This is a genomic window from Deltaproteobacteria bacterium, from assembly GCA_019309045.1.
GTDB lineage: Bacteria > Desulfobacterota > Syntrophobacteria > BM002 > BM002 > JAFDGZ01.
The window spans coordinates 1-57,671 of sequence record JAFDGZ010000006.1; the positions used below are offsets into that span (position 1 = coordinate 1).

52 protein-coding genes and 1 pseudogene (1 of these 53 running past the window's edge) are annotated in these 57,671 nt (G+C 51.8%); 17 read left to right on the forward strand and 36 right to left on the reverse strand.

Annotation, left to right across the window (positions count from 1 at the left end):
- From JRI89_02345 to JRI89_02370, 6 genes are all read right to left on the reverse strand, one after another.
- On the reverse strand, positions 1-1,047 hold a 1,047-nt coding region (locus JRI89_02345; protein ID MBW2070072.1), incomplete at its 3' end, for a tripartite tricarboxylate transporter permease.
- Positions 1,048-1,053: 6 nt separating this feature from the next.
- The gene (locus JRI89_02350) at positions 1,054-1,551 is read right to left on the reverse strand and encodes a tripartite tricarboxylate transporter TctB family protein (GenBank protein MBW2070073.1); all 498 of its coding nucleotides are present in this window, start codon (positions 1,549-1,551) and stop codon (positions 1,054-1,056) included.
- Positions 1,552-1,587: 36 nt separating this feature from the next.
- Complete coding sequence (locus JRI89_02355) at positions 1,588-2,577, reverse strand: tripartite tricarboxylate transporter substrate binding protein (protein ID MBW2070074.1); 990 nt, start codon at positions 2,575-2,577, stop codon at positions 1,588-1,590.
- Between the two features lie 126 nt (positions 2,578-2,703).
- Positions 2,704-3,903, reverse strand: coding sequence for a CoA transferase (locus JRI89_02360; GenBank protein ID MBW2070075.1), 1,200 nt, complete (start codon positions 3,901-3,903; stop codon positions 2,704-2,706).
- A 78-nt stretch (positions 3,904-3,981) separates the two neighbouring features.
- A complete protein-coding gene (locus JRI89_02365) occupies positions 3,982-4,752 on the reverse strand; it encodes an IclR family transcriptional regulator (protein MBW2070076.1) in 771 nt (256 codons plus the stop codon).
- 15 nt (positions 4,753-4,767) lie between these two features.
- Entirely contained in the window at positions 4,768-5,670 is a 903-nt protein-coding gene (locus tag JRI89_02370; protein ID MBW2070077.1) for a hydroxymethylglutaryl-CoA lyase, read from the reverse strand.
- Positions 5,671-5,999: 329 nt separating this feature from the next.
- Between JRI89_02370 and JRI89_02375 the strand changes: the two genes are divergently transcribed.
- A complete protein-coding gene (locus tag JRI89_02375; GenBank protein ID MBW2070078.1) occupies positions 6,000-6,452 on the forward strand; it encodes a DUF302 domain-containing protein in 453 nt (150 codons plus the stop codon).
- 25 nt (positions 6,453-6,477) lie between these two features.
- On the opposite strand, the gene JRI89_02380 is transcribed toward JRI89_02375, so the two are convergent.
- From JRI89_02380 to JRI89_02440, 13 genes are all read right to left on the reverse strand, one after another.
- Positions 6,478-7,725, reverse strand: coding sequence for a ThiF family adenylyltransferase (locus JRI89_02380; protein ID MBW2070079.1), 1,248 nt, complete (start codon positions 7,723-7,725; stop codon positions 6,478-6,480).
- A gap of 57 nt (positions 7,726-7,782) precedes the next feature.
- Positions 7,783-8,583: a hypothetical protein gene (locus JRI89_02385; GenBank protein MBW2070080.1), complete on the reverse strand. Its 801-nt coding sequence runs from the start codon at positions 8,581-8,583 to the stop codon at positions 7,783-7,785.
- Positions 8,580-9,683, reverse strand: coding sequence for an AAA family ATPase (locus JRI89_02390; protein ID MBW2070081.1), 1,104 nt, complete (start codon positions 9,681-9,683; stop codon positions 8,580-8,582). The genes JRI89_02385 and JRI89_02390 overlap by 4 nt, the downstream gene beginning before the upstream one ends.
- Positions 9,684-9,842: 159 nt before the next feature.
- Complete coding sequence (locus JRI89_02395) at positions 9,843-10,283, reverse strand: hypothetical protein (GenBank protein ID MBW2070082.1); 441 nt, start codon at positions 10,281-10,283, stop codon at positions 9,843-9,845.
- Positions 10,270-11,424 (reverse strand): hypothetical protein, encoded by a 1,155-nt coding sequence (locus tag JRI89_02400; GenBank protein ID MBW2070083.1) that lies wholly within the window; start codon positions 11,422-11,424, stop codon positions 10,270-10,272. The genes JRI89_02395 and JRI89_02400 overlap by 14 nt, the downstream gene beginning before the upstream one ends.
- A gap of 3 nt (positions 11,425-11,427) precedes the next feature.
- The gene (locus tag JRI89_02405; protein ID MBW2070084.1) at positions 11,428-11,802 is read right to left on the reverse strand and encodes a hypothetical protein; all 375 of its coding nucleotides are present in this window, start codon (positions 11,800-11,802) and stop codon (positions 11,428-11,430) included.
- Positions 11,803-12,046: 244 nt separating this feature from the next.
- The gene (locus JRI89_02410; GenBank protein MBW2070085.1) at positions 12,047-12,748 is read right to left on the reverse strand and encodes a transglutaminase domain-containing protein; all 702 of its coding nucleotides are present in this window, start codon (positions 12,746-12,748) and stop codon (positions 12,047-12,049) included.
- Positions 12,749-12,799: 51 nt separating this feature from the next.
- Positions 12,800-13,348, reverse strand: coding sequence for a DUF1318 domain-containing protein (locus JRI89_02415; GenBank protein ID MBW2070086.1), 549 nt, complete (start codon positions 13,346-13,348; stop codon positions 12,800-12,802).
- Positions 13,349-13,470: 122 nt separating this feature from the next.
- On the reverse strand, positions 13,471-16,725 hold the full coding sequence (locus JRI89_02420) for a hypothetical protein (GenBank protein ID MBW2070087.1): 3,255 nt from the start codon (positions 16,723-16,725) through the stop codon (positions 13,471-13,473).
- A 414-nt stretch (positions 16,726-17,139) separates the two neighbouring features.
- Complete coding sequence (locus tag JRI89_02425) at positions 17,140-18,498, reverse strand: LysM peptidoglycan-binding domain-containing protein (GenBank protein ID MBW2070088.1); 1,359 nt, start codon at positions 18,496-18,498, stop codon at positions 17,140-17,142.
- A 293-nt stretch (positions 18,499-18,791) separates the two neighbouring features.
- Complete coding sequence (locus JRI89_02430; protein ID MBW2070089.1) at positions 18,792-19,547, reverse strand: SDR family oxidoreductase; 756 nt, start codon at positions 19,545-19,547, stop codon at positions 18,792-18,794.
- 156 nt (positions 19,548-19,703) lie between these two features.
- Positions 19,704-20,795, reverse strand: coding sequence for a hypothetical protein (locus JRI89_02435; protein ID MBW2070090.1), 1,092 nt, complete (start codon positions 20,793-20,795; stop codon positions 19,704-19,706).
- A gap of 149 nt (positions 20,796-20,944) precedes the next feature.
- Positions 20,945-21,931 (reverse strand): NAD(P)H-quinone oxidoreductase, encoded by a 987-nt coding sequence (locus JRI89_02440; protein ID MBW2070091.1) that lies wholly within the window; start codon positions 21,929-21,931, stop codon positions 20,945-20,947.
- Positions 21,932-22,103: 172 nt separating this feature from the next.
- Between JRI89_02440 and JRI89_02445 the strand changes: the two genes are divergently transcribed.
- Positions 22,104-23,045 (forward strand): DMT family transporter, encoded by a 942-nt coding sequence (locus JRI89_02445; protein ID MBW2070092.1) that lies wholly within the window; start codon positions 22,104-22,106, stop codon positions 23,043-23,045.
- A 32-nt stretch (positions 23,046-23,077) separates the two neighbouring features.
- On the opposite strand, the gene radA is transcribed toward JRI89_02445, so the two are convergent.
- Positions 23,078-24,463 (reverse strand): DNA repair protein RadA, encoded by a 1,386-nt coding sequence (gene radA, locus JRI89_02450; protein ID MBW2070093.1) that lies wholly within the window; start codon positions 24,461-24,463, stop codon positions 23,078-23,080.
- Between the two features lie 444 nt (positions 24,464-24,907).
- On the opposite strand from radA, the gene trxA reads away from it, so the two are divergent.
- The 8 genes from trxA (at position 24,908) to JRI89_02490 (ending at position 35,204) form a co-directional block, all read left to right on the forward strand.
- Entirely contained in the window at positions 24,908-25,237 is a 330-nt protein-coding gene (gene trxA / locus JRI89_02455; GenBank protein MBW2070094.1) for a thioredoxin, read from the forward strand.
- A 196-nt stretch (positions 25,238-25,433) separates the two neighbouring features.
- Positions 25,434-26,144 (forward strand): outer membrane protein assembly factor BamD, encoded by a 711-nt coding sequence (locus tag JRI89_02460; GenBank protein ID MBW2070095.1) that lies wholly within the window; start codon positions 25,434-25,436, stop codon positions 26,142-26,144.
- 942 nt (positions 26,145-27,086) lie between these two features.
- Complete coding sequence (gene rho, locus JRI89_02465) at positions 27,087-28,334, forward strand: transcription termination factor Rho (protein MBW2070096.1); 1,248 nt, start codon at positions 27,087-27,089, stop codon at positions 28,332-28,334.
- 203 nt (positions 28,335-28,537) lie between these two features.
- On the forward strand, positions 28,538-28,762 hold the full coding sequence (gene rpmE, locus JRI89_02470; protein ID MBW2070097.1) for a 50S ribosomal protein L31: 225 nt from the start codon (positions 28,538-28,540) through the stop codon (positions 28,760-28,762).
- A gap of 247 nt (positions 28,763-29,009) precedes the next feature.
- On the forward strand, positions 29,010-30,089 hold the full coding sequence (prfA, locus tag JRI89_02475; protein MBW2070098.1) for a peptide chain release factor 1: 1,080 nt from the start codon (positions 29,010-29,012) through the stop codon (positions 30,087-30,089).
- On the forward strand, positions 30,082-30,963 hold the full coding sequence (prmC, locus tag JRI89_02480) for a peptide chain release factor N(5)-glutamine methyltransferase (GenBank protein ID MBW2070099.1): 882 nt from the start codon (positions 30,082-30,084) through the stop codon (positions 30,961-30,963). Before prfA ends, prmC begins: the two co-directional genes overlap by 8 nt.
- Before the next feature lie 156 nt (positions 30,964-31,119).
- Complete coding sequence (murA, locus tag JRI89_02485; GenBank protein MBW2070100.1) at positions 31,120-32,370, forward strand: UDP-N-acetylglucosamine 1-carboxyvinyltransferase; 1,251 nt, start codon at positions 31,120-31,122, stop codon at positions 32,368-32,370.
- Between the two features lie 374 nt (positions 32,371-32,744).
- Positions 32,745-35,204 (forward strand): DNA internalization-related competence protein ComEC/Rec2, encoded by a 2,460-nt coding sequence (locus JRI89_02490; GenBank protein MBW2070101.1) that lies wholly within the window; start codon positions 32,745-32,747, stop codon positions 35,202-35,204.
- Positions 35,205-35,545: 341 nt separating this feature from the next.
- On the opposite strand, the gene ybgF is transcribed toward JRI89_02490, so the two are convergent.
- From ybgF to tolQ, 6 genes are all read right to left on the reverse strand, one after another.
- Entirely contained in the window at positions 35,546-36,484 is a 939-nt protein-coding gene (gene ybgF / locus JRI89_02495) for a tol-pal system protein YbgF (GenBank protein ID MBW2070102.1), read from the reverse strand.
- Positions 36,485-36,709: 225 nt separating this feature from the next.
- A complete protein-coding gene (pal, locus tag JRI89_02500; GenBank protein ID MBW2070103.1) occupies positions 36,710-37,303 on the reverse strand; it encodes a peptidoglycan-associated lipoprotein Pal in 594 nt (197 codons plus the stop codon).
- A 135-nt stretch (positions 37,304-37,438) separates the two neighbouring features.
- Positions 37,439-38,791, reverse strand: a complete 1,353-nt coding sequence (gene tolB / locus JRI89_02505) for a Tol-Pal system beta propeller repeat protein TolB (protein MBW2070104.1) — start codon at positions 38,789-38,791, stop codon at positions 37,439-37,441.
- 8 nt (positions 38,792-38,799) lie between these two features.
- Entirely contained in the window at positions 38,800-39,603 is an 804-nt protein-coding gene (locus JRI89_02510; protein MBW2070105.1) for a TonB family protein, read from the reverse strand.
- Positions 39,600-40,016, reverse strand: coding sequence for a protein TolR (gene tolR, locus JRI89_02515; GenBank protein MBW2070106.1), 417 nt, complete (start codon positions 40,014-40,016; stop codon positions 39,600-39,602). The genes JRI89_02510 and tolR overlap by 4 nt, the downstream gene beginning before the upstream one ends.
- 72 nt (positions 40,017-40,088) lie before the next feature.
- The gene (tolQ, locus tag JRI89_02520; protein MBW2070107.1) at positions 40,089-40,889 is read right to left on the reverse strand and encodes a protein TolQ; all 801 of its coding nucleotides are present in this window, start codon (positions 40,887-40,889) and stop codon (positions 40,089-40,091) included.
- Positions 40,890-41,119: 230 nt separating this feature from the next.
- Here tolQ and JRI89_02525 point away from each other — a divergent pair, with 230 nt between their 5' ends.
- Positions 41,120-41,833 (forward strand): DnaJ domain-containing protein, encoded by a 714-nt coding sequence (locus JRI89_02525; GenBank protein MBW2070108.1) that lies wholly within the window; start codon positions 41,120-41,122, stop codon positions 41,831-41,833.
- Between the two features lie 28 nt (positions 41,834-41,861).
- Here JRI89_02525 and ndk read toward each other — a convergent pair whose 3' ends face one another.
- Complete coding sequence (gene ndk / locus JRI89_02530) at positions 41,862-42,278, reverse strand: nucleoside-diphosphate kinase (protein ID MBW2070109.1); 417 nt, start codon at positions 42,276-42,278, stop codon at positions 41,862-41,864.
- 379 nt (positions 42,279-42,657) lie between these two features.
- Here ndk and JRI89_02535 point away from each other — a divergent pair, with 379 nt between their 5' ends.
- From JRI89_02535 to JRI89_02545, 3 genes are all read left to right on the forward strand, one after another.
- Complete coding sequence (locus JRI89_02535; protein MBW2070110.1) at positions 42,658-42,831, forward strand: hypothetical protein; 174 nt, start codon at positions 42,658-42,660, stop codon at positions 42,829-42,831.
- A 6-nt stretch (positions 42,832-42,837) separates the two neighbouring features.
- The gene (locus JRI89_02540; GenBank protein MBW2070111.1) at positions 42,838-43,176 is read left to right on the forward strand and encodes a hypothetical protein; all 339 of its coding nucleotides are present in this window, start codon (positions 42,838-42,840) and stop codon (positions 43,174-43,176) included.
- Between the two features lie 285 nt (positions 43,177-43,461).
- Positions 43,462-43,815 carry a hypothetical protein gene (locus JRI89_02545; GenBank protein ID MBW2070112.1) on the forward strand — a complete coding sequence of 118 codons (354 nt, stop codon included), beginning with the start codon at positions 43,462-43,464 and terminating at the stop codon, positions 43,813-43,815.
- Positions 43,816-44,052: 237 nt separating this feature from the next.
- Here JRI89_02545 and qmoC read toward each other — a convergent pair whose 3' ends face one another.
- The 5 genes from qmoC to aprB form a co-directional block, all read right to left on the reverse strand.
- Positions 44,053-45,426: a quinone-interacting membrane-bound oxidoreductase complex subunit QmoC gene (qmoC, locus tag JRI89_02550; protein MBW2070113.1), complete on the reverse strand. Its 1,374-nt coding sequence runs from the start codon at positions 45,424-45,426 to the stop codon at positions 44,053-44,055.
- Positions 45,427-45,546: 120 nt separating this feature from the next.
- Positions 45,547-47,880 carry a hydrogenase iron-sulfur subunit gene (locus JRI89_02555; GenBank protein MBW2070114.1) on the reverse strand — a complete coding sequence of 778 codons (2,334 nt, stop codon included), beginning with the start codon at positions 47,878-47,880 and terminating at the stop codon, positions 45,547-45,549.
- 11 nt (positions 47,881-47,891) lie between these two features.
- Entirely contained in the window at positions 47,892-49,139 is a 1,248-nt protein-coding gene (locus JRI89_02560; GenBank protein ID MBW2070115.1) for a CoB--CoM heterodisulfide reductase iron-sulfur subunit A family protein, read from the reverse strand.
- Positions 49,140-49,249: 110 nt separating this feature from the next.
- Complete coding sequence (gene aprA, locus JRI89_02565) at positions 49,250-51,202, reverse strand: adenylyl-sulfate reductase subunit alpha (protein MBW2070116.1); 1,953 nt, start codon at positions 51,200-51,202, stop codon at positions 49,250-49,252.
- 15 nt (positions 51,203-51,217) lie between these two features.
- Positions 51,218-51,661 carry an adenylyl-sulfate reductase subunit beta gene (gene aprB, locus JRI89_02570; protein ID MBW2070117.1) on the reverse strand — a complete coding sequence of 148 codons (444 nt, stop codon included), beginning with the start codon at positions 51,659-51,661 and terminating at the stop codon, positions 51,218-51,220.
- A gap of 1,216 nt (positions 51,662-52,877) precedes the next feature.
- Here aprB and JRI89_02575 point away from each other — a divergent pair.
- Together JRI89_02575 and JRI89_02580 are read left to right on the forward strand one after the other, a co-directional pair.
- On the forward strand, positions 52,878-53,642 hold the full coding sequence (locus JRI89_02575) for a YkgJ family cysteine cluster protein (protein ID MBW2070118.1): 765 nt from the start codon (positions 52,878-52,880) through the stop codon (positions 53,640-53,642).
- Positions 53,639-54,421 carry a YkgJ family cysteine cluster protein gene (locus tag JRI89_02580; protein MBW2070119.1) on the forward strand — a complete coding sequence of 261 codons (783 nt, stop codon included), beginning with the start codon at positions 53,639-53,641 and terminating at the stop codon, positions 54,419-54,421. The genes JRI89_02575 and JRI89_02580 overlap by 4 nt, the downstream gene beginning before the upstream one ends.
- Here JRI89_02580 and JRI89_02585 read toward each other — a convergent pair.
- On the reverse strand, positions 54,411-54,677 hold the full coding sequence (locus JRI89_02585) for an ogr/Delta-like zinc finger family protein (protein MBW2070120.1): 267 nt from the start codon (positions 54,675-54,677) through the stop codon (positions 54,411-54,413). The genes JRI89_02580 and JRI89_02585 overlap by 11 nt on opposite strands.
- 159 nt (positions 54,678-54,836) lie before the next feature.
- Between JRI89_02585 and JRI89_02590 the strand changes: the two genes are divergently transcribed.
- The gene (locus JRI89_02590; protein MBW2070121.1) at positions 54,837-55,094 is read left to right on the forward strand and encodes a hypothetical protein; all 258 of its coding nucleotides are present in this window, start codon (positions 54,837-54,839) and stop codon (positions 55,092-55,094) included.
- Positions 55,095-56,215: 1,121 nt separating this feature from the next.
- Here JRI89_02590 and JRI89_02595 read toward each other — a convergent pair.
- From JRI89_02595 to JRI89_02605, 3 genes and pseudogenes are all read right to left on the reverse strand, one after another.
- Positions 56,216-56,305, reverse strand: a pseudogene (locus tag JRI89_02595) (SEC-C domain-containing protein).
- A 234-nt stretch (positions 56,306-56,539) separates the two neighbouring features.
- A complete protein-coding gene (locus tag JRI89_02600) occupies positions 56,540-56,794 on the reverse strand; it encodes a hypothetical protein (protein ID MBW2070122.1) in 255 nt (84 codons plus the stop codon).
- A gap of 211 nt (positions 56,795-57,005) precedes the next feature.
- Positions 57,006-57,671, reverse strand: partial view of a hypothetical protein gene (locus JRI89_02605; GenBank protein ID MBW2070123.1) — the 3' portion only. 168 nt of this gene lie beyond the right edge of the window; only the last 666 of its 834 coding nucleotides appear in the window; the start codon falls outside the window, past its right edge — the gene reads right to left on this strand; it ends in the stop codon at positions 57,006-57,008.

Below are 57,671 nucleotides of genomic sequence, written 5' to 3' on the forward strand. Positions count from 1 at the left end.
TTTCTGAAAGAGCAGAGGTCCGGGTGTAATGTCCAGCATCATCAGGGCGCCGAGCATAACAGCGGTTGCGCCCCCCCCTGGGATCCCTAGAGTGAGTAGCGGCAAGAGGGCTCCGCCGCTGGCAGCGTTGTTGGCAGCTTCAGGACAGGCGACTCCCCTGATGTCACCCTTGCCAAAGGTTTCAGGATTCTTGGCCAACCGCTTTTCGATGTCATAGGAGAGGAAGGAGGCCAGAGTTGCCCCGGCACCAGGCAGCACACCCACAAAGAAACCGATAATTGTGCCTCGCAGAATCGAACCCAGACTGAACAAGAACTCTTTGAAAGAGATCCACAGGCTCTTCGGTTTGATGACTTGTCCTCTAGCGCCAGATCTGAGCTCTTCTGCAACGATGATCACCTCAGAAATGGCAAACATGCCTATGGCCACGACTATGAAGTCTATGCCGTCTTGAAGAAAGGGATTGCCAAAAGTGAAGCGTGGTGCTCCTGAAACAATGTCAATACCAACCGTAGCCATCATCAGGCCAAATACAGTGGCCATAATGGCTCTCACCACAGATCTGCCAGTCAAACTCGCCACAGTGCAGAGGCCGAAGGCAAATAAAGAAAAAAACTCAGCAGGGCCAAATCGGAGGGCAATTCGGGCTACAGGTTCTCCAATAAAGGTGAGAGCAACCACGCTGAAGGTGCCCGCAATAAATGAGCCAATTGCAGATACGGCCAGGGCCGACCCAGCACGACCCTGCAGTGCCATCTTGTAGCCGTCTATGGTGGTAACTACCGAGGCAGATTCGCCGGGGATATTTACCAGAATGGAAGTGGTAGAGCCGCCATACATGGCGCCGTAGTAGACCGCAGCCAGCATGATCATCGCCGATGTGGAAGGCATGCTGAACACCATGGGTAGAAGGATGGCAATTGTTCCCGTGGGGCCCAACCCTGGAAGCACACCCACCACCGTGCCCACCAGACAACCAACGAAGGCAATTACAATATTAAAGGGCGTGAAGGCGACGCCAAGTCCGTAGAGCAGATTATGAAACATGTACCATCACCTTATTATTCCTTCAAATATGCCCATGGGCAACCTGATCTGCAGTCCTTTGCTGAAGGTGAGGTAAATGGCAATGGTAAACACCACTGCCACGGAAATCCCCAGGTACCAGCGGCGCTCGCCCAACAGAAAGATGAGAGCGCTCAACAATACTATGCTGCATAATATGAAGCCCAGGTAGGGAAGAAGGAACACATAGGCTATGAGGAGCGCCCACATGAAGTAGAACTGCCATCTGTTGAGCAGCCGTTGCCAGAGACTCTCACCGGGGGTCTCCTGTTCTGCTCCTCTGTCGTCACCTGGAAAGATTAACAACCAGAGAGCTCCCAATCCCATAATCAGGCCCAGAATAGTCGGGAAGACGGACGGGCCTGGCACTCCCGGCACATTGTAAAACGGCGGCAAATCCAGACCCGTCCGAATATAGCCAAGCACTCCCACAATTATTACTAGAGCTTCGAGGCGGGTTCTAGTGAGTATTTTTCTGTTTTTCATCAGTCGCTCAGGATTTGCTGATGGTAAGCACCTGGGTTACTTCACAAAGCCCAGCTCCTTCAGAAGGGTCTTATAGCGTTGGTACTCATCTTTGACAAAACTGGCAAAGTCATCGCCAAACTTGACGACAGGTTCCCAGCCAAGTTTTTGCCGCTCACTATTCCACTCCGGCGTTGCCACCATCTTTTTGATGGTCGCCACCCAGAACTCTTTGGCCTCTTTTGACACTCCAGGTGCCATGTAGAGGCCGCGCCAGATGTTGAACACCACATCCACTCCCTGCTCACGAGCAGTGGCTAAATCAGGGAAAGCTTTCAACCTGTTTTCAGACAGCACCGCAAGCACGCGCACTTTGCCGGCTTCCAATTGCCCAGCCACCTCCGAGAGGTCGAGTGAGCCCACCTCAACATGGCCGCCAAGAAGAGAGGCCAGAGCTTCACCTCCACCCTGATAGGGCACATAGGAGATCTTCAATGGGTCCACGCCAATTTCTTTGGCCAGCAAGGCAACCTTGATGTGATCCATACCGCCGGGTGCAGAACCGCCGGCAAAAGTCACCGACTTGGGGTCCGCCTTCAATGCCTTGACCAGATCAGCAAGCGTCTTGAACTTTGAGTCGGCCCGTACCACATAGCCTCCGAATTCGCTTGCCACCTGTGCCAGCGGCGTAATGTCATCGTAGGTGTAGGGAGTTCTCTTGATGGCCATGCTGAAGGTGAGCGCATTCGAGGCTGCTACCAGCAAATTGTTGTCTCCCCGCCGTTTCTTTACCACATAGGCAATGGCAACTGAACCGCTGCCCCCTGGCATATTGGCAACATAGGCCGGCTGTTTGATCAAGGCTGTCTTTTGCAGCACTCGGGCTGATGTTCGACAAATAGTATCCCAACCGCCTCCTGGATTGGCAGGGGCGATAAATTCAATGGCCTCTTTGGGCTCCCAGGCAACAGCGAGTGATGCTTGCACTGCCACCAAAAAGCCGATCAACACCGCCACAAACACTGTCAGCAAGGCAACTCGTTTCATTTGAAACCTCCTTTCATTCTCAGGTGATGTTTCCTTTACTTCCCTGAACTCCTGCACACGCCACCTTATTACCTCAAGGCGAGGCGACCACGAGCTCTCCTCGCACCATTTCCACACCACACTCTCTCAGGGCGAAGATACCACCGAACCGTTGACTTTCATACGGTTGATTTCTTCTTCCGATATTCCCAGGGACCTGAGTAAATCCAGGCTTCCCTGCCCCACATCCGGAGGATCGCTGCGCAGACCAAAATCGTATTTGCCTATGCGCAGAGGTATCTTAGGAAGTTTGGCTGTCCTGCCGCCAGGAAGATTTGTCTGCAGCAGGCCGCCACTCTCATTGAGGTGTGGATCATCGAAGAGTTCTTCAGGCCTGGCCACGGGTGCAAAGGGTATTGCAGCTTTCTCGCACATTTGCAAGATTTGTTCATGGTCCATGCCGTTGAACAGCTCCTGCAGTTTGGCGATCAGCATTTGCCTCTGGGCAATTCTGTCGTTGTTGGTGGCAAGACTCTCATCATTTTTCAATGAATAGAGTTGAAAGGTCTCACAGAACCGCCTCCACTGTTCATCACTGGTAATGCCCACAAATACCTCTTTACCGTCTCTGGACTGAAAGCGATCGTAAACCGCCCAGGAGCTCACTCTCTCAGGCATGGGCGAAGCTGGCTCACCTGTCACTGCTGCATAAGCCATATGCTGACCCATGAGAAATGCAGTAGCTTCATAAAGAGAGGCGATAATGAACTGGCCTCGTCCGGTCTTCTCTCTTTCGTAAAGTGCTGTGAGAATTCCAACCACCCCGTAAGTCCCACCTAGAATATCGGTTACTGAAGCGCCCACCCGAAACGGCCGACCTCCAGGGCCGGTCATATAAGCGAGGCCACTCATCATTTGCACGACTTCATCGAGAGCAGGGCGATTTTCATAGGGCCCGGGCATGAACCCTTTGAGTGAGCAGTAGATTATGCGGCTGTTGATCTGGGCTACCTCTCTGTAGCTGAATCCCAGGCGGTCAACAGCCCCAGGACCAAAGTTTTCGATCAAGACGTCGGAGTGAGCAATCAGTTTTCTCAGGACTTTCTTGCCGCTGTCTGCTTTGAGATCCAGTGCCAGGCTCTTTTTGTTGCGATTCAAGAACGGGAAAAAACCTCGGCCGAAACCAGTAAGCCTCCGAGTGTTGTCACCATTCGGGGCCCTTTCTATCTTGATTACTTCAGCCCCCATATCTGCCAGGATCAAGCCGCAGGTTGGCCCCATAACCGTATGTCCCAGTTCCAGCACGCGTATTCCCTCCAGGGGCAGCGCCTTTTGCTCTCGCTTCATGTTACAGTTTCTCTCCTTCCATTTGCCCAAAGGGCCTCCAGGAGCCCAGTTCCCTTTTACAGCAGCCAGAGCATCAATTTATGGTTTGTACCCCAGTTGGCCAGACAACTGCTGGGCAGCTTTCTTCAGGAGCGCCAGGCTCGTTGCACACTGATTGGCGGAGAACCGTTGAATTGGCCCCGCTATGGAGAGAGCAGCGCACAGCCGTTTACCATAATCGAAGACAGGCACTGCCAGGGCCGCAACCTCAGATACTCGTTCGCCAACACTGAAGGCATACCCTCGAGTGCGGATTGTTTGCAGCTCCACGCCCAGTACTTTGGCATCAGTAATGGTATTTGGTGTGAATCTCTCCAGGGAATCTTGCCTGAGGACTTCCTGCCTGATTTCTTCGGGTCCAAAAGCAAGCAATACTTTGCCGCTCGCCCCAGCATGGAGCGCCAGCGACTGTCCTACAATCTCGGAGGCGTAACGTACGGGATGCTGTCCTTCCTCCCGGGCAACGCATCGCCTCTGCCAACCATCCAGCACATAGAGCGCTGAGGTCTCACCTGTGCTGCAAGCCAGGGCCCGCAAGAGAGGCCTGGCCAAAGAAATCAGAGGATTATGCTTTTCATACGCCTTTGCCAGGGAAAGAACTTTACCACCCAGACTGTATTTTCCGGTTGCAGAATCATGGGTGAGATACGACTTTGACACCAGCGTACCGCACAGCCGGATGATCCTGCTCTTGTTCAGTCCAGTGAGGGTGCTGATCTCTTTGAGCGTCAATGAAGCATGGGTTTCGAGACACTCCATGATAGTCAGCGCCTTGACCACAGCTGCAATGTGTCTCTCGGACTCTTTCATTGCCTGTTTCACTCGTCAGCAGATTTTCTGCATTTTCCTGAGCACCCGGCTCATATGCCCGGCAAGGGGTCTGGCTAACATCTCTTCCAGCAGTTCGCTGAGTCGGCAGATTCTCTGCAAATCCACCCCTGTGGGAACGCCTGCAGCTTCAAACATATGCACTGCATCTTCAGTAGGCACATTACCGCCAGCCCCATCCACGAAAGGGCAGCCACCCAGGCCGCCAACACAGACGTCGAAGAGGCGTATGCCTTCTTCATAGGCAGCCAGAGTGTTTACCAGGCCCAGTCCTCTGGTGTTGTGCAAATGCAGTGAAATGGTTATCTCAGGAAACTCACCCTGTATCCTGCGCAGCAAGCTTCGAATCTGCCTGGGGCCAGCCATTCCCGTGGTGTCGGCCAGGTTTATCTCGCTGGCTCCGGAAGCGGCCAGATACTCTGCAGTGGCCAGCACCGTGTCCTCAGAAATCTCGCCCTCATAGACGCAGCCGAAAGCGCACTGTATTCCCGCCCTCACGCTCAGGCCGGTTTCCCTTGCTTCTCTGATGAGAGCCGTCATTTCTGCCAGTGCAGTCTTCGCTGGCCGGCCAACATTTTTCCTGCTGTGGCTGTCGCTGGCAGACACTGACATGCTCAGGTGCGCCAGACCACACTTTTGCGCTCTCTCTAGACCTTTTGCATTCAGTACGAGTGCCGTCAGCACCACATCTTCAGGGACGTTAGTCAACACCCTGACCAGTTCGTCAGTGTTCGCCATTTGCGGCACGAGTCTAGGATGAACGAATGAGCCAACCTGGATTCTTTTTATCCCTGAATCAACGAGTTGCCGGAAAATGCGGACTTTTTCGTCCAGCGAAAAAATGCGACTCTCGTTCTGGAGTCCGTCGCGTAGTGTTTCATCTTCTAGGGTGAGCAGCATCTGGGGCCTTGTTGTAAGAAGGTTGCATAAAATTCTATTAGATAGAATAATATTCTATCTTGGTTACCATTATAAGGCTCCGATGTCAAGTCGCAAAGCACTCTCTATAGGAGTCTGTTCAAGGGCCCCGGCCTGCCGCATCCTATCCACCCTGCATCGAGGCGACCCGGCCAAGCTGTCTTTCAGAAAAGCATCGTTGGGGTCAGTTGGCATTAGACCTTGTTATTGAGGCAATATTCTTAAATAATAGTAGAAAACAATATAAGTAAAACCCGAAAATGATGAACCGACAAGGTTGGCTTTCCCTTTATGAATCAGGAGGAAAACTCATGCGTGCCACTGTTCTCGCTGTCCTGGTGAGTGTTCTGCTAGCAAGCCCCAGCTTTGCCGCTGATGGGGTAGTAAGCCTCAGGAGCAGTTACGATGTCAAGACAACAGCTGATAGATTGGAGAAGATCCTCCAGGAGAAGGGCATGACTGTCTTCATTAGAATTGATCATGCCAAGGCGGCAAGCAAGGTGGGCAAAGATCTTCGCCCTACAGAACTCATTATATTTGGCAACCCCAAGGTGGGCACCTCCCTGATGCTTTGCAGCCAAACAGCTGGCATCGATCTTCCTCTAAAAGCCCTGATCTGGCAGGATCAAATCGGTCAGGTGTGGCTGTCGTACAATGATCCCAATTATCTTGTCTGGCGCCATCATATGAAAGGCTGCCAGGAGGTGATAAACAAGATAACCTCCGCCTTGCAAAACTTCGCCACTGCCGCTGCCAGTCCTTGAGTCTTCCAGACGAGTCCTGGCAATATCAGCTGGCGAACCTCAAATCGCTGCTTGCGTCGTAAAAGACATTGGCAGGCTGCTCACCGGCCAGCACAAGGCGATAGCTGTCAACCATTATGCCGGCGATGATCTGATTTGTCATAATGACGGAGGGCTCTGGCCGGTATATACACGACTCTCGCAACCGTCTGAATGAAGAGATCTGTCTTTCCGCAACAATCTCTTGCAGACCCAGAAGCTCAGCAGGGGTACCATCATTGCTGCCGGGGCTGTAGACAATGACCTGGCCTGCAGCCACGTTGCTGCCGCCGCTCACCAGCATCTTTCCCGTAAGCTGACACAGTTCGCTTATAACAATTCTGCTTTCAAAATTGTCCACACAGTCGAAGACCACATCAAACCCAGAGATGTCACTGTCCCTGCTCAGATAGTCCACCACAGCTACCGCCTCTGTGGTGAACATAGAATTGAGTCGCCTGGCAAGGATTTCAGCTTTGTTGGAACCAACGCCGGCATGCAATAGCACCTGTCTGTTGAGGTTGGTTACTTCCACCACATCGGGATCAATAAAGGTAATGTGTCGAAAACCAGAAAATCCCAGGGCAAGGCCGACAAAGTTCCCGAGCGCTCCCGCCCCTACCACACAGATCTTCTTGGTGGCACTGTCGATGACCACCTGCTTGCTCTTGTAAGAAACGACTTCACTGGGTACTGGCCATCCCAGCAAAACGTTCTTGGTATCTTCCAATGCCAGACCAGCAGCAATTATCCCCAGAATGCCGTCATGCACACATTCTCCCGGCAGCTGTCTGGCACAGACGATCTCTTCGAGCTCCTGCCACTCGCGCCCTTTCCTGTAGGTGAATACCTTGCAGCCCTGCTCATTGTTTTTCTGGTAGCAGAAGGCCCTGACAAGTGGAACGTCATCCTGGTAGGCTCTGTTGAGCATCAGCTTGTTGGCAAGGCCAAACTGACTCAGATCAACTATTAGCTGGCAGTCACGAAAAATATCGTCCCACATGGGATGCGTGTAGAATCCCTCGACATGCGTCAATCTCAGCTTGGGATTCAGCTGACTTGCCGCGTCTGCGAGCCCCTCGTGCAACCATGGAGCAATCACCACCAGGTTACAGATGCCAAGAGCTGCAGCGGCCAGCAAGTAGTGAGAGGCGAGGTAGTCGGAATCGCCAACAACACCTATCTTGGCGCGCTCGAGAACACTCTGATTCCAACCCGGAATCCGCAGCTGTCTGTCCAGTCTATCTTCAAACATGGTTTGTCTTGCCAGCGGCAAAATAGATTTCCACTCCAGGGCCCACTCAAGACTATCCTACATCCTTTCAATTAGCTCTGGCGGTGGAGAGGTCACTGGTTTAATTTTCTCCGCTATTTCGCCAGCCAGCGCCCGCACCTCAGCAGGCGATAGATCCAGGGCGGAGTCCACAACTGTCATCTCGGCCTCCTTGCCTGCAATAGTAACCTCACCAGAAAGTATTCCTCTTTTCTTGTAATAGATCTCCTGGGAATGCCAGCCTTTGTCCCCAATAACAATACAGTAACAAAAGCTGCCGTAAATGGTCTCCAGGACCATAGCCTCTTCAACAGGCTTGTCCGTAACTAAACAGACGCTCCCCTGGCGCAAGTCCTCAACACTATAGTGATCTTTGCGCAACAGAACTAGATCCCGAATTACCAACTCTTTCTTGGCCACTGGTCGCCTTACTAGAGGACTGACATAATCCAGCACTGTGAGATGGTTCTCTCTGTCAATTTCTGAGAACATTTCATACTGCAGTTCCCCATGTGAGTGAATCCAGCCGTTCACTATCAAATGCGATGGCAAGCTCTCCAAAAATGCTGCTATACTTTCAGGCTTCAGCTCTGTGTGATCCTGAAAATTAGCCTGATCTCGGGGCAGTCCCACATCAGTGATCACCTCCGGATTGTCTTTGCTCGCTAGAGTAAAGCCATACCATTCAAAACTGTCTTTGAAGATTTCCTTGATCAGTTCACACGTCCTGTAAGCCTTATTTTTTGCATAGGCGGTGATCTGCACCTTTTCAGGCAGCGAATGCAATGGCAACTCCAGAACGCTCTTCCGTTTCAATTGCGCTAGACTCTTCAGGCTCATGAAAGCCTCGCTTTCACGTAGCTGCCATTTACCACGAATTCTCCCTGGTGTTTACCCGGCAGCTCGTACATCTTGTCCAGCAGTACCCTGTGCAGGATGCTCGTCAAGCCTCGCGCCCCAATGCCCTCTTTGGTGGCATGCCGCGCCATTTCGGTCAAGGCCTCATCCGTAACCTTGAGCTCTATATCCCAGGCCCTCAGATCATTGCTGTAGGCTCGCAAGGGACTATCTTCACTCTTGGTAAGAATCTCTTTCAAATTCTGGGTGGTCAGAGAATTGTAGACAACCCTCACCGGAAAGCGGGCCATGAGTTGTCTTTCCATGCCAAAAGAGACCAGGTCTTCGGTGAGGAGGTATTCTTTCCAGTCACCTTTGAGCCCGTGCTCCTCCATGCGGTTCTTGACAATATCATCGATCTTGTCATATACCCCGCCAGCAATGAACAGCACGTGTCTGGTGGACAACATCAACCTCTCTCTGCCAAGTTCGATGGTATTTTCTACGCCTTCCACCATTTTGAGGAGCCCTTTCTGTACTCCTTTGCCGGAGACATCCTTGTAAGCCGCCTGTTCAGTGGCTATCTTGTCAAGCTCATCCAGATAGACAATTCCCATCTGGGCCACTTGTGAATTGCCTCCTCCTGCTATGAGAAGATCTACCAGGATATCGCTGGTGTTTTGCCCCACATATCCTACCTCACTGAATTTGGTCATGTCCTCCACCACAAAAGGCACACCAACCAGTGCCGAGGCGGTCTCCCCGGTGTAGGTCTTGCCGCAACCAGTGGGACCTATCATCAATATGTTCGCCTTCGGCGTCCTGGTTTGCCTCAGTGCTCTGTCAATATCTTGACCATTCTCTACCATGGCCTCCTTCAGTGCGTGCCCCAGCCTGCGATAATGGTACGCAATTGCCGTAGCAATAACCCTCTTGCCCTTCTCCTGGCCAATAATGAACCTGTCCATTTCTGCTTTGAGCTCTGCCGGGGTCTTGTCAAACTCCACAATATGTTCCACCGTTTCATTGGCCTGCAGCTCCCGAAGCTTATCTATCTTTTCTTGAATCCTTCTGCGGCTTTCACGTGATATACTCTCATACATATCAGGCAACCTCGTTTCTACTGGTTGGCCACCAGCCACTGCTGATCATAATTGCCCAAAATACTAAGGTCTTCTCCTGCTGTTGCAACTACATGGGCCCCGCTGCCGCCATCAAGACCACACCCCAGTCGGTATGACCGCCTTGATGGCTAGCGTCCTTCAAGCTCGCTTCGACCCGTTGGCATACTCTTTCGACAAAAGCACGCAGAAATGCAGCGATGACAGCTGGTGCTCATCGAGTCTGGCGTTCTGTTGATAAAGCCGGCAGGCAAGAAGGAGTTCTTCCGGTGAATTTGCAAATTGGACATAAGGATTATCCACTATGTCCAATATTGCTTCAGTAAGGCGATATGTTTTTTCTGACACAAGAGAAAACAATGGAAGATCCATTGACTCTTTTTCCACCGTGCTCAATTTCTCTACAGATCCGTCGTGCTCCATAGACCGTTCGAGGTCTCGGATAAATGTTTCATCGAGTCCGTACTTTTCCACAACTGCGCTTACCCTGGAAAATGGCGTTCTGCGAAACACCTGCTTCTGCCTTTTGCGGGCCCTTGTGCTGATAATTCCTTGCAAAAGGTGTTTCTCAGAGGTACTCATTTTTTACTTCCACCTCACCCGAGATAATTTTCGGATGATCGGCCGGAATGCGGTAGTCGTCAAAATTGACTATCCTTACATAGGTGGTAACCCTGTCGAGGCTGTGATAACCGTTTCGCCTTCTGGGGTTGTAGCCATGGTAGAGGGCAAGCAGCCCCAATTCCAGGGAGCGTATCACGTTTTGGGCAGAAAATTCTGTTGCCGGTGTAAACTGTTTCATACAAATTTCCTGCTTGGCAGCATGTCGGAAAAGAAAAGGGTGTTTGTACCTGTCGAGCACATACGGTCTAGGGGTACCGCTGGTGGATACTGCCACCCGGCAATCAGGAAACAGGTAGAGACGGCCATAATAGTCCTTGAGGGCGTATTCACCCGTATGCACGTATACGTGATAATCTCCAGCACGTCCTTCTCTGAACAAGCCAAAGTCATCTAGACTGCAAGAACCCTTATCTGCTATGTACAACAGCAGCGCGACATACTTCTTGTCCAATTTCGCCAGCTTTTCCCTCTCTGCCACCTCCTTCTGCAGACGATATTTCTCGGCGACCCTGAACTGCACTTTTGACGCCGCCTCCAGCCAGTCCTGTAATTCTTTTGCCTCCATAAGGCCGTCTGCAGGGTAGTGATCCTGCGAATACGTATCAGCAAAACTCTCGAGCAGTGTCTGAAGTGAATTGTCATCGCGATACCTTTCCGCCTCGCGGTAATAGGAAGCTGGCACGCTCAGCCTTTCCGCCAGTAGAGCCAGGATTTCCTCGCTGTTCAAGGTGCGTCGGTGCAGACCTTTGCGCCTCCCTACAAAGTGAGGCATTATCTGAAAAATAATAGTCTGCAATTTGTCATCAGGCCCAAAGGCGTCTCTAACCCAGGAGTTTACCTTGCTGTCGAGCAATCCCGTCCGCAGTCTATGGTAGGAATCCGGGTAGAGCCGGCCATACTGACGCACCAGTGACTCGAGTGTCACCGACCTCACAAAGAGCTGCCCTGCAACCTGGAGAACGACAGGAAGAGATTCTTCAGAGCCACTTTCTGCCAATACAGTGGCCTCTTTTTGCACCTCAGGATCGAAGAGCAATGGCACATAGAGCACCCCTTGCTGTACGACAAAGGGACCATTATTCGCAAGTAGTTTAGCCATCAACTACCAATCTCCGCCTTCCTGAGGCTTGATCGCCCGGATGGGCACATAAAGATAGTTCTCACCAATTTCAGTCTGCTGTCTCTCCACATAATTAAGCGCCCTATCGTCGATCTCCTTGCCTCTGCTGAGTAGTTTGCCTCCCTTGAGCTGCCGACGAATCTCTTCTACTATTTGCCGCTCTTCAATGCTCAGGTCTTCCCTGGCCAATGTCTGCTCGCACAGTTGCCTCAGGCTCTTGCCCTCATATGTACCAGGCTCGTAAATATCAACCAGCCCTTCCCTTGCCTGCCCAGCCATTATCTCTACTACCAGTGGCAGCAGCCTCTCTTCTTTTGCCCGCCTTGCCACATCCTGGTCCAGCTCTACATCAGCCATGCTACTCTCCTCCATGCATTTCTTTCGCCAATTTTCATTATTTTAACTCATGGGAAACACAAAAGGTAAGCAGCGAACATGTCAGTGTCGATCAAGGCGTCACCCGAGGACGGGAGATGATATGTATCTCCAGGGCATTGGACCACTGATGGTTTGCTATCTCCTTTTCTAGTCATCATCTCCCAGAGGCAGCATTGCCATTCATAGAAAAGAACACCCGTCAAATGGCTCATGCCAAATGGAGTCAATCTTTGCACACAGTTTCACGGGTAAAATCACGAGCCGCGGCGACTCCTTCCTTTTCGGCAAATAGCTGAATCCACTCCTGCACTCGCGCTTCACCGTAAGCATCTTTCCAGGCAGCCACTATAAGGTCCACTGGAACGTCTGCAAAGGTACCGTGGTGGGCAACGTATTCCATGAAGCGGTTGTTCTGCGCGTCGTAAGGGTGGAAGAGGGAGTCATGCCGCCCATCAAACTCCAGAGGCGGCACTCCGTGCCGCTCGCAAAGCTCTCGATTGAAAGTAGGCGTGGCCTTCACCCATTTGCCTTCTAGATAGAACTCGACGAAGCCGTGATACACAAAGAGGTTGCTGCCCAGAAAATCAAGAAGCTGCTTTGTGGCCAGATGATTGCGTACCGTGGCAAATCCGAGCCGCGTCGGGATGCCACAGGCGCGGGCCAGAGCGCACAACAATGACGCCTTGGGAACGCAGAAGCCCCTGCCCTTTGCCAGTACTTTGCTTGCCTGGTAGTGGACCGGCAGGTGAAAGGCGCAGTATGGATCGTAGCGGATACCATCTCGCACAGCCAGATATAGTCTCACTGCCTGTTCAACCTGATCGTAGCAGCCAGCGACTGTTTGTTTCGCATACCTTTCCACAGGTAGCTGATCGCTGTCTATGATTGCCGTAGGCTGTAGATAGATTGCCCTGCTCTCTTTCATTGTCCTTCACATCCGTCTGTACCAGGCGCAGCCTGCACCGTAGCGCTCGGACTACGGCAGATTTTTCTGCCACTCTTTGGCAAAGATCTTTGCTACTTTGTTGGTCTGGGAAGGATCTATCTTCAGTGCTTTGGCAACTTCCGCATATAATCTTTTACGATCGCGGTTTTCGGCATCCACCAGAGTCTGCAAATCTCTCTTTTCTTTTAGCCCCAAGCCCTTGGTATGGGCCACTGACACATAGCCATCCTGGCCTTCTTTGAGGTTGCCATTCTGGTAATAGGGCTTCGTGAGACTATAGCGGGCTTTCATCTCCTTCTTCAACGCCCGTATGGTCGGGTTGGAAACTGTGGTCACTTCGCCAGCCCACGCCTCGAGAGCGGTCAGATGAAATAGCTCATATTGCAGTAGCGATTCTTGGTCCTTCTTGGGGGACTGCTCTTTTTCTTCTGTATTCTTGCCTCGAATGTCACTGACAATCTCCCCGGCAACTGATTCCACCTCTTTTTCAGGGAAATAGATGTTGATAGTTACGCAGGCAAATACTGTGAGTATACCGAAAACAACCAAAACTTTCGCCGTCTTCCGAGAACCTTTCATTTCCACCTCTCCCCTTGTCCCCCGGTTAACACCACATTACTCTAATCTGCATCCATCGGGCTGGCAAGTCGGGGCATCAGCAGAACAACCCCCACTTCCCAGAACAGACTGGCGCATTGGGGCTATTTTATCACTGGCCCAGTGCTGTCAGCGGTGATCCGTTTCAGGCGTCCCACCATATCTTTGAAACTTACTCGATTATCGACGTTTTGGTTGATGACATCAACTCCCGTAAGTCCAGCTCTTCGTACCAGATATTCCTTGCCCCCTTCTTTGACAATACCGTTCACCTTAAAGATATCATTCTGCAAAGAAGCTCGCACCCCCATTTTTCTATAGGAAAAATGCTTGAAAAAGGGAGTGAGAAGTCTGGCTGCCCCCATGAAGGGACTCTGAGCCCCGCCTAGTTGGGCAATGTGGTCTATGGCCTTCAGGCTGATTTTCTGCCTGACCCCTTTCTTTTTTACAGTCTGTAGCAACAGGTCAAAACTCTGCGGTTGCCCGTCCACAATCTCCAGATCGTTGACATAGCCGCTGAGAATTCCCTGAACTCTGCCGAAACCGGTTCCTCTAGTGGCAAGGTCGAGATTCAGGTCCTTTACTTTCACATTGCACCTGAGAAGGGGGGCGGGAGAATAGATGGCGCTCGCACCTAAATCCGAGATGAGCAGTTCACCGTCGAAAACGTGCACAGTCACGTGCCCCGAAGTGGTAATGGTGTCTTTTTCGACTACAATCGGTGCCAGTCGGCCTGTCACATCCCCATTGATGGGCCGAGGCCACATATCGTGCAGCAATGGCTGCAGCTCTTTGATGTCGATAGCCATACTGGTCTGTAAATGGGGCCGTCCGCTGTAGGGATTGCGCACCTCGATCCGGCCTAGACTCACTTTTCCCCCTGGCAGGAAAAGCTCAACTCCATTCTTCACTCTCAGGGTATTACCCACGCTTTCGAGGTTCAAATGGAGCGGCTGTTCCGAGAAAAGCGGCAGTTTCAGAATCTCCACGGCTAGAAACCCATTTACTGCCTTGCCTGCTGTACCCTTTGAACCACTTTGATAGCTGATGGGAAAATCGACTTTTATTCCCTCTATTCCTATTTTCTTCTCCGGCACCACCAGACTCCCATCTCTCCAGCGAAGGTGACCTGTTCCCTGCTTTTGAGACCCATTGCTAGATAAGGAAAACTCCCCGGATACTGTGCCGCTCACCTGCAATGCTGGAAGCAAGGCATTTTCACTCTTGAATGGCTCCACCAAGAAGTGCTGAAAGATGGGCCTCAGCGGAGCTCTGCCGAGAGAAAGCCGCGCATGCACGGGGCGGCCCTGGCGCTGCAGCTGCATAGAGCCAGTGCCTTCAACAGTCAACAGATTTTTTAGATCCACAACCATTCTCCCCATCTTTAACGACTCTGCCGCCAGGTCGTAGGTGGCCTCGGTCCGTGCAGAGAAAGCGTTCTCACCAAGGTTCAGATAGAATCTGTCATAAAGCATCTCACCCGCAGGGACCTGCAGGGAAATGGTGGCCTCCACAGCAGGTTCTTTGAATTTCTTGCGCCCCTTCGCTTCCGCAGTCAAGGAGAGCCCCTCTGCCACAATGCTCTGTTCTTTGTTTTGCAAGGCCACCTTCTCCAGGACAATTCTCCCCCAGAAAGTCGTCTCTCGCCCAGGCCTCACCGTGGATTCTATCCGAATAGAATCTACTCCCTCCACCTGCCAATCGCTGGGAAGCAGTCCCAGGGCCGCAAGAGCTTCGAAAAGATGGGTACGCTCACCCCGGAGGCTCAAGTGCGCTTGTTGATCTCGAACATCCAGGGCAAGCTGAAGGTTCTTCAGGATTGAAGAGTGGAAGCGGAGATGAGGGATTGACACAGATTTCTCGGAGATATCCACGGTACCCTCTGCTGCTCTGAGATGTACATCGCTGAACAGCTTCTTCCCTGGACCTAGAGGTAGTCGCACTACAGGCAACTCAGCCGTCACCTCTTCTATGAGAAAGCGAGGATACCTCCCACTGAGAGAAAATCCCGCCTCAAAAGACTGCAGCTCTATTCCGCCGACAGCTGCCAGAGCTTTATCTATGGTCATCGACAAGAATAGTTGTGGAAAGGGCAGCTTTCCTCTGGCTGAAATGCGGCCATTCAGAGTGGCAGCCACTCTGGCCCTCTCAGTGGAGTAAGAAAACACGTTGTTCTCCAGGCGCCCCCGCAAATCAGTATCCCAGAGCCAACCGGCCGCCGTTTTCGCAGCACGGATCAAGCCGTCTCCTTTGATAATTCCTGTCAAAGCCACTGCACGCAGCTTCTTCTTCGTATCACCCGGGAGCAGCCAGGCGATACCAGCGGGAATCACGCTTGCCTCTCTGATTTCCACATATACCTTGGGTTGAGCGCCAAAGTTTCCCTTCAGTGCCCCTTGCAATTGGGCCAGTCCTTCCACTGTCAACTGAAATACTGGTACGGAGAAACTCTCCTCTCTGAGGTCGAGGCTACCATTCGCACTCACATGCGTCATGATTGGTGTACGGCTGCTAGCCGCGAGCCTGCGCATGGAAGCCCTGCGAGCGTCCACGATAATGGATCCAAAGTCGAGCCGCTTCGTGTTCAGGTGATACTTGAACCGCGCTCTCACCTCCATGGCTTCCACCGATGCCTCTGGACTGTGCAATACTCCCCCCCGGAGAGTGACAAGACACTCTATATTCGGTTTCAGTAGTGAGACCACTCCTTCAGTAAGCAGATGGATATCTGAGCTGCTGAAGCTGATCTCTTCGGAAGGCAAGCTGAAGTTGGCTGTCGAAGATACTTCCAGACGACCATCACTGTGCAAAGAAGCGTGCACCTGTTCGAACTGGATTACTGCCTGGGGAAGCTGCGCAGTAATTCTGCTGTTGACTACCTCCGCCCCTTCAAGCCTTATCTCTTTGAAAAGGAAAAAAGCCACCAGCTTCTTTATTATTCTCGAGGTCAGCGACCATTGCTGTTTTTCTCCCTGGCGGCTCTGCTTGGTCAGCACAGGCTGTCCAGATACGTTGATGCTCAGACCATGCATTAAGAGTTTCTCGAAAACAAGAGACCTCTCACCGAGCCCCCCCACCAGCCGCATGTCCGCCTCGAACTCTTCCAAACTAAGGAGAAATTTGCCCCCAGTCGGAGATGATCTCACCGTTATATGGCCAGCCTTCAAATGCAAGGGGGAAATAGAATACTCCAATGTGCCAATGTTGACCACAGCTTTGCTTCGCTGAGCAAACGAATTTTCCAGTAGATTTTTGACGCGCCAGGGATGAGTGTAGTAATAATAGGTGAGGCCGGCAATCGCTCCCATAAGAAGCAATGAGAGCACGATGACGACAAGAAGTAGTCTCTTGATTTTCATTTGATTACAGCCCTGGCGCCGATTTTCGGCTGTCAGCCAGCCAAAATGACGGCACTCATTATAGCGGTGCTAGCCTGCAGTTGCTATGAATAATTGAGGGCCTTGACAGCAGCCAACGATAAAGCTGCGGGCAGTGAAGAGAACATCTGGTGGATCAGGACAAGGCAAGGCTATTGGGGTAACAGCGGGCTCTTGGCAACAAACTCTCTCTTGCCTGCCCTTTGGCAGTAAGTGTCAGCAGTACTTTCAGCAAAGAACTGCGACCATTACACGAGACCACAGGCGTGGACCAGGCTATTCCAGACTGGTCACCCGAACTGGTTGCCTCCGGGAGAAGAAAAGACAAATGGTTGGTCGCAGAAAAAAACTATCTTTTCCTGCTGACCTGACCTCTGCCACTGATGCCAATCCTTGTTAGCGTGAAAACATATAGGTAAACTGGCGTCCCGCATTGCTTTCCATCTCCTGCCATTGTGCCAGCCCCTCCCAGGCCACATCATAGGCATTGCCGGCACTCCAGAGCAGCCAGCCTCGTGATTTCGACTCCTTCAATGCCAAGAGCTGTTGAACCACGTACTCTCCGTTGAACTTCTTGGTCCCGAAGGGAAAGGCCTGAATCCACGGACGCACAGTCACCCTGCTGCCTTTGAGCAGCGCTGCAAACCGGGCACACGTCTTGGAAACCAATAAGAAGGGGGCATCGCCTGGATTGGCCAGGCCGTGAAATCGGTTGTAGAAATGCGATGGATAAATCATCGGAGATATCACGTCGCAATGTGCTGCCAGGGCTGCTATGTTCTGGCCGGTCATGGCCACATCTTCCACACGATCCCAGGCTGTTATGCCAAAGACATCAATGGATAGCAGCACTTTGTACGGTTGCAGCTCTCGATAGGCCCTGGCAAGAAACCTGGTTATAATTTCATCCCTGCTGATTTTTCCTGGCTCATCATCACGGGCATCACCCTCGCCCAGGGCAACTGTGGGAAAGCGAATATAGTCGAACTGTATCTCGTCAACACCCATGGCAGCCACTTCTTTTGCAATCTCTATGCAGTAGTCCTGCACCTCCACTCTGGCTGGATCGACCCAGGCGATTTTGCCGTTGTCCATTACTGGTGCCCCATTCACTGATGAACGCAGGGCGAATTCAGGCCGCTTTCTGGCCAGAAGTGGATCGTAGAAGAGCACCAGCCTGACACCGATGTGCAATCCTTTCTGATGTAGATAGTGAAATAGCTTTGCTGGATCACTGACTGCTGCACAGTTGCTGGCCCCAATGGACCTGGCCAGAGGGACCTTTGAAGTGTACGACAGTTTTCCCGACATATCCTTGCCGTCCAGGATGACCGTATTGCCGCCATTGGCAAGCAGAGTATCGGCCAGCCTGGTGATCTTCTGGCAGGCCATGGAATAGCGGTTCACATAAATGCCTTTTGCGAGGAAATCTCTCTGCTTGGCAATGGTCTTGGCTTTCAGCGGCGTTGATCTCACCAAAGGTACAATGAGCTGTTGTTTCGGGTGGATAAGAGACCCTTTGAGGTGGTTGAGTTTCTTGATCTGCTCAGTGAGATCGCTCGTAGTAAGTGACTCTGTCAAAGGCAGATACTGGCGAGCTATTCTGTCGAGCGTCTCACCAGTGGCTACCACATGAACAAATCTGCCATGAGAATGATCTTCCTTGCCGCCAGCCTCCGCAGCCAAGCACAACAGCGTCATTATTCCCATGGCCAGGGCACAAACCTTTTTCCTGTACAATAGTTTCCAGGCCAATCCACCATACCTCCAGCTCGCCTGACTCGTTTTTCTTTGCTGTGGTGGAGATGGATAGCAAGAAGCGTGCTCAAAATTATACTATTATGAAACGATTTAAAAATAGGTATGATTAAAGGTAGGTTATTGTATACATTTTTTTCTAGATACAGACTTTTGAGGAAATTATAAACCTTATATTATCTTTTAGAACACTCTATGCGGGTTTCTGCGGCAAATAGTACATAAGAGGGCACGGCCATGAAATCACGGAGCCCCACAGCCGACACTGATGAATTACCTTTTGTCAGCCTCTAATGCGCCAGGAAACCACCGTCAACAGCTAGAGTATGGCCAGTCACGTAAGAAGCAGCGTCGGAACAAAGCCAGACCACAGCCTCAGCCACTTCCTCCGGCTCTGCCATTCGGCCCATAGGCTGCTGAGCCAAAATCAGCTGCTCAACTTTTTGCTCCCCCTGCGTGAAAGCCGCAGCCATGGGTGTGCCCACAATACTTGGACAGACAGCATTGATACGGATGTTGTCTCTGGCATATTCAAGAGCTGCCGCTTTTGTCAGACCCACGACGCCGTGTTTGCTGGCCACATAGGGCGACCAGCCCCAGAGCCCTACCAGACCTGCCACTGAAGAGGTGTTGACAATGACGCCTCCACCCTGAGCCCTCATTGCCGGAATTTCGTATTTCATGCACAGCCAGACTCCCTTGAGATTGGTTTGCATGACCTCATCCCAGAGCTCTTCAGCACAGTCAGCGGTCAGGCCTTGAACTCCAGCAATGCCGGCATTGTTGTGGGCACAATCAATCCTGCCGTACTTTTCCACTACCGTAGTCACCGCTGCCTTTACCTGTATCCCCTTTGTCACATCAGTGTGCACGAACAAAGCATCTCCACCCATGGAGCGGACCATTTCCACAGTTTCTTCCCCACCGGCAACATTTAAATCAGCAATGACCACGCCGGCGCCTTCTCTTGCCAGAGCAATGGCCACGGCTCTGCCAATGCCAGACGCCCCACCAGTAACAAGTGCTGTTTTTCCAGCAAGTCTCATCACCTCACCTCTCCTTCCACCCCAGCAACCACTGGGACCAGGAGTTTTTCCACCTCTTGCATTTATAGTGGCCGCACCTTGAGAGCAGACCCTCCCCTACAACTCTTCTTTGGGATATCTCTCCTGGGTCGCGCCATTAAATACCTGGGCGATTTCTCATGTCAGGTTTCTCTTTAGAATCACCAGGAAGTCCTGGATATTTGTCACTATTGAGGTCACTCCCAGGGTTCCTCTGTCTCGCAGCTTGTTTACCGCAAATTCAGAGACATCAACAGCATAGATATACACGGGTCTGACTTGACCGTTTACCACCTGATAGCATGGAGTCATATTGCCGGCAGCAATGGAATGCAGTTGAGTGGCAAGGCCAATCAAGGTAGTGGCTCTCGAGGTGTGCACCCTCATGGCGTCCTGGGCCTCGGTTGCGCTCACAATGACCCCAGGCAGCGGGCCATCATCGCGGATAGAGCCAGCCAAGACCACAGGGACCTTGTTCCGGCTGCACGCCCAGAGCACGCCATTTGCCAGCTTTTCCCTTGCTAACAACTCTTCTATGGATCCGCTGGCGCGAGCCCGATTCAGTACATCCAGGTGGTTGTAGTGCCCATTGGCGACCGGAGCCTGAGTATAAATATCCTGCCCTAGAGCAGTACGAAACATGGCAGCCTCCAGGTCATGGGTAGCCAGAGCGTTGCCAGCCAGGACAGCGTGCACATAGCCATGCTCTATCAAAGCTACCATGGCCTCTCGAGAATCTGAATCGAACACCACCGCCGGCCCCAGCACCCAGACGATGTAGCCCTGTTGTCGGTCGTGTCTGAGCAGGTCGTAGAGCACGTCATAGTCCCGCGAATAAGAAGTCTCTCGCGTTCTGCCTTTCCGAAAGGCAAATTTCTCACCTACCTTCGCCTGCTCTTGAAAACCACTGTCGTGGACGTAGATGCCCTCTTCACCACTTTCACTTCTGCCTAGCACAACTCTATCACCAGGTCTGAGCCGCCGCTGCTCCAGCACCCGAATATTCTTCTCGTTCTCTTCACCGAGCACCACCACACAGTCCATTCTGCTCTGCTGAGCCAGAACCCATTCCCCTTTAATCTTAAAATACTCTGGAAATACCGTGGTTGCGTGAAAATTCTCTGGTGCCACCCCTGCTTGGCGAACCACCCCACTCCGCACATCCGGTGCTTCTCTAAACTCTGTCCGGCTGAAATCAGGTGGCAGGTAGTGTGGTATTTCAAAGCCCATAAGACGCTCTCCCTTCTCACCCAACTTGACGGCCATCCTTGGTTGGACACTGTCCAACAATGCAGAATCTGGATGTTCTGCAGCGGTGACTCGCCTGGGCACCCCAGCTTTCACTCTGTCAGCTGGGCAGCAAGCCATCACCTACCAGCCTATTGCAGGCGTAGGACAATCTTGCCGATATTTTCATTCCGTTCCATGCGCAGGGTGGCTGCATGCAACTCGGTAAATGGGTAGACAGAGTCCACCACTGCTTTGAGCTTTCCTGTCTTGAAGTGCGGCAAAACTTCCCGAGCAAACCTCTGCGTCACCGCTATTTTCTCTTCCAGGGGCCTTGCCCGCAGCGTGCTGCCCACAAGGCGAAGACGTTTGCTGAGAATCATTGCCAGTGGCGTCTCAGCCTTAGCGCCGCCCAATAATCCCAGCAGCACCAACCTGCCGCCATCTCTCAGAACTGCCAAGTTCTTCTGCCAATAGCCGGCTCCTATTGTGTCCAGGACAATGTCAACACTGTCCTGGCCAAATTTGCTTACCACTACTTCCAGGAAATCTTCTTTGCGATAATTTATGCCGGTAAAAGGAGCAAGGGCTTGCACTTCAGCCAGTTTCTCGTCACTGCCAGCAGTGCCGATGCTCTTCCCTCCCAGAAGGTGTACGAGTTGCACCGCCGCAGTACCTATGCCTCCAGCGACAGCGTGAATCAGGACCACACTGCCAGATCTGAACTCTGCCTGCGATACCAGGGCATCGTAGGCTACCATAAATGCTTCGGGTACTGCCGCCGCTTCCACATCGTCCAGTTCTTCTGGCACAACCACCACGAGGCGCTGATGGCTTACAACCTGCTCAGCGTATCCTCCCCCTGCCACCACACCGAAAACGCGCTCGCCCCCCTGCCATTCGGTCACCCGTTCACCTATTTGATCGATAGTACCGACGAATTCCAACCCAGGAACATCCTGCGGCGCACCAACGGGAGCCGGGTAAAGCCCTCGACGTTGCAGAAGGTCTGCCCTGTTGAGTGAAGTAGCTGTTACCCTGATACGAACAAACTCACCCGATGCCTCCAGATCTGGTCGTTGTTGAATTACCAGGTTGTTCACCTCTCTGCCGAATTTTTCTATTACAGCACACTTCATATTATCTCTCGGAAAAGGTTTTCCTGCTCCCGCCGCTGATTCCTTGGCTTTCTTTACCACAGGCGACTTTCACAGGTGACAGCCATGCCCAGTGTGAGTATTATACCTTGTCTGTTACTCTCTTGCCGCCCAACAGGGCCAAGGTTCTCCGTGTCTCAGGCGGACATTTGTAATGAAGGACGGCATTGCCATGTCACGGACAACTCTTTACTTGCTGATGGCCGCACACGTGCTGCTCGCCGCAGGCACCTATGTATTTGGCAAAGCAGCTGCCGTGGGCTTCCCTGACGCAGGCAGCCTCACCTTGGCGAGATCTCTGGGAGCAGCCCTCATTCTCTTGGTCATCTCAGGTTGGCTGCTGCCAAAGCCCTCATTCAGCCGAGGGGAATGGCTGAAACTGGTTGGCTTCGGCATCCTCCTGGTGCCCATGAACCAGTATGCCTTCCTGCAGGGACTCCGACATACAGTTCCCAGCCATCCAGCCCTGTTCTATGCCCTGACACCTCTGGGAGTGCTGCTGCTGAGCAGTGCCGTCAAACTCAACCTGCCCTCGGCGAGAACTTGCAGTGGGGTGATAATGGCCCTTGCCGGTGTCCTCTGTATTCTCAGACCTTGGACCCAAGGAGAATTTGTCCGCCAACTCAGAACTGGTGATCTCTGGGTTATATGCGCAGTTCTCGCCTGGGTAGTCTACACAGTGGCCGCCTCCAGGACATGCCAGAACCACGATCCACGGGTTGTCACTTCCTGGAGCCTCATTTTCGGAGCCCTGGCAATGATACCCATATCAGGACGTACCCTTCTGACCATGGATTATAACTCAATCAGCAGTGAAGCCTGGCTTGGTCTCCTGTGGCTGGTGATCATGACAAGCGTGCTGATGATGCTGGCCTGGAATCTGCTGCTCCGCCACTTGACTCCGGTGCAGGTGGCTGTATGTACCAATGCCCAGCCCCCCACTACGGTCGCCCTCTCAGTTTTTCTGGCTGCTCTAGGCTTCCTGCCAGGCAAGCAGGATCTCGGTCTTTTCTTCTGGCTGGGTATGCTCCTCACCCTCATCGGGGTTTTCCTGGTGCAGGCCAGCTCACCAACTGTGCCAGCCACTCCCAGGTAACCAGCTTGCAGGTAGGCCTGTTGCCTAAATTATCAATAGTCAGGCGGACTCTCTTCATCGAACAACTCCCTCAAGGCATCGTGCAGCGAAGCAGTCCCCCGAATTTCCATATCGGCAACATCCTGCAAGCCTTCCGCGCTACCTCTGGGAACAAGGCAGCGGCTAAACCCCAATCTGGCAGCCTCCTTCACCCTGATGGCAACCCGGCTGACGCCCCGTACTTCTCCTGTCAAACCAATCTCACCCAGGACAACCGTCCCAGGGTCTATGGGTTTTTCAAGAAAGCTCGAAGCCACTGCCGCGGCAATGGCCAGATCCACCGCTGGCTCATCCACCCTCACTCCTCCAGCAGCATTCACGAAAATATCTTGCTGGGCCAGCGAGTAGCCTACCTTCTTTTCCAGGACCGCCAGCAGCAAGGCCAGCCTGTTATGGTCAACTCCCATAGTGGTGCGGCGCGGAATGGCCAGACTTGAAGGGCTCACCAGTGCCTGCACCTCCACCAGCAGTGGTCTGCTGCCCTCAATTGCTGCTGTAATTGCAGAGCCGGCAACACCAAGCGGTCTTTCAGCAAGAAAGAGTTCAGATGGATTCATTACCTGGCACAACCCTTTTTCACTCATCTCGAAAACACCAATCTCATTGGTGGATCCATAGCGATTTTTTATAGCTCGCAGGATGCGGAAGCTGTGCCCCCTGTCGCCTTCGAAATAGAGAACCGTATCCACCATGTGTTCCAGTACCCGTGGTCCTGCAATGGCACCTTCCTTAGTCACATGCCCCACGAGGAAAGTTGGACGGTTTGCCTTCTTGGCCTCCAGAATCACTCGGCTGGCGCAGTGGCGAACCTGACTCACACTTCCGGGAGCAGATTCCAGCTGGTTGCTATAGACTGTTTGTACTGAATCAATGGCAAGGACGTCAGGATCGAGTTTTTCCGTGAGGCCCAGAATATTTTCCAGCAAAGAATCTGCCACCACGTAAAGCCATGGAGAACTGATACCCACCCGCCTCGAACGCAGCCTGATCTGATCGGCTGACTCCTCCCCGGAGGCATAGAGCAGTGTTTTCCCCCCCGTAGAAACACCATGCAAGGCTTGCAGCAGCAGAGTAGACTTGCCGATGCCGGGCTCGCCGCCAATGAGCACTACCGAACCAGCCACAACTCCACCGCCCAGCACCCGGTCGAGTTCGTCAATGCCAGTTGACAAACGCCGAGGTCCCTGACCGGCAGTTCTGCCGTCGAGAGGCTCTGCCTCTACAGTGGCTGCTGGCAACAGCTGTGCAGGATGTTGGGCGTCAATTTTTTCTTCCAGCAAAGAATTCCATTGACTGCAGCCTGGACAGCGACCCAGCCATTTCGGGCTGCGAAAACCACATTCCTGACAAACATATTGTGTACTTGGTTCTTTAGCCATAGAATCTCACTCGGATTGCTGCCTGAAACACTGCTTCCATAATGAAGCCATGTCCATGTTCTGCATACAGACTCCCTCTTTGTGTCATGCAGCATTTTTATTGTCAAGAGTGCCAACCACCGAGCTCTTCATGAATTAGATCTGCCCCCACTGCATCAAACGGTCGCAGCAGGCCTGGCTGGATTCATGGCTTCTTTATCACACCCGGCTGCTGGTGGTCATTCCGATGGGATCAACACCTTCACTTTCTGCCTCATTTGTAAAAGACGAGCGCAGGGCTAGGAAATGTTCTGCCGAGCTCGACAAAAGATGAAACTTGTTTGTCCTCGCAGGTTGACAAAGCTCTGTCCCTGTGCTTATATGACAACTCGGCTCTTGCTGCAGGTGAGAGCTTTTCATTGAGACCAAACAAAATCATGCAGTGAACATTTGAGGAGAAATGTGATGGCAGGGAAAAATGTTTTCGAGGTAACTGACGAAGGTTTCGAAGGTGACGTACTCAAATCCGACATGCCAGTGCTCGTCGATTTCTGGGCTCCATGGTGTGGTCCATGCAGGGCTATTGCTCCAGTAGTCGAGGAGCTGGCAGTTGAATATGACGGCAAATTGAAGGTTGGCAAGTGTAATGTGGACGAGAATCCAAAAACACCAGGGCAGTTTGGCATCAGGGCCATACCCACACTGATTCTTTTCAAAGAGGGCAAAGTTACCGAGCAAATCACTGGAGCTGTATCAAAGTCGCAGATCGATGCTGCCATCAAGAAAGTAATGTAGATGTTGATTCACTGGTGGGTTTTCTAGATAAAATCCTGCTCTTCTCCTGACCAGTTGCCTCTATTGCTTCATACGGAACCTGTCGATCCCACCAAATAACCCGGCACCTTCTCCGGCAGAATATAATTATGAAGGCATCTGCCAGGCCCAGGGGGGAGACCTTTACATCTCTCCAGCGGGCAAAGGTGTGAGAGCAATGGATAGACGCTTTACTGGACGCTTCCAGGCCGCCATAATACTATTAACCTTTGTCGCTTCCAGTGCTGTGGGCTGTGCCTGGTTCCAGAGCCAACGTGAAAAGAGCGCCAGGGAATTGGCAACCGAGGGCATGGCGGAATATGAAGACGGCGATTACCTGGACGCAATTAAGATATTCACCACTCTTAAAGAGCATTACCCCTACAGCCGCTATGCTGTCTTGGCAGAGTTAAAACTGGCAGACGCCCATTTCTACCGAGAAGATTATGAAGAAGCCATAGCAGCCTATGATCAGTTTGCTCGCCTCCACCCGAAAAACGAAGCAATTCCCTATGTTCTTTATCAAATAGGCGAATCGTATTTCCGGCAAATTTATACTTTTGACAGGGACCAGACACCAACTCACCAGTCCATTCAGGCCTTTGAGCGCCTGTTGAGTGCTTTTCCGGAAAGCGCTTATGATGCAAAGGCGAGGGAAAAGATCCACAAATGCCGCCTTGAGCTGGCAGACCACGAGATTTATGTGGGCAATTTCTATCTCAAATCCAAGAAGTATCGAGCGGCACTGGCTCGATTCGAGGGAGCACTGAAACAGTACGCCGACGTTCTGGAGGGTGCCAAACGGCAGAAGGTGGAACAATCCATCAAGCTATGCAAGGAAAAGCTTGCTCTGCAGGAGTCGGCCATGACTGAAACGCCCAAGAAGTGAGGATGCCCTGCTGGCACTCCAGACAGACAGGCGCCCGGAGCGATTTTGCCCACCTCGAAGTAGCGGACGCTGTGACAAATTTGCCATGGCTGCCAACTCTGGTGCAGAACAATAGAAGCCTCAATCTATCTAATATTTGGTTGGCGAGTGATTTGCCTTTTGCCCAATGCCTGTTCTCCTGCGGGCGGGCGAACTGTTGGCCTGACAACTTTCTGTGTCGATTGTGTCTCATCCGTGAAAACAGAGACATTTGAGTCCAAAATGGGCAAGCTGATGAGCTCAGCACTGGAGCCGGCGACTGGCTGAGCCGCCCGTTTTCTGAAGCCACTCGGTGCGCTCAGGTGACAGCCAGTGGGTCCGTCGCGGCCTATACTGCGACAATCGGTTGTAACCAAAGGGGGAGGGAGATGTTGTGCCTCTAGCAAAAATAATATTGCTGAAAATGATGCACCACTTCAAAATCGCTTGACATGGCTAATTTTATTTCTTATATTTTTAGCGTCGACAACGGTGATAGTTAACTTTATTATGTACTTGACCTGCCTTAGGTATTTCCCAGCAAGAGAACCCCGAACAGTGTGCTCGACAGGCACAAATCGGCCCCTGCATGGTCTCTAGTTCCGACTCTGTGAGGTACACAGCCATTGCTACAGACCCGACCATTTTCGACATGGCACAAGGTGCCGCCTCTGCTGGGTAATGTGCGAGCCTGATCAGGCCGCAGGCCTTTCAGGCAAGGAAAAAGTCTCTTCTCTCGAGAGCTCTCTAATCGAGCAGATCCTGTCACAATACGAAGTATGCCGACCCAACTATGGTAGGATTTTGATGAGTCACCAGCCAAGCTTCCAAATGGACTTCTGGTGTCTATAACAATATGACCCACGACAATAACTAGGAAAGGAGGAAAACCCGCCAGGCCCAATGACCTGACGGGGAAAAACCATGAATCTAGTAGACTTGAAAGAAAAGAATATCAAAGAATTGATAGAGATGGCCAAAGACTATAATATCGACGGCATCAGCACCATGCGCAAGCAGGAGTTGATATTTGCTCTTTTGCAGGCCCAGACAGAAAAGAATGGCCTGATCTATGCTGAGGGTGTTCTGGAGACCCTGCCAGATGGCTTTGGATTCCTCAGGGCGCAAAATTACAATTACTTGCCAGGACCAGACGACATTTATGTATCGCCGTCGCAGATCAGGCGCTTTGGTCTCAGAACAGGAGATACCGTCTCTGGACAGATTCGTCCACCGAAGGACGGTGAGCGTTATTTTGCCTTGCTCAAAGTGGAGGCTGTGAATTTTGAAGATCCCGAGGGAACGCGCGACAAGATACTGTTTGACAATCTGGTACCGCTCTACCCCCAGGAACGGATTCGCCTGGAAACAGATCCGAAAAACTACTCCACCCGAATTATGGATCTGCTTACTCCCATTGGCAAAGGGCAGAGAGGCCTTATCGTTGCCTCTCCCCGCACCGGCAAGACAATGTTATTGCAACACATTGCCAACAGCATCAGCATCAATCACAAGAACATATATCTGATTGTGCTGCTTATTGATGAAAGGCCTGAAGAGGTCACCGATATGCAACGGTCGGTGAAGGCTGAAGTGGTAAGCTCAACATTTGATGAACCGGCTCAACGCCATGTCCAGGTAGCGGAAATGGTAATCGAAAAGGCCAAGCGCTTGGTAGAACACAAACGGGACGTGGTTATTCTGCTCGACAGCATTACCCGTCTTGCCAGGGCCTACAATGCGGTAGTGCCTCCAAGTGGCAAGATTCTTTCTGGTGGGGTCGACTCTAACGCTCTGCACCGACCCAAGCGGTTTTTTGGTGCAGCACGGAACATTGAGGGAGGCGGTAGTCTTACCATAATAGCCACTGCCCTGATCGACACTGGCAGTCGCATGGACGAGGTAATCTTCGAAGAATTCAAAGGTACAGGCAATATGGAAATTCACCTGGACCGCAAGTTGGCAGACCGCCGTATTTTCCCGGCAATCGATATCAATCGGTCTGGAACCCGCAAAGAGGAATTACTCCTGCCACCCGAGGATCTGAATCGGGTATGGATCCTGCGAAAACTGCTCTCCCCATTGAATACTGTGGATGCCATGGAATTCTTGCTGGACAAGATGGAAGGTACGGCAAGCAATGCGGACTTCCTGGACTCTATGAATGCCTAGTAGTTCGACAGAACGGTAGCTGGTCTTCCGTGTGGTGGGAGAGCTGACAAAGAGTTGTCAAAGAAAGTACTTGCCAGTATTATCTTCTGTCATTATATTAGTAAGTTTGAAACGTCTGATGTTAGCTTAAGCGACGGCTGGTTCACTCTTGGCTTCGAGTTGGGCAAGCAATAGATCTGCCCGGTAAAATGAGGTATAGACGCATGAAGAAGGGTATACATCCTGAATATTACCAGACAACGATACGCTGCCATTGTGGTAACGAGTTTTCTACAGGCTCGACCAAAAAGAACATCAGCGTTGAGATCTGTTCACGCTGCCATCCGTTCTATACGGGCAAACAGAAACTTGTGGACTCTGCTGGGCGAATAGAACGCTTCCGCAGGAAGTACGAAAAATTTAGCGGCACCAATAATAAAGAGTCTTGATCTGGTTGTTGCCTTGCTGTATAAGACGGGCCCGGCCGAGACTGGATGAGCCACGGACATCGAGGCATCATAGCCTAGGCGCTCACCTTGAAACTGGCAAAGTAGTTTTCCCCATACCCTCGGAGTGCTGCTTTCGCTGCCATGGTTTCACGTCAGCAAAACTCTTCCAGGTGGACAGCCGCAAAGGAACACAGTTTGTCGAAGTGTCTGCAGGAAAATGCTCGGTGGCGAAGGACGGTGAGTGAGAATGTTGAAAGGGCTCGAGAAATTAGAAGATATCGAACGCAGATACCTTGAACTTGAAAAAGCCTTGAGCGACCCTGGCATCCTCTCCAATCGCCAGGAGTATCTTTCACTCACAAAGGAACACGCCAATCTCCAACCCTGCGTCAACGCCCTGAGAAAATATCGCAGTATTTCCCAACAGATCGAAGAAAACAAAGAGCTGCTGGCCGACCCGGACCCCGACATTCGTGATCTCGCTCGTGAGGAGAACCGCAAACTCCTGGAGCAGTTGGCTACAGTGGAGGTTGAACTCAGAACTCTTCTCATCCCCAGCGATCCCAATGACGGCAAGAATGTAATTCTTGAGATTAGAGCGGGCACTGGCGGTGATGAGGCTGCTCTCTTTGCCGCTGATCTTTTTCGCATGTATGCAAAATACGCTGAACTGCAGGGTTGGAAGATGGAAGTGCTCAACAGTCATCCCACTGGAATTGGCGGCTTCAAGGAAATAGTCTTACTGATCTCTGGAAATAGGGCTTACAGTCGGCTCAAGTACGAAAGCGGCGTCCACCGTGTGCAACGGGTTCCCACCACAGAGTCCCAGGGACGCATCCACACCTCTGCTGTGACAGTTGCCGTCCTTCCCGAAGCCGAGGAACTCGAGGTGAACATCGAGCCCAATGACCTGAGGATCGACGTGTTTCGCTCCTCCGGCCCTGGTGGTCAGAGCGTCAATACGACTGACTCAGCAGTCCGCATAACACATCTGCCCACAGGTTTAGTAGTGACATGCCAGGACGAAAAGTCGCAACACAAGAACAAGGCCAAGGCTCTCAAAGTCCTCCGGGCCAGACTACTCGACATGTGGGCCCAGGAGCAGCATGCCAAGACAGCCCAGGACCGTAGAAATCAAGTGGGTACCGGCGATCGCAGCGAGCGCGTCCGCACGTACAACTTCCCGCAAAATAGGGTCACAGACCACCGCATCAATCTTACCCTCTATAAACTGAGTGAAATTCTGCAGGGCGAGCTCGACAATCTGATCAATCCTCTGATTACCTACTTCCAAACTGAATCTCTTGGGCAAATGGATTATGCCTGAGGCACCATGGACCATTCTGAAACTATTGCGCTGGACAACAGCCTATTTTGATGAACGTGGCGTAGCCGAACCGCGGGCTTCCGCTGAACTGCTGTTGGCTCACGTACTGTCTCTAGATCGCCTATCCCTTTATCTCAATTACGACCGCCCACTATTGCCTGCAGAATTGTCGGAATTCAAGAAGTGTATCAAACGCCGTTTGCGCGGCGAGCCGGTGCAGTATATTACCGGCACCCAAGAGTTCTGGTCCATGCTCCTGCATGTCAGCCCGGATGTGTTGATTCCGAGACCTGAAACAGAAGTGCTGGTGCAAACCGCTCTGGATCATTTGCATTCTACCTGGCCGCAAGAATCTACTTTCAGCATCCTTGATGTGGGTACAGGCTCTGGCGCCGTTGCCATCTCGCTTGCCCGAGAACTCAGCAAGGCTCGCATTGTTGCTCTCGACGTCTCTTTCAATGCCCTGCAGCTGGCAAGAAAAAATAGTCTGCACCAGGGGGTGAGCGGCCGGCTTCTGCTGGTCTGTTCTGATCTTCTTACAAGCATCAACAAGGAAACCGCCAAGTTCCACCTGGTGGTGAGCAATCCACCCTATATACGCAGTGAAGAGCTGCCGTTGCTTCCCAGAGAGATTAGCGCTCATGAACCTAGAAGTGCTCTCGATGGTGGGCCTGACGGTCTCGCTGTCATAAGGAGAATTGTGGCCCAAGCTGCCGAGGTGCTGTTGCCTCGGGGGGCCCTTGCAGTGGAAATAGGCGCTGACCAGGCGGAAGGAGCCTTGCAACTGGTCAGTGCTGATTGTCGTTATAACAAAGTCCGTGTGGATAAAGACTACAGTGGCATGGACCGAATCCTGCTAGCCCAGGTGGCCTGAGCACCGAGATGGCAGCGAGGTTCCAATATTCTTTGCCCGGCAGGGGGCCTCCCTGGTGCCGTGCCTGCTGCGACACAGCTGCCATGGTGCCGGATGCGTGCCTGAGCGCTCGCGGAAACATCTGAGCTACTTCAATTTTCGCTGGTGAGGTGATCCATGGAGAAACTTATAATCAGAGGAGGCAGCCCCCTCAAGGGTACTGTGCAGATTAGCGGCGCCAAGAATGCTGCCCTGCCCATTCTGGCTGCCACTTTGCTCACAGGGGGAGTGCACCATCTTTCTCGGTTGCCAACATTGCGAGACATCCGAACCACCAAAACTCTGCTGTACCATCTAGGCGCCACCTTCGACGAAGGCGAGCCTCTGCGCATTCACAGTGAAAACATTGACGGTTACGAGGCCCCCTATGACCTGGTGAAGACCATGCGGGCTTCTGTTCTGGTGCTAGGTCCTCTGGTAGCTCGAATGAAGCGGGCTCGCGTCTCACTCCCTGGCGGCTGTGCTATCGGTGCCCGTCCCATTAATCTTCATCTCTATGGTCTCGAGCGTTTGGGAGTCTCAATAGAACTCCGACATGGCTACGTGGAAGCCTCCGCCAGGAAACTTATCGGCAATCACATTTACCTTGATATCCCCACAGTGACTGGCACCGAGAACCTCATGATGGCTGCAGTGCTGGCCGAAGGCGAAACTATCCTGGAAAATGCTGCTCGAGAACCCGAGGTTGTGGACCTGGCTGTTTGTCTCAACAGCATGGGAGCCCGCATTACAGGGGCCGGGACTTCTCTGATCAAGATCGAGGGAGTAAAAGAATTGCGCCCCATGAATCACGCTATAATGCCAGACCGCATCGAAGCGGGAACATACCTTGTTGCTGCTGCGATTACCCGTGGGGATATCACCATCCAACCTTGCAGACCTCAGCATCTCGAGGCGGTCATCCGGAAACTAGAACAGGCAGGCGTCCAATTCCATATTGCAAGCGAGAGCATAAGGGCCATTGGTGGAGAGGTTGTCCGCCATGCTGATGTGAAAACCATGCCCTTTCCTGGATTTCCCACAGACATGCAGGCACAATTTATGGCGCTTATGAGCATTGCAGACGGGCAGAGCACTATCACCGAAAGGATCTTTGAGAATCGCTTCATGCATGTCAGTGAACTTCGCAGGATGGGTGCAGATATCACTGTGGAAGGCAATACTGCCATTGTTCGAGGCCGCGCCAATCTCCAGGGAGCACCGGTCATGGCCACCGACCTGCGCGCCAGTGCCTCTCTCGTGCTAGCGGGACTTGCCGCCAATGGGGTAACTGAAGTCTCCCGAGTGTACCATCTAGACAGAGGCTACGAGAAAATAGAAACCAAACTTACAGGCCTGGGAGCTAACATTGAGCGAGTTGCAGAATGACTGCCCCCAGTAAACAAACAGCCAGTGGCAGTAAAGCTTCTGGACATTGAGCTCCTGCCAGAGCCATGCCACGCCCCCATCCTTGTCCGCAATCGACTAATCTGCTATATTCATTCTGCTGCTTTAAATCAGTTTGCCACAGATTCTGGGCGCACCAGGAAACACCGCTATAAACTGGGGCAAACCATTATTCGGGGCACAGGGCATCAGGCAACAAACTTCTGCAAGCAAACGCCTTAGAGACTGCTGGAGTGTGGCAGCATACCTGTTCGAGTTCGGCAGATTCTCTCACCTTTATCCCGAGCCTCACCGTTGCAGCAGGTACGAGGAACCCTGTCTTCCCCGTTTGCTTTACCTTCTTTTGGCAGGCACTCATGGGACAGCCACATCATCGCCCTCTAATCCCGCTGTTCGTCTGCTTCTCCTCTGGGATAGCCCTGGGCCATCATCTGCCGCTCACCACCCTGACCATTGCAGTTCTTATTGCTGTTCTTCTAGGCCTACTCATTCTATGGAATGTTCGCTGCCAGCACACCTATCTGGCTCCCTTACTCCTTTTTCTCTTGATTGGCATGCTCTTCGCTCGCAGAATCCCTGATCCCGGCCATCCTCCAGCTGGAATAAAATTATTGCTCCAGCAGCGGCAGACCTTCCTCATTGGCTACATTGCGGGACCTCCAAAAAGACGGCTAGACAGGATGGAGCTTGTCGTCGACATTGATTCATTTCGACATGAGGATAAACTCATATCCACACATGCTCGCATGCTGCTTCGCCTCGGGACATGTTCTAGGTCCTGGCAAATGGGGCAATGGCTGGCCGGACAGGTAAATGTCAGGCCAATCCGCAACTTCAATAATCCCGGAGGCTTCGACTACCGGCAATATCTGGCGGATCAGAATATCTGGCTCAAAGGATATCTCAGCTCTGACGCATCCCTTCTTCCTCTGGCTGAGCCTCGCGGCTCACCATGGACAAGGCTGCTGGTGAGAATCCGCAGCAACAGCCGTTCCTTTTTTGAAGCATGGCTCCCGCAGAACGAGTCAGCCCTGTACCGGGCCCTCCTGCTTGGCGAGCGCTATGCTCTGAGTTCCAGAGTGCGAGAGCAGCTGTATGCAGCAGGTGTAGGACATTTGCTGGCAATCTCTGGGCTTCACCTTGGCATGATTGCCGGCATAGTATTTCTCATATGCCGCACCATTGTTGTCCGTATCCCACAGCTAGTTGGCCGCTGGGGTGCTTCACCTGTTGCAGCGCTTGCTGCCCTTCCCATCAGCCTGGGGTATGCATCCCTTACTGGGATGGGATTGCCAATTGTCCGAGCAGCTATAATGTTGGCCTGTGTCACCTTCGCACTGGTCAACCGCAGAAAGATAGATCTGGGCAACACATTGATTGTTGCTGCCTTCATCATTCTGACAGGTTCTCCCCAGGCCCTGTTCAGCCCATCATTTCAGCTCTCTTTCATCGCCGTCGGGGCTCTGGTGTGGCTGGTTCCCCGAATACCCCTGCCAGGCTGCCTCACAGGGAGCAGCAGTGGGCCCATCAACTGGCGAGGACATGCAAGATGGCTCTGGCAGCTGCTCTTGGTCTCTGTGGTCATTTCAGTAGCCACAGCTCCTGCAGTAGTACATCATTTCCATCGCTTCAGTCCGGCAGCATTCATAGCCAATCCCTTGATAGTGCCCATTGTCGGCTTCCTCGTACTGCCCGCAGGCCTTTTTTCCCTTACCTTTCTTCCACTAAACACGCAACTTGCCGGCTTCATCCTCAGCATGGGCGCCCTTGGACTCGACTGGATACTGGAGTTCACCCACTTCATTTGCCAGTTGCCATGGGCCACCATCTGGCTGGGAGAGCTGTCATCCTGGCAGATGGCCCTGCTCTACCTTGTTCTTCTGGTGCCATGGCTGCCTCTTCGCCGCCTGTATCGATCTTTGCTCGGTGCTGCTGTTTTAGTCATCCTGGTGCTCAACTGGATGCTGGCTGGCCTGGTTGCTGCTCGGCCAACTGAACTTCGCGTCACTTATCTCGATGTGGGCCAGGGGAGTTCAGCCGTGGTTGAATTTCCTGGAAAACAGGTGATGCTTATTGATGGCGGCGGTTTTCAAAAAAGCAGTTTTGACCTGGGCAGGCATGTTGTGGCGCCCTTCTTGTGGCGCCGTCACATACGTCGACTGGACTACATCGTCTTGAGCCATCCTCACCCTGATCATTTCCGCGGACTGCTTTTCCTGGCATCTCATTTTCCGGTAGGGGAGTTTTGGTACAACGGCATGCTGACAAACGATCAGCAACTGCTTGAACTTTTTCGCTGTCTGCAAACCAGGAGCATCCCCTGCGTGCCGCCTCCTCGCCTCGGTTCGCCAAGAAATATTCAGGGAGTCTCTGTCCAGGTCTTTCATCCCTTTCATGGTCACCCCGGTAAGATCACCAGCCACGACCCTCACCAAGTAAACAATCTTTCTCTGGTGCTCAGAATATCCTATAAGGAATGTTCTTTTCTTTTTCCAGGCGACATAGAGCTTGCAGCAGAACAACGACTCTGTCTGTTGCCTACATTGGGAACAACCTCCGTTCTCCTGGTACCGCACCATGGCAGCCGAACTTCGAGCTCCCGGCAATTGTTGCAAAAGCTAAAACCTCGCATTGCTGTTTTCTCAGTGGGATTCCAGAACCGTTTCCACTTGCCTGCGCGCCGTGTCTGGGAACGATATCATCGCTTGGGTATTCGTACTTTCCGAACAGATCGGCACGGTGCTGTGACCGTCTGCACCGATGGTCACAACCTTAGAGTGGCTACCTTCTTGGGGAATAATAGGGAAGGGGGATAGGTTTGGCGCCTCGAGGGAGATGTCTGGGTATCTCTTTCTTCCAGCGAGAGCAGTGCTGCGTCTCCAGCAAGCTGTCAGGAGCACGGCAAGGACCTCTAAGCGCCAATCAGGACAGCGGCAATGCATCTAGCAGCACGGCAACGGTCCTAGTCGGCCAACCATGCAGATCTTGCAAAAGAAACTGCACCTGATTGTCTTCTCCTGCGAAGCAGCATTTTGCAGCCATTGATAGATGCAAGATGTCGGGATCAGGGTGGCCAGCCATATTGCTGCCATGTCCCGACACTCCCAGGGCGGAGAAGGGCACTGTGCGGCAAGAGAGCTGGACCTACGAAAGCGCCTTATTGCAATTGCGCCAATTTCCGCTGGGCAATCTGTGCCTGGTCTGTCTTGGGGTAATCTTTGACTATCTTCCTGAGGAGAATTCTGGCCGCTGTCTTGTCTCCTAATTCGAGAAATGCCATACTCTGCTTGAGCAAGGCACTGCTGACTTTGTCACTCTTGGGATACTGCTTTATTACCTTCTCGTAAGCAGTTATAGCTTCCCGGTATTTCCCCTCGCCATAATAACATTCTCCCAACCAGAATTGGGCGTTGTCGGCAAGATCTGTATGGGGATACTGCTCGAGGTAGCGGCGAAATCCTGCCCTTGCCTGCTCAAAATTGCCGCCCTGAAATAACCGAAAAGACTCTGCATATAGCTCCTCTGGACTTTTTACCCCGTGGCCTGCTGCTCTGGTTTCGGGCCTGGCAGTCTGTGGCTGAAGCTTGGCTGGCCCTCCTCTTTCTGGCTGGCTCGGAGTTGGTGTAACCAGCTCAGCAAGCCCCATAGAGCGAGCAACGATATTCAGTTGACTGCGAAGCTCTGCAAGACCTTTCTGCACTTCCAGCATGGAAGTCATCTGGCTCTGTTCAATTTCGTTGATTCTCTCCTCCTGCCGCTTGCTCCTGGCAGCACTCTCTTCGAGTTCACCCGACAACCTTCCAAGCTCGACTTCCATACGGTCCAGCTGCGCTCCCACCTGGGCCTGAGTCTTTCGCAACGGTTGACTGGCAGTCTCGAGACGTTGATCATACTCCTGCAGCTTCTCGTCCAGCTGTTTCTGCAACTGGGCCATTTGTGAGGTCACTTTTTCCAGATCACGACGGTTTGTCCACACCTGTCTCTGCAGCACATCTATGTCCTGCTGTGATGCACAGCCGCTAAAAATGAGGAGCACAACCAGGTACTCTATCAGGTGGACTGCCCTCCAGCTTTTCCCCTTCTCGGTAATCAACATGACCACCTTTCCTCTGTAAAGCCTTTGGCGCCTGAAGTGATTATATTTTCACCCAGTATAGTTTCTTTTAGGAATACAACATTATAACTTGCATATAAAAAAGTGCACCACTTATTCGGCTAATCTCTGTTGGTTCAAAGTAAATCGCCGGCTCTGGTTCCCATCAAGGGAGAGCGAGCCGGCGTCTGTTTCCAAAACTACTTTTCAGTCAACGCAAACATGCCATTACCTTATGACAAAGTGAGCCCGCCTGTTTTTCCACCAGCAACTTTCCGTATGTTGCGTACAGAGCGGCCGTTCCTCACCATAGGAGATGGTGACAATGCGCTTCTCGGCAATCCCTGCCCTCACCAAGTAGTTCTTAGCGCTGTTGGCTCGACGATCACCGAGTGCAAGGTTGTACTCATTGCTGCCGCGTTCATCACAATGTCCCTCGATAAGCACGCGTACATCAGGATGCTCACGCATATACGCGGCCTTTTCGTCAAGGATCTGGATAGCTGCAGGTTTGAGCACATACTGATCAAAATCAAAATGAATGTCCTGTTCCTCGAAGGCCCGTCTTTTGGCAGCCTCACTCTCTTTGGCAGCCTCAGCTTCCTTGGCCTGTTGCTCGCGAAGCCGCTGTGCTTCCAACAAAGCTTGCTGACGCGCAGCTGCTTCTGCGGCCTCCTGCTGGGCTTTCGCCTGCTCCTCGGCGGAAACCTGCTCACCCGGCTCAGGCCCAACGCCCACAACCCTCTTCTGGCAAGAGACTGCGAAGACCAACAACACGATCAGGAAAATAGATCCCACAATCCATGTAGTTCTCTTCCCCATGCCTGATTCACCTCCTCTCCCTGGTTACATCTGTCACCGATTATGCAAAAACCCCACCAGTCTCGAGCGACCGGGCAGCCCGGAATATTTTTCCCTTGCTCTGCCCATCACCCCCTTTTCGAATCTCTTATACTATTAAGGACCGGTCAAGGTCAATCGTGGAGACCAGGCTGGCTCCGTATGACTCCCCCCAATAGTTAAATTGATTCGCCGCTGATCACTGCCGTTGGCCAGCATCACCCAGAGAGTGGCTTTTCCCTGGCGATCGGATTGAAAGAGAATCAACCTGCCATCCGGCGACCAGCTCGGGCTTTCATTGTTGCCGCTGCCTCCTGTGAGCTGACGCAAATCAGTGCCGTCCGGTCTGATGAGGTACAGATCAAAGCGACCGTCACGAGAGCCAGCATAGGCAATCCAGTCTCCCCGAGGAGACCAGGCTGGCGAGGTATTGTAGGCTCCGTCGAAAGTGAGCCTTCTGGTAAGCCCGCTCTGAAGGTCCAGGATGTATATCTGCGGCTTCCCGCCTCTGTTGGAAACATAAGCCACTTTGCTGCCATCGGGACACCATGATGGCGACACGTCTATGGCCCAGTTCTTGGTCAGTTGTTTCAAAATTCTGCCAGTATCGTCCAGAAGATAAATCTCGGGGTTGCCGTCGATAGTCAAGGTGACAGCTATCTTGTTCTCCCTGGGATGCCAGGCCGGAGCCATGTTCAGACCACTGCGTCTGCTAATTTTCTTGGCAATCCCTGTCATGAGGTCTACCACATAGAGCTCCTGCTGATCGCTCTTGTAGCTTACGTAGCTGATGCGCTTGCCATCTGCAGACCACGCTGGCTGCAAGTCTATGTTGTTGTCATGCGTGAGCCGTACAATGTGACTGCCATCGAAATCCGCAAAGTAGATCTCTTTATGTCCCGTCGCGTCACCCACAAAGGCAATCTTGCTGGTAAATATACCTGGCTCTCCGGTGAGATAACTCATCATGTCGTCACCAAACCGCAGAGCCATTTGTCTGGCAGCGCCAATGTCACCCTCGTATGCCTTGGTCAACAACAGCTTCTGATGAACCACGTCAAAGAGCGAACCGCTCATTTCCAACAGATTTCCTCTGATACGATAGGTGCCGCGCACTAGCAAATCAGCGCCGAGAAAACTCCATTCGGCAAACTTGATCTCGCCAAGCGTGGTTCCCATCACCTGAGGATCCTCCAGGAACATTGCCTTGCTGAGCACTTCGAAAAGACCGCTGAATGCCAGAGCACGGCCGAGAGTGTCGGCCAGCCTCTCTGCCAGTGGCAGGCCAGCACTGTCTCCACCCTCATGGCGAAAGGCGGGAATGGCTATGGGAATCTTTTTCTGCAGAGGTGAGTTGATGTCGATATAAATCCTGCCAGCCACTGGAGACGCCTGCCAGAAAAGCACAAATGTGAGCAGCAACAACAGGTGCAGTGACTTGGAATATGCTCTGGAAACACAGCGGGGCATAGTGTTCTTCAGCTCCCATTCTCAGGTGAAAATCGCAAGACAATCTCTTCTTCTCTCGGACTATAGATGTCTGGAAATGGTGGAAAAGGCTTTGATTTCAGTACTGCTTTCAGCACCGAGTCGTCAAAGTAAGGATCACCCGATTTCTTTTCGAATCTGATCTGCGTGACAGTACCATCGCGCTTCACTCTCACAACTACTACAGCCTCCAGATGGTCTTTGCCTGCCACCAACCGCTCCGGCAGCACCCAATTGCTCTCAACTTTGTCATAGACAAGCGCCCGGTATAGACCCAGGGCCTGACTCAGGTCTTCTCCCTTCATGCCGCCTATATTGACAAGGGAAACCTTCTTCTTGCCAGCTTGCACACCGGGGGATCTGGCGGCATTCTCTCTAGGCCTAGCAGTGGGGGCTGGTGGCTTCTGCGGCAGCTTTTTCACCCTGCTCTCCACAACCTTCCTCTCCGGCAACTTCTGCAGAGGTGGTTGCGTTTTCATCTTTTGCAAAACTGGCTTCTGCTGTTTCGCCCGAAAACGAGGCAAAGGCAAAGCTCTCTGTTTCGAAGCCGCTCTGCTCGCCCGCTGAACAGCGGTGGTTCTTCTTGGCGCCCGCACCTCCATCTCCGGCAGACTCACCAGTTCTACGGAATAGACAGGGCCAAAACTCCTTCTGGAGGGAAACAAGTCCGGCCATGCTGTCCCGCCGATAATCACTGCGCTGTGTATCAACAGTGACAGGCCGATCATATAGACCCACTGCCGCCTGTCTGTGCGCAAGCGAAGCTGTGACCTGGCAACTGCGTCTGCAATCATGATTTTTCTGGCAGCGGCTCGGTAACCATGCCTATGCGCTGGATACCGCTGCGGCGAACCGCAGCCATTACCTGCACCACATCCCCATATGGCACACTACGGTCTGCCCGCAGGAAAACCGCCTTCTCTTTCCTGTTCTGAAAGATACTCTTTAGCTTGCGTTCCAGAGAATCTAGAGAAATCTTGTATTCATTGAGGTAAATCTCGTGATTGGCCTTCACGGTGATCACCAGACGCTCTTCTTCCGTGTGTATAGGTCCCGTGGTGGTTTTCGGTAAATTCACATCCACGCCTTGCATCATCATAGGCGCTGTGACCATGAAAATAATGAGCAACACCAACATGACGTCCACCAGGGGCGTCACATTGATATCTGCAAGGAGTTTCCTGTTGCCGCCACTTCCCACATCCATTGAGCACCCTCCCGGCAATCCACAGCTGCCAGCCGAGCATCTGCTGCTGCCTTCTGCAAAATAGCCAGATCTTTACCTCTGAGTGCCGCTGGCTCGCGCCAACTCCTGGACCTCTTTCTGGCTGGCGCGGCGCAGTAAATCCCTCTTCACCAGGTTAATGAAATCATTGGCAAAATTCATCATCTCAGTTTCCATGCCGCGCAGCTTGTTGGCAAAATGATTGTAAGCGATTACTGCAGGTATGGCAGCAGCCAACCCTACAGCCGTGGCTATGAGTGCCTCTGAGATTCCCGGGGCAACCACGGCCAGGGTGGCTGATCCTTTCAGCCCGATGCCCTGAAAGGACATCATTATGCCCCAGACCGTGCCGAACAGGCCAATGAAGGGCGCTGCATTGCCGGTAGTTGCCAGCAGGGAAAGGCCTTTTTCCAATCTCTGAACTTCACCTGCTGCAGCGCTGCGCAGAGCCCTCTCCATATTGTCTATCCAGGACATGGGCATCTCCACATCCTGGCTCCGCACCGCCCTTTCCGCTTCACTAAATCTAGTCAAGCGTCCGAGCTCCAGATATCCCACCCGAAATACTTCGGCCAGATGGCTGTCTCGCATTTTCTTGGCTTCTCGAAACACCGCAGCCAGACTCTTGCTCTCCCAGAAGACAGTCAAGAATCTGGAGCTTTCTTTGTTGGCCCGACCAAACACCCGTTGCTTTACCAGAATAACAGCCCAGCAGGCAATGGAGAGCACGGACAAAATGATGAGGACGCACTTTACCACCACGTCAGCCCCGAGCACCATCTCGAGGACGCTCCCTTGGCCGCCCAGGGCAGCTGCCCATACAGGAGGTGGAGAGACAAAGAGAATGGTTTCCATAGCTTATTGACCTTTCCTAATCTGAGCCAGGCGTGAAGTTGCCAAGCATCTGCGCAAGAGCCGTGCTGCTGTGGCTCTTGCTTTCACTGTGGCCAACTTGAATCAACACCTAAATCCTGATAAAATCTCTTTTATTTTAAAGGCCTTATTGCATTCAAGGCAAGCTATCACCGCCCTGATACTGTGTCAAGAGAATTTGTTGTCCCATACCATGTGCAATGAGGAGAGTCATGCAAAGCTGGTCGAAGGCAGCCAGTGCGGGTCTGGGATACCTGGTGGCAGGCCCCCTCGGAGCCGTTGCAGGTTACTTGCTCGGTCGTAAAGTTACCACCAGAACCTCTCGCGAAAGAGACCAACTGCTGCTTGCCGGCCTCCTTGGCTGCGTGACCGTCCTCAGCAAGGTTGCCGGCACCACCACGGAAGAGAGGCTCTATATTGTCCATTTCCTGGGCCGGCTTCTCTGTCTCGAGGCGGCAGAGGAAAACAATCTGGAGGATCTTTTCCAGCACCTTTACTCTCTGGAGCTCGATCTGGAGACGATGTGCCGGAGTATCAGCCGTCATACCAATAAATCTATGCGGCGGCATTTGCTGGAGATTCTTTTTCTCGTCTGCAGACTGCAGGGTGATATCAGCCGTGCTCAGCTGACCGTTCTTCGCCGCATAGCCACAATCGTCAAGCTGGACGAGCATGTCTGGCAAACGCTCTGCACACGTTATCATTCAGGAACTCCCTCCCTTGATGACGCCGTGTGCTATGCCTTGCTTGAGCTCGAAACAGGGGCACCCTTGCCAGCGGTAAAAAAGGCCTACCGTCGTCTCGCCAAACAGCATCATCCTGACCGGCTGGCTCGGCAGGAGCCAACCTGCCGCAAGAGAGCCAGTGGCCGGATGGCCATGATCAATCACGCCTACCAAACAATTCTCCAGCAGAACACAGGATAAGATCGACCAGCCAACCTGCATTCACGGCTCAGCAACAGATCTCCAGGTCGCTAAAAAAGTAGCCGATCTCAAAGGCAGCTGTTTCTGTACTGTCTGAACCGTGAACAATATTCTTCTCTATATCAGTAGCATAGTCCCGCCGAATGGTTCCTTCTGCCGCCTCTCGATAGTCTGTGGCACCCATTAACTCACGATTGGCCTTGATGGCCTCTTCACCCTCGAGAACCATCACTACAACTGGTCCTGAACTCATAAAATCAGTAAGACTGTCAAAAAACGGTCTTTGCCGGTGCACTTGGTAAAAGCCTTCCGCCTGTTCTTTGGTCAAGCGTAACATCTTCATAGCCACTACCTTGAGACCTCTACGCTCGAATCTGCCAATCACTTCACCTATAAGTCCCCGTTCCACCCCGTCAGGCTTGATAATGGATAGTGTCCGCTCCATACGACCTCCTTAACTTCCCAAGCTCTCCTCGTAAGCAGCAAGCAATCCGGACTGAAGAATTATCGCTTTAGTGCTTTATTGATAGTTGCCCACTCATCCTTGTCAAGGAAAATCTTTGTTTGTCCCTCTGTTCTAGATGCAGTGCACCGAGGAAAACCGGTTAGGATGCGAAGGTTCGATACGCAAAGAAATGTAAGTCCGAGGAAGCAGCAACGAGAACTGTGCTAACTAATCTTGACAGTTAGTGGCCGAGTGGCTAGTTTGGTTGATACAAAATGAAACTCATTTTTAATTGAGAGTCAACGTCATATGTCCAGAGAATGAAACAACAATATGGTGCCAGATGGAGGCGCCACGTGCAGATACAGGAGAAGATAAAATGAGTGAGAACATCACTGCAGTAGAAATGTTCCCCAAAGGCGCCTCTGCTCTTGCCGAGTTCAATTATATCCAGAGCATCACCGACTTGAATCGGGCAATTCGGCTCGATAAAGATTTTTCTCTTGCCTACCTGAGCCGTGGCGTAGGGAACTTGAAACTGCGAAATACTTAGAAGGCTGTGGAGGATTTCACCAGATTCGTCGACTTGAACCCCCAGGATCCAAAGGCATACCACATCAGTGGTTTGGCACGGCTGGATTGTCAAGATCCTGAGTGTGCCATTCGGGATTTTGACAAGGCAATCGAGCTTGACCCCACCTACATTGCGGCCTACCTCAGTCGGGGAACAGCTCACGCCGAAGCAGGAACCAATGACAAGGCCCAGGAGGACCTCTCTATTGCCACCACAATGGCCGAGAGGGTCGCCTTTGACTTCATGATGAAGTACAACATCTCATGGCGGGGTTATGTGGATGATGTAGAAGGAGAGGACATATTTGCCGGCTCGGGCGAGTGAGATGTATCTCAATTCGTAGCTCTAACCCGTTACAAGAATACGGCTTTTCAGAACATCAAGTCACTGAAACTGGAAGGCAGAAACTAGCTACATCCCACTTTCATTTTTGCGGCCAGTCAGAGGAAATTTGGCAGGCGCAGGACATGACCAAAACTGAAATTCCCCTTCAGGCAGAGTTACGTAGATGGGAGCAACACTTTATCCTTGGGCCTCGCATGTCGAAGTTCCTAGGGGAAGTATATTTTTAATAATCAGCAGTGTAACTAATTGATCCCGGAGGATTAAATGCCTGACCAAGATTTGCCTCAAGCCAGTTCCAAAGAGAGGATCCTTGCCACCATAGCCAACAAGAAAGACCCTACACAATTGGTGGAAATAGTCCACCTCCCTGACAAGCAGCTCTTTGTCACCCGGGGAATTTCCCATAATTTCCACATCAAGGAAATCGCCATTCCCCAAGGTCACATGCTTGCTGAGATTCACGTGGTCACTAAACTCCTCTCCTATCTCCTGGAGCGCATTGCCGACGCAGCAGACTTCAACCTACTTTTTCGCTACAGTAACGATTTCGAATTTGACAATCGTAGATACCACTTCCAAGAAATTGACGATTACCTGCTCCTGCTTGCCGTAGACTAGCGATTCCGATCATGGACGCTCGGCGAGCTCCATCCACCCCTCCCTTGGCGACTACCACCCAACTTGGCTGTTGCAGTCCTCCAATTCCCCATGAAGACATGACCGCAGCGCCGTTTCGGAAGTGTAAGCATTGTCATTGGCCGCAACAGATTCACAGTCTTTGCAAAAGCATGCACACGGAAAAAAGAGATCCGGCACTTGGGTGCCGGATCTCTTTTTTTCCGTGTGCTTCAAACCTTATTCTTTCTGACTTTCCTCCTGTGCAGGTGCTGTCTGAGCATCCACTTCATCCCCCACCGCTTCCGCCTCGGCCTTTGCCAAGGTCTCCCCCGATGGTATTCCCTCAGGAGCAGGGACTGCTACCGAACTGTTCACCTCAATGCCAAAAGGTCTATCAATATAGGCTGCATAGCCCATGGCTGCAGTTCGGTAGACCAGATGAGCGAGCTTGCTGTACGGAAGATAAGCAATGATATAGAAAACGCAGACCAGATGAATAAAGTACATGGGATAGGCAATTCCTGCAAGCCCCGACAAACGTGATAGCCATGAGAGGAACCCTGTGATTGCTACTACCAGGATGGCTATGATCAGAGACCAATCTAGGTATGTTGTGGTACTCTCCGCCGTCTTCGGCTTCCGCCTGTTGGCAATCACCAAAATAATACCCGACAGCAAAGATACGCCTGACGCCAAGGCAAATAGCTTTATCGGATTAAAAAATGGGTAGGGAGGGGCCAGAAAATCGCTCCGGACGATGTAAAGCCCAAGAAATCCTATGCTGGTGACAATAAAAAGCCCCACGAAGCCATAAAGAGTCAAAAGGTGGGCCCAATAGCGATCCCGATTGGTGGTGCAGAGCTTGAACTTGCTGTGCAATAGAATAGTCGGTATTACCGAGACCAGACTCTTGAGGTAGTCATTTATCACCAGCGGCTTATCTTCGGCATAGCCCTCGCGAATTGCATTGCTGTGAATTCCCTGAATAAAATTATTGAGTCCAAAGCCAAAGGAAACCATGGCAAGAGTACTCATGACAATAAAGATGCTGTCAACAAGGTAGTGAGGAAAAAAGCGGGCAAACTCTATTTCACCCTCCGGTATGTGGAGATGTCCTGTCAGCGACAGCAAGAACAAGAAAAGCAGTACAGGAATTCCCAGCATGACTGGGAGGTACTTGGCTTCACCCACAACCTTGCCCATGAAACTGGGAAAAGCAAAGTACCTGAAACTGAGGGCGCGAATGGCACGCAACACATCGCCAGGTCTGGCGCCCCTAGGACAGTAAGTGGAGCAGTCATTACAATAGTGACAGAGCCAAATATCCACATCGTTCAGCAACCTGTCTCTAAGGCCCCACTGGGAGTAGATCATCTCTTTACGGGGATACGGTTTTTCATCCGGAGACAGGGCGCAGACTACTGAGCAGGTGGCACATTGAAAGCACTTTTTCAGAGTGTCTCCGCCCGCTTTCTTCACCTCGCGAATAAATTCGAGATCGGGTTCTAACAAGGTCACTGGCCTTTTTTCAACCGCTGCCTCGCCTTCCCTCACCGTCTCGCTCTCCACCGCAGCCTTGATCCCTTCTTGCACCGCGGACTCTTCTGCCATTTGTTCCACCTCCTCGTGCTCTGCCTCGCAAGTGGGTCGTTGTAAAGTGTCAGCTTTTTCTCATTGTTCAACAGCAGTCCTGAAGAGATAACTTCTGCAAAAAATTCATAATTCGAGCAACTAGAATCCCTTAAATGGGTTCGGGCCGATCTCTTCCATGGTTTCCATAAACTCAGCTATCATCCCTGGAAGCTTATCGTATTCGTCTATAGCGATTTCTTTTTGTTGTACACGCTCCTTTTCGAGAGCCAAGCTCTTCAAGGCCTCACCGATCTTGTCCATGCGGATATCCGCCAATTCACTCCCCTTGATCATGTGGCACTGATAGTCGTCACCATATTTGCAACCGATCATCAAAATGCCGTCAATCCCCTTAGCGAGTGAATCTTTGATCCAGACCACATTCACCGACCCAAGGCACCGTACAGGAATGACCCTAACATAGGGCGAGTAGGTCAAGCCATTCAAACCGCAAATATCCAGGGCCGGGTAGGCGTCATTCTCACAAGCCAGGACAAGAATCCGGGGTTTCTCATCATACTCTTCTGGAACCTCGATAGCCTTAATCATGGATGAGATATTGTCAATGCTATAATCGGCAAAGTTGATGATCCGCTCCGGACAGGCCCCCATGCAGATACCGCATCTACGGCAACGCGTCGGATTGGGAAGCGGGGTTCCTTTCTCATCATCATCTAGGGCTCCAAATGGACATTCCTCGGTGCAGCGCTTGCACTGGGTACACCTCTGAAAGTAAAAATCAGGATAGGTCATATCCCCAGATCTCGGGTGAACGGCCACACCTCGGTTGGCGGATTCTAGACACTGGATGGCCTTGAGCGCCGCCCCGGCCGCATCCTCCATGCATTCAGGGATGCTCATGGACCTCCTGACCGTACCCACCGTATAGATACCGGTTCTACGGGTTTCATATGGGAAACAGATGAAGTTCGAATCCGCATAGCCCTCAAATAAATCTAGATCCCTAAACCCCGGTCCTTGGCGGTAGGCAAGTTGCATTATCGGATCATCCCTAGTCGTAGGCACCATACCTGTGCCCAGAACCACCATATCTACATTTACCTTGATTCTTTCTCCCAGGAGAGTATCATTGGCCTCCAATTCTAGCGTACCATCGCCATTGCCAGACACACTTACCACATCTCCTTTGGTGAGAAAAACCCCTTCATCGTCTTGGGCACTCTTGTAAAAGTACTCATTCAGGCCAAGCGTACGCATATGTTGGTAGAAAATATAAGCCTTAGCCTCTTTGTTATCTTCCCGCACATATTTGGCCTGCTTCAGGGCCACAAGGCTGGTAACGGCGGCAGCATAGGGAAAATCTGCATCACTTCCCTGCCCTGGGGATTGGATGAAGGCGATGCTCTGTACAGGTTTTCCATCAGAGGGGCGGACGATCTTGCCTTTGGCAGCCATCTCTTCCAGAGCCACGTTGGTCACCACATTGGGCGACTTGCCGAACCCCAGATGTTCGAATTCACCCTCTGCCGGCTCATACGGTTTCCAACCCGTGGCTAGAACTACTGCGCCAAAACGCTCGGCCTCGGGATTCTGAAGCAGGATATTGCACGGGTTGTCAGGGGTTGCTTCTTCAATACTAGCTGCCCCGGCCTCGGGTATTTCTTCACCCTTTGCTTCCAACTCGGCTTTCTCCTCTTCCGACAAGTCTTGAGGTATATCCCAGACGCTCTTGGTCCCCGCTTTCTTCAAAGTAACATCGAAAAGACCAGGGGCCCCCGCTATCCGCGCCACCTCCACGCCGGTACGAATGGTAATCTTCTCATGGGCCTCGGCTTCTTTTATAATCTTATCTATAATAGGGTCTTGTAGTGACTCGTACGGTGCAGACCACGGGACTTGTTTCCGCAATTTGGCAGCGTAGCCACCCAAAGCTTCTGACTTCTCAATAACCGTTGTCTCATAGCCCGCCCTGGCCGCTTCGAGTGCAGCGCTCAAACCTGAAACTCCACCTCCCAGCACGAGGATTTTCTTGGTAATCTCAGCCTCGTAGGGTTCAGGCGGCACCGTCCTCTGAGCCTTGGCTATACCCATGCGCAGATAGTCCTCAGCCATTTCCTGGATCAGTTCATAGGGATCCTCCACATCTGGTGGTGCTTCCTCACCTTCCTCGATAGGTTTGTGGCTCCAGACAACACCTTCCCTTAGGTTGACACGTTCCACCACAATGCCATGGCCGAAGTTGAACACATCGTAAAGCACACGTCGTGAGCAGGCGGCGATGACAACGGTGTTCACTCCTTCGTTCTCAAGATCCTGCTTTATGAGATCTACACCTTCTGGTGAGCACATGGTAGGATGCACCCTGCAGGGCTCTATGTTCATGTCGGCGGCAACCCCCTCCAGGCCGTCTATCTTGAGAGCCTCTCCAAGCCCACAACCTTGGCAGATATAAACACCTAACTTGTTTTCCATTTGGCTACCTCCTACCCGCTCACTATTGTCTGAATAGCCTTCAGGGCCATCCCGGTGGCATGCTGATTGGACGAGACCACATCCAGCGGTTTCACGGCGCAACCTGTGGCAAACATGCCACCTTTTTCGAGATCAGAGATTACAAAACCATCAGGGTCGTACGCCACATCACACGGCAGTTTGGTCTCCGCGGTGTTGGGCTCCATCCCAGTGGCGAGTACAGCCATGTCCACCTGCTGCTCGATCTTGGCCCCGGTGACCGCGTTTTCCGCCACCACAGTAATATTCTTGCTTCCGGTCTCTTCCCGAACCTCGGCTACCTTGCCCTTAATGAGGAAGATGTTTTCGTCTTCTTTGATCCTCCGATAAAACTTTTCGTAGCGATGCCCAGGCGCCCTGATATCAATGTAAAAAACATAGACCTTGGCCTCTGGATATTGTTCTCTCACGTAAAGGGCCTGCTTGAGAGATGCCATGCAGCATATATAAGAGCAGTACGGCAGGTGGTTCTCATCTCGTGAACCGGCACATTGTACGAAGGCAATACTGGATATTTCGGCGTTGTCTGACGGGCGCACGATTTTCCCATTAGTGGGGCCATTAGGAGCGGCCAATCGTTCCATCATCATATTAGTAATCACGTTATCGTACTCGAAGCCAAGATTGTCTATCTTAGCCGCATCGTAAGGTCTCCAGCCTGTTGCCCAAATGATGGCAGCTACTTTCAAAGTGATGCTCTTAGGCTGCATATCGAGGTCAATCGCATCGTACTTGCACGCCTCCAGACACCGTTGGGCGTCTTCGGTGCCGATAATCTCACGAGAAAGTACATACCGCATGGGAAACGCCATTTCATGGGGAAGATATGCCGCTTTCCGATTATCCATGCCAAAATTGAATTCATTGGAGACTTCCATGGTGCACGCCTTGGCGCACTCACCGCAACAAGTACACTTTTCGTTTACGTAACGGGGATTCAATCTTATCTTGACATCGTAGTTGCCGGGTCGGCCGGCAACGCTCTCCACCTCTGCCAGGGTAAAGAACTTGATCCTGGGATTATCCTTGATCCTGCGAAAATTGATTTCGAGCCCACAGGTGGGAGGACATAGCTTGGGAAAATAATGGCGTAGCTGCGCGACCCTGCCGCCCAGATAGGGATTCTTCTCCACTAGAAACACCTCGTAGCCCACCTCCGCAGCTTCGAGGGTGGCAGTCAAGCCACTAATGCCTCCCCCCACAACCAAGATGCTCCCCATCTTAGCTGCATCCTCCGGTCTCTGTGCCTCTGCCATGCTATTCCTCCCTGTCGCAAAAAATCTCCAGACGCCGCGTACGGCGTCTGGAGGGTTGACATCCACTTACGAGGCTACATACCTACGACTTCTTTAATATCCACTAGGTGGATGATGGGTCTGGTGAGCATGGTGAACTCGTCCTTCTCTGCATCGTAAACCGAGTTCACGAACACTTTGCCCCATTTCTCTTCATCCATCTTGGGGAAATCTCTGCGGTAGTAATAGCCCGGCCACCTGGTTTCCTCGCGGTACAGTTTATGCCTAGTATGGGCCTCCGCAAGTAAGGTGCGATGGACATTCTCCCAGCACCGCATGAGCTCATGGAGGTTGCGAGCCGCCAGCTTACTGAGATCCTCCTTGAGCAACTGTAGCAGATCCAGGGCGATGTTCAACGTCGTGGCAGTACAATTGTACTGGGAACCCCAGCCGGCCACATACTCGTCCATGATCTTGTTCAGGCGAAAGATGGCCATCTTGGGGGTAATGTAGTAAGGATTCACCTCTTCCACCGGAAGGTCGTACTTTTTATTGGTAGTTCCCAGGGTTGTGTATGCTTTATGTTCTTCATAAATCTTCAGCGGTTGAATAATCTTTTCCTTGAGCTTGGCAACCTCCGCCTCATCAATCTCTGGCATCTCCGGGTTCTCCACGATGTATTTGACCGCCGCCTTGGCTGCGATCCGTCCCTCAGTGAAGGAACCGGAAGAAAACTTGTGGCTGGAGTTGCCCACACCGTCCCCGGCCGAGAAAAGACCATTGATTGTGGTCATACGGTTATAACCCCAAAAGTACTCGCTCTTGGATTCCGCGGTCTGCAGATCCTCTGGCCCGCTCACCCAGGCCCCAGAGGCTCCGGAATGGGAACCGATAAAATAGGGCTCAGATGGCATGATCTCCGAAGGTCCCTTTTCAGGGAACACATCCCTGGCAGCCCAAAGTACGGCCTGGCTGATGGTCATATCCAAGAAATCCTCCCAGGCCTCGGCCTCGAGTTCCTTCAGTCTCTTTTTCCTGGTTCTCTCATCCGGCGCTTCATCAGCGATCTTGGCAATGGCCTTGTCCGTGTGGATGAGAATGGGGCCATTGCCTTTCTCAAACATTTCGATCATCATAAGATGATTCCTGAGACAGGTGGGAATCGGTTTCACCTTCCCATAAGGAGGCCAATTGTGCAGTTCTCCTCCTTCAGCCAGACCTTCGCCCATATAATTGAAGCCATCGGCCGCAGTTGCCGTAGCCTTGAAGAGCAGGAACCACGCGCCAACCGGACCATAGCCGTCCTTGAACCTGGCAGGAACGAATATCACCTCTTGGGAGCTCATCTCAGCGCCTGCCATGGTGGTCAGATAGGAGGATGAGCCAGCATTCCAGGGCGGATACCAGGCCCGGCCCAGACCTTCACCCGTCGAACGCGGCCTGAAGATGTGTACAGCACCGCCGGCGACCACAAGGCAGGCCTTGAATTTAAACACATAGATCTTTGGCTCCCTGACGCTGAAGCCGATGGCGCCGGCCACCCTCTTCTTATCGTTCTTGTCCAGAAGAAGCTGAACCACAAAAACGCGCTCGATAATATTGTCCATGCCGATGGCGTTCTTCCCGGCCTCGGCAACTATGGCCTTGTAGGACTCGCCATTGATCATGAGCTGCCAACGGCCCTCATGCACATAGTTCCCTTGCTCATCTTTCCAGATGGGCAGTCCGAAACCTTCGTACATATGCACAGTGCCGTTTACGTGCCTGGAAATATCCATGACCAGGTCGTCACGGCAGAGACCCATGAGGTCCTGTCGAACGTAGCTGAGGTAATCAACAGGCGTGTTCTCACCCTGGTACTGGTTGATGGCGGAAAGACCCATTGCCACAGCACCGCTGCGCTCCATGGCCGCCTTGTCTACCACCGTGACCTGCACATTGTTCTGCTTGGCCCAGTAGCCGGCCTCCACGCAAGCACCTGAGCCCGCCATGCCAGCACCGATGATCAGTAGATCAGTGGTGACCTCTACAGTTTCGAAAGCTTGCATATCTCCTCCCCTCCTTTAAGCACCAAGTGTCCACAGTTTGTCAGTCCTCAGGGAAGCGGGCTCCGTAGCGAGGAGCTGATCGTCCAGAGTACCCGGCCCATACCCGAAGCCACCATCTGGTTTAGCGCTCCCTTCTGGTGTGGTCCTTATAGGAAACTTGAAGCGTTTAATGGTGCCACCTCTGAACTTGATCGTCCACATGATGTCCTCGGTTCCTCTCATGGGCACAACACTGGCGCCCAGCGGGCAGAAATCCGCATAGCCTCTGACCTCAATGGCCTGGGTCGGGCATATTTTTACACAGTTGTAACACTCCCAGCACATATCAGGTTCCATGTTGTACGCCTTCATGCGCTCCTCATCCAACACCATGAGATCATTAGGACAGATGTACATGCAAGCGGTCTTTTCTCCTCCCTTGCAACCGTCGCATTTTTCATCAATGACAAAACTCGGCATTATTTCCCTCCTTGTAGTTAAATTTTAAACTGCCGTTCACAAACTAGCTTTCTTCACCTCCCTTCGCCGGGTATATCTGCAGGAATTTTTTCCTCTCCTGAGTTTGCCATACCAGAACCGACCCTTGAATTGCTTTTCCTGACTGCGGTCAAGCCATTCATTCAGATTTCCCCGGAAAGAATCGCTGCTCTGCAGGCAGTCGCCCGGCTTTCATCACCGGGGTCAGTGCGTTCCCCAGCCACTCGCTTTCGCCTCCAATGTAGTAAGCGAGAACCTCCCTACATCAGCACACCACACGTTCTTGCGGCTCAGGGACAGCGATACGCCTGCCGCAAATCCTCAAAAGCGCAAAAGTCGCGCCTCTAGGGACGGCAGCGGCTTACCATAACAGTAAATGCAGCTCGTACCCATGGTGTACTTAGCCACTAAGCCTTTGTTCATCTTGTAGTAACTTTTTTGCCGTCGGTTTTTTGAATGATGGTCCCGACAAACTCATTAGGGTTGGTCCAAAAGAATTTTGCTAGCTTTCAGGCATCAGCAAAGGCGCCATTCCTTGTTCGCAGGCGCCAAGTAAGTACACTTTGCTAATAAATTCACGATGTATTTTTCTTTATATCTTCCCCTTGGCGCTTTGTCAAGCCTTTTTAGTTGTCTATCCATAGCAAGACCTGGAATGACATCTTTGCCGCTGACTCAAGAATTCTCCTGAACTCATGTTAGTGTAAAATCTAGCCGCACTACAGTTCAAAGAAGCCCTTGATTTGGCTTGCCCAAGCGACTCGTCGGTCACCACCCTCCTGCTCTGCTCCGCTGCTCACTTCATCTCTCACAGCGAGATGGCCTCTCCTGCTCCACGCCAACATTCGCTGCTCACATTCTTTCAGAGCCCCTAGTCAATGCTGCCAGGCTTTTTCATCTCTGTCGGCAAAGCCAGACAAGTATACCCGGTTAGGGGAATACTACAACATCTACAACTGCCCCTGGATCTATACTGCTGCCTGCTCAAGGACTCTGCCAACTGGAAACAGCAAGCGACTTCCACTTCACTAGCTTCCGGCTTTGCTTAAAAAACTGGTCGAAAAGAGATTGACCCGACAGGTGCGGTGGGATAGGATTACGGCCGCAAACCTAGGGACTACAACGTCTAACTGATAATATGAAGAAAGGGACAACCATGAAGAATGGAAACACAACTCCAAAGAAGGGTGGTTTGACCGTGCTTAGGCCAGAAAGTAAGTTCCGGTTCTCCTGTCACCCTGGCATCGAGTGCTTTACCAGATGTTGCCGCGATATCATGATATTCCTTACGCCCTACGACATCATCCGCATGAAAAATGGCCTCAACATGTCCTCGGAAGACTTTCTGGAGGCCTATACCGTTTGCCTGGTCAGCAAAGAATCAGGCTTGCCAGTGGTAGCCCTGAAAATGAACGACGACGAAGAAAAAAATTGCCCCTTTGTCACTTCCGAAGGATGCACAATCTACCAGCATCGCCCCTGGTCCTGTCGCATCTATCCCTTGCAGCCCGAAAGTACCAAAATAACAGAAAAAAAGGGGAAAGAGTACTACTCGGTCATGGATGTCCCTTTTTGTCGAGGGCTTGCCGAGAATAGGACTGCCACGGTAACTGAGTGGATAGAGGAGCAGGGCATCCCCATCTATAAGGAAATGGAAACTCACTTCAAGAAAATCACCTTGAACCCCGCCCTTGCCGCTCACAAGATAACCAATAAAAGGCTTCAAGAGATGTTCTACATGGCCTGTTATGACCTAGATCGTTTCAGGCGCTTTGTGTTCGAAAGCAAATTTTTGCAAATGTTCGACGTGGAACCGGAAACCCTTGAAAAAATACAAAACGACGATGTTGAACTGTTCAAATTCGCCCTGAGATGGCTGGAATACGGCCTGATCGGCCAACACGTCCTCAAAGTGAGGCCGGAAGTAATGAAAGTCAAGAAACAGGAGTTCGGCATCAAATGATAGACCAAGCACTGATGCACCCCATACCGGGCGGACGGTTCAACTTCGCCTGTCACCATACAATACCCTGCTTTACGAAATGTTGTGCCAAGCTCGATTTGATCCTCACGCCGTACGACGTAATTCGTCTGAAAACCAGGCTCAATCTCTCATCAAAGGTTTTCCTCCGTCGTTACACCACCTCTTATGTGGCTGAGGAATATGGAGCCCCACTCGTCAAGCTCAAGATGAACGAAGACAAGGATCGCAAGTGTCCTTTTGTAGGGCCACAAGGCTGCTCCGTCTATGAAGATCGACCCGGAGCCTGTCGCATGTACCCAGTAGGACGGGCCGCCTCAAAGATTCCCGGAATGGCCAAGGCGGGAGAATATTATTTCCTGGTAAAAGAAGCACACTGCCTCGGCTTCCAGCAAAAGAAGGAATGGACCATTGATGAATGGCTCGAAGATCAGGGCTTGTCTATCTACAATACCATGAATGATCTTTTTCTGGATGTCACTGCAGGCATACAGCCAAATATTATGAAGAGTCTCAACGAAAAGCAAATAGGGATGTTCTATATGGCCTGTTACAACCTGGATGAATTCAGGAAGTTCATATTCTCCACCACATTCCTCGATCGCTTTGATGTTGAGCCCGATGTGGTTACCCGCATTAAAACGGACGACATCGAATTGTTGCGCTTTGCCTGCAGCTGGCTGCGCTTCGCCCTTTTCGGGGAAAATACTATTGCAACCAAGCCGGACTTGAGTCCACAACCGGCTCGTACTAGTCGATAATATTGTCTTTCAGGGCCTCGTACGACCAAACCGGAATCGGATCACATTTGCCGGTGTCTGGATCCAGCTTACACCGATACGAGGCCTTTGTTTGTTGTTGTTCCCACATGATTTCCCAGCCCCGAACAAAATAAGGGCATTCGTCATTGAAGCATACATAAAAAAACTCATTGGGCCAGGTAGATTGCAGGGGAACTCTCCATTTTTTCATCTCCTGCCCACAATGGGGGCACACAGGAGTTTTTCCTTTTGCCACTTTCTGCTCTCCTTTCGCAACCAGATGATCCTGTAGTTTTTACTATAAGGCTTTACTAGGATAATTCAACACGAAAAACCTTGGTTGACTCTGACAAAGCAGGGATTATAGTATTGGGCATTGTTATCTCTACGACACTGTTCTTGGGAAGGATAGAACATGACGAAGATAGTCGAAGAAAAGCGGCCTCGCGACCACTACAAAGCATCACTGGAAAATGGTTCTTTGGTGATGAAACCCTACTGCGCCTGCGGTAATCCCCTTGACGAAGATTACTTCTGCGAAAAGTGCGACAGACGCTGCCATTGCAACGACATAATTTGCGACAGCGAGGCCACCCTGGACTTGGTGAAGGGCTATATCAAGAGATCGGGGCAGTTTGCAGCATTCAGGGCAAAACTCGCGACTGAAGCCTAGGGGCCAATCTGCCGAAAGCCAAATTAGATAGTGTGCAGACGGCACCAAAAGCAGACCAATAACGATTTCTTCCTACTCCCTGCTGCCGCCTATGACAAGGCTTGAAGTTCTTCGAGCTTTTCAATAGCTCTGTCAAGCATTTTTTCGCCGCCGATTCTCTCCTGTGCGGCCAGCAAACGGGGTAGAGCCTCAACCTTGCCGAATTTCCCCAAGGCACCTCCGGCCCAATTGACAATATGGTGACTTTCGTGTTCCAGTAACTCCAGGAGCAAATCGTAAGAGCTGGAGACCTGGAGGTTCCCGAGCACGGAAACGATACCGGTCTTGATGGGATCAAAGGTCTTGTCCCTGCTAAACGCCTCCTTTATGTAAGGTATGACCTCCTCTCCAAGCTGCTCCAGATAATGAAGGCTGGCCCCGGAAGAATACGCATAGCCGAACATCGATATGTCGATGAGGGCACGAATTGCCAGTTCCGTACGGTAGTGGAAAAGAATTTCCGGCACATAGAGTCCAGCCCAGGAGTAGCGGCAGGCCAGCGGTAACAAATATGGAATAGCTTCCGGCCCCTGAGCTTTCAGCTCATCCAGGGTTTCCTGGAGAGCATTTTTCCGCACCTCATAACCCTTATCTTTGGTCTGCGGAAATCGCTCACTATCATCAGCACTCTGTAGCTCCTTCACCAGCGCGAGAATTGCTGCATTCTCTGTCTCGGGATAAAGCGTACGATACTCTTTGAATTTCAGGGCGATCCAATACTTCTGCAACCAGGTAAGAGGAGGGTAGTAGTAAGACAAAGTCGGCTGCTCCTCAGTTTCTGCATCCCGGTAGCGTCCGTGTTGGATAAAATAAGCCTTTTCCTCCTTGGCCACTTCCCAGCGGCGCTTGCAGATTTCTATGGCCTCGTCACAATCATAGGCAAACATACGACTGGTGGAAACAATGTCATACAGTCTGTCTTCATTGGGGTAGTCGCGCAGAAGCTTAGAAGAAACACGTATTGCTTCACCATACTGCTGCTTGGCAAGTAAACCAAAAGCCTCTTCTATGCTCTTGATAAGTCTTTTTTGCTCTTTTTCCTTTGCCCGACGTGCAGCTATTTCCTCCTCGCCGATAGTCATTCTGGCCTCTTCGTGTTTTCTCAGACAACAGCGCTTGTATTTTTTCCCTGAACCGCATGGACATGGATCATTCCTTCCGACTTTCTCCAGTACCACATCCTCTAATGCCGCCTTCTGGGTCTGAGCCTGGGCAAGTAGAGCATCGCGCATCTGTAAAAGCCGTTCCCTGGGAATACCGGCCTTTTCAGCAATGGCATCGGGGTCGCCACCCTGAAGCAATTCCAAAACAGGTTGCAGTTCAGACTCCGATATCGCCCCAACTGCAGGTGTGTCAGCACCACTCATTAAGCTATCTCCCTCATGTCAAGTGTTGATCTCTGTGGGTTATATTTTCTCGAAATACTCAATACACGCTTTGGCAAAGCCCTTAGTATACGAATGAAAATCAAAATCCTTTTGGCCTAGATGTCTATTCAGTATTTCAGCCCGAAAAATATCCCAGAATTTAGGTATTCCCCCCGCTCGATAAATGGCAGCAAGTTCATCATAATCGGCTTCGTACCGAGCAAACTCGAGCCCTTTCTCATAACCTGCAGCGAACCACTTCTCGTTGTAACCAGAATTCACCTCTCCAGTCATTTGCCCGCCTTTTCAATTGCAAAGCAGCAGTGCGCTATTCAACTCAAAGGACCTAGTTCCCAGGATCTCAATAAATCTCTCTACCTCTTGCCCGTTTTCTATCAGCAAAAGGGATCAAAGTAAAACCCACGGAACAATAAGGTATGAAAAGGCTCAGGTCAAGAAAAATTCGGGACTTCGTTTTCCCCCTGTCAGGCCCCAGCCAAGGCCATTATTCACTACAATGAGTCCCCGAGCGTTGAGGATTGGCAATTCGGCCGTGCTTCTGCCACTGAACAACTTCGCCCCCTAGCCTCTCTTCATCTATAGAACCATACACGCCCTGTATTCTAATAACGCCTCCTCTCATGTCGTCCGCCACCCAATGCCCAGCATCTCCTTCGATGATTATTTCGCCTGCCGTCATCTTTTTGCCGATGACATCGGCAACATTACCCTTCACTCTGATCTCCCCGCCGCTCATGCGGTAGCCAATCCAATTGCCAGCGTCACCGTCAATAGTTAATCTTCCGCCGGCCATAAATGTACCAATGTGGCTTCCCACATCTCCCCGAAAAAGAATCTCCCCGCTTCTCATCTTGACCCCAAGCCAGTATGCCCGACTGCCGACAATTTCAATGTGACCTCTGGTGTGCCGATAGCCAAGTCCTGAAACGCCCCCGCTGTATCTGGAAAGATTGAGATGGAGTATATCATCTCGCTGGATAACCTTGTCATAAACCCCGGAAATGAAGAACCCCAACAGTGCCCCACGCAGCCGGCGAGGCAAAATTTCGTTGAAAAGCCGCTCCACTTCTCTAAGATTTAGATCGTAGTCTTTGGCAACACTTTTCCCAAAACAAAAAACTCTCTCACCTGATTCCAAACGCCAGCCAGG

Bases quoted from the DNA above. Each gene is read 5' to 3' on its own strand.
- JRI89_02350 (MBW2070073.1), bottom strand. From the start codon at position 1,551: ATGAAAAACAGAAAAATACTCACTAGAACCCGCCTCGAAGCTCTAGTA.
- JRI89_02355 (MBW2070074.1), bottom strand. From the start codon at position 2,577: ATGAAACGAGTTGCCTTGCTGACAGTGTTTGTGGCGGTGTTGATCGGC.
- JRI89_02360 (MBW2070075.1), bottom strand. From the start codon at position 3,903: ATGAAGCGAGAGCAAAAGGCGCTGCCCCTGGAGGGAATACGCGTGCTG.
- JRI89_02365 (MBW2070076.1), bottom strand. From the start codon at position 4,752: ATGAAAGAGTCCGAGAGACACATTGCAGCTGTGGTCAAGGCGCTGACT.
- JRI89_02370 (MBW2070077.1), bottom strand. From the start codon at position 5,670: ATGCTGCTCACCCTAGAAGATGAAACACTACGCGACGGACTCCAGAAC.
- JRI89_02375 (MBW2070078.1), top strand. From the start codon at position 6,000: ATGCGTGCCACTGTTCTCGCTGTCCTGGTGAGTGTTCTGCTAGCAAGC.
- JRI89_02380 (MBW2070079.1), bottom strand. From the start codon at position 7,725: ATGTTTGAAGATAGACTGGACAGACAGCTGCGGATTCCGGGTTGGAAT.
- JRI89_02385 (MBW2070080.1), bottom strand. From the start codon at position 8,583: ATGAGCCTGAAGAGTCTAGCGCAATTGAAACGGAAGAGCGTTCTGGAG.
- JRI89_02390 (MBW2070081.1), bottom strand. From the start codon at position 9,683: ATGTATGAGAGTATATCACGTGAAAGCCGCAGAAGGATTCAAGAAAAG.
- JRI89_02395 (MBW2070082.1), bottom strand. From the start codon at position 10,283: ATGAGTACCTCTGAGAAACACCTTTTGCAAGGAATTATCAGCACAAGG.
- JRI89_02400 (MBW2070083.1), bottom strand. From the start codon at position 11,424: ATGGCTAAACTACTTGCGAATAATGGTCCCTTTGTCGTACAGCAAGGG.
- JRI89_02405 (MBW2070084.1), bottom strand. From the start codon at position 11,802: ATGGCTGATGTAGAGCTGGACCAGGATGTGGCAAGGCGGGCAAAAGAA.
- JRI89_02410 (MBW2070085.1), bottom strand. From the start codon at position 12,748: ATGAAAGAGAGCAGGGCAATCTATCTACAGCCTACGGCAATCATAGAC.
- JRI89_02415 (MBW2070086.1), bottom strand. From the start codon at position 13,348: ATGAAAGGTTCTCGGAAGACGGCGAAAGTTTTGGTTGTTTTCGGTATA.
- JRI89_02420 (MBW2070087.1), bottom strand. From the start codon at position 16,725: ATGAAAATCAAGAGACTACTTCTTGTCGTCATCGTGCTCTCATTGCTT.
- JRI89_02430 (MBW2070089.1), bottom strand. From the start codon at position 19,547: ATGAGACTTGCTGGAAAAACAGCACTTGTTACTGGTGGGGCGTCTGGC.
- JRI89_02435 (MBW2070090.1), bottom strand. From the start codon at position 20,795: ATGGGCTTTGAAATACCACACTACCTGCCACCTGATTTCAGCCGGACA.
- JRI89_02440 (MBW2070091.1), bottom strand. From the start codon at position 21,931: ATGAAGTGTGCTGTAATAGAAAAATTCGGCAGAGAGGTGAACAACCTG.
- JRI89_02445 (MBW2070092.1), top strand. From the start codon at position 22,104: ATGAAGGACGGCATTGCCATGTCACGGACAACTCTTTACTTGCTGATG.
- radA (MBW2070093.1), bottom strand. From the start codon at position 24,463: ATGGCTAAAGAACCAAGTACACAATATGTTTGTCAGGAATGTGGTTTT.
- trxA (MBW2070094.1), top strand. From the start codon at position 24,908: ATGGCAGGGAAAAATGTTTTCGAGGTAACTGACGAAGGTTTCGAAGGT.
- JRI89_02460 (MBW2070095.1), top strand. From the start codon at position 25,434: ATGGATAGACGCTTTACTGGACGCTTCCAGGCCGCCATAATACTATTA.
- rho (MBW2070096.1), top strand. From the start codon at position 27,087: ATGAATCTAGTAGACTTGAAAGAAAAGAATATCAAAGAATTGATAGAG.
- rpmE (MBW2070097.1), top strand. From the start codon at position 28,538: ATGAAGAAGGGTATACATCCTGAATATTACCAGACAACGATACGCTGC.
- prfA (MBW2070098.1), top strand. From the start codon at position 29,010: ATGTTGAAAGGGCTCGAGAAATTAGAAGATATCGAACGCAGATACCTT.
- prmC (MBW2070099.1), top strand. From the start codon at position 30,082: ATGCCTGAGGCACCATGGACCATTCTGAAACTATTGCGCTGGACAACA.
- murA (MBW2070100.1), top strand. From the start codon at position 31,120: ATGGAGAAACTTATAATCAGAGGAGGCAGCCCCCTCAAGGGTACTGTG.
- JRI89_02490 (MBW2070101.1), top strand. From the start codon at position 32,745: ATGGGACAGCCACATCATCGCCCTCTAATCCCGCTGTTCGTCTGCTTC.
- ybgF (MBW2070102.1), bottom strand. From the start codon at position 36,484: ATGTTGATTACCGAGAAGGGGAAAAGCTGGAGGGCAGTCCACCTGATA.
- pal (MBW2070103.1), bottom strand. From the start codon at position 37,303: ATGGGGAAGAGAACTACATGGATTGTGGGATCTATTTTCCTGATCGTG.
- tolB (MBW2070104.1), bottom strand. From the start codon at position 38,791: ATGCCCCGCTGTGTTTCCAGAGCATATTCCAAGTCACTGCACCTGTTG.
- JRI89_02510 (MBW2070105.1), bottom strand. From the start codon at position 39,603: ATGATTGCAGACGCAGTTGCCAGGTCACAGCTTCGCTTGCGCACAGAC.
- tolR (MBW2070106.1), bottom strand. From the start codon at position 40,016: ATGGATGTGGGAAGTGGCGGCAACAGGAAACTCCTTGCAGATATCAAT.
- tolQ (MBW2070107.1), bottom strand. From the start codon at position 40,889: ATGGAAACCATTCTCTTTGTCTCTCCACCTCCTGTATGGGCAGCTGCC.
- JRI89_02525 (MBW2070108.1), top strand. From the start codon at position 41,120: ATGCAAAGCTGGTCGAAGGCAGCCAGTGCGGGTCTGGGATACCTGGTG.
- ndk (MBW2070109.1), bottom strand. From the start codon at position 42,278: ATGGAGCGGACACTATCCATTATCAAGCCTGACGGGGTGGAACGGGGA.
- JRI89_02535 (MBW2070110.1), top strand. From the start codon at position 42,658: ATGAGTGAGAACATCACTGCAGTAGAAATGTTCCCCAAAGGCGCCTCT.
- JRI89_02545 (MBW2070112.1), top strand. From the start codon at position 43,462: ATGCCTGACCAAGATTTGCCTCAAGCCAGTTCCAAAGAGAGGATCCTT.
- qmoC (MBW2070113.1), bottom strand. From the start codon at position 45,426: ATGGCAGAAGAGTCCGCGGTGCAAGAAGGGATCAAGGCTGCGGTGGAG.
- JRI89_02555 (MBW2070114.1), bottom strand. From the start codon at position 47,880: ATGGAAAACAAGTTAGGTGTTTATATCTGCCAAGGTTGTGGGCTTGGA.
- JRI89_02560 (MBW2070115.1), bottom strand. From the start codon at position 49,139: ATGGGGAGCATCTTGGTTGTGGGGGGAGGCATTAGTGGCTTGACTGCC.
- aprA (MBW2070116.1), bottom strand. From the start codon at position 51,202: ATGCAAGCTTTCGAAACTGTAGAGGTCACCACTGATCTACTGATCATC.
- aprB (MBW2070117.1), bottom strand. From the start codon at position 51,661: ATGCCGAGTTTTGTCATTGATGAAAAATGCGACGGTTGCAAGGGAGGA.
- JRI89_02580 (MBW2070119.1), top strand. From the start codon at position 53,639: ATGATAGACCAAGCACTGATGCACCCCATACCGGGCGGACGGTTCAAC.
- JRI89_02590 (MBW2070121.1), top strand. From the start codon at position 54,837: ATGACGAAGATAGTCGAAGAAAAGCGGCCTCGCGACCACTACAAAGCA.
- JRI89_02600 (MBW2070122.1), bottom strand. From the start codon at position 56,794: ATGACTGGAGAGGTGAATTCTGGTTACAACGAGAAGTGGTTCGCTGCA.